Annotated in this window: 57 protein-coding genes, 1 pseudogene and 1 riboswitch (2 of these 59 only partly in view); of the genes and pseudogenes, 22 read left to right on the top strand and 36 right to left on the bottom strand. The window is 63.1% G+C overall.

What is annotated here, in order from left to right; genetic code table 11:
• The 4 genes from ASE60_RS17745 to ASE60_RS17730 form a co-directional block, all read left to right on the top strand.
• Window positions 1–109, top strand: partial view of an ABC transporter substrate-binding protein gene (locus ASE60_RS17745; RefSeq protein ID WP_057251857.1) — the end only. The gene continues 1,025 nt to the left of window position 1, outside the view; only the last 109 of its 1,134 coding nucleotides appear in the window; its start codon lies beyond the left edge, outside the window; it ends in the stop codon at window positions 107–109.
• A gap of 154 nt (window positions 110–263) precedes the next feature.
• Window positions 264–1,409: an ABC transporter substrate-binding protein gene (locus ASE60_RS17740; protein WP_057251856.1), complete on the top strand. Its 1,146-nt coding sequence runs from the start codon at window positions 264–266 to the stop codon at window positions 1,407–1,409.
• Window positions 1,406–2,476, top strand: a complete 1,071-nt coding sequence (locus ASE60_RS17735) for an iron ABC transporter permease (protein ID WP_057251855.1) — start codon at window positions 1,406–1,408, stop codon at window positions 2,474–2,476. The genes ASE60_RS17740 and ASE60_RS17735 overlap by 4 nt, the downstream gene beginning before the upstream one ends.
• Window positions 2,470–3,222: an ABC transporter ATP-binding protein gene (locus tag ASE60_RS17730; protein WP_057251854.1), complete on the top strand. Its 753-nt coding sequence runs from the start codon at window positions 2,470–2,472 to the stop codon at window positions 3,220–3,222. Before ASE60_RS17735 ends, ASE60_RS17730 begins: the two co-directional genes overlap by 7 nt.
• A 110-nt stretch (window positions 3,223–3,332) precedes the next feature.
• Here the strand turns inward: ASE60_RS17730 and ASE60_RS17725 are convergent, their stop codons facing one another.
• The 5 genes from ASE60_RS17725 to ASE60_RS17705 form a co-directional block, all read right to left on the bottom strand.
• Entirely contained in the window at window positions 3,333–4,607 is a 1,275-nt protein-coding gene (locus ASE60_RS17725; protein ID WP_244495659.1) for a sugar MFS transporter, read from the bottom strand.
• Window positions 4,608–4,812: 205 nt separating this feature from the next.
• Window positions 4,813–5,859 carry a glutathione synthetase gene (locus tag ASE60_RS17720; protein ID WP_057251852.1) on the bottom strand — a complete coding sequence of 349 codons (1,047 nt, stop codon included), beginning with the start codon at window positions 5,857–5,859 and terminating at the stop codon, window positions 4,813–4,815.
• Window positions 5,860–5,867: 8 nt separating this feature from the next.
• Window positions 5,868–7,751 carry a tyrosine/phenylalanine carboxypeptidase domain-containing protein gene (locus tag ASE60_RS17715; protein ID WP_057251851.1) on the bottom strand — a complete coding sequence of 628 codons (1,884 nt, stop codon included), beginning with the start codon at window positions 7,749–7,751 and terminating at the stop codon, window positions 5,868–5,870.
• Window positions 7,748–8,572 carry an N-formylglutamate amidohydrolase gene (locus ASE60_RS17710; protein WP_057251850.1) on the bottom strand — a complete coding sequence of 275 codons (825 nt, stop codon included), beginning with the start codon at window positions 8,570–8,572 and terminating at the stop codon, window positions 7,748–7,750. Before ASE60_RS17710 ends, ASE60_RS17715 begins: the two co-directional genes overlap by 4 nt.
• A gap of 130 nt (window positions 8,573–8,702) precedes the next feature.
• Window positions 8,703–9,602, bottom strand: a complete 900-nt coding sequence (locus tag ASE60_RS17705) for a LysR substrate-binding domain-containing protein (RefSeq protein WP_057251849.1) — start codon at window positions 9,600–9,602, stop codon at window positions 8,703–8,705.
• A 43-nt stretch (window positions 9,603–9,645) separates the two neighbouring features.
• Between ASE60_RS17705 and ASE60_RS17700 the strand changes: the two genes are divergently transcribed.
• The 3 genes from ASE60_RS17700 to ASE60_RS17690 all read left to right on the top strand — a co-directional run bounded on the left by ASE60_RS17700 (window position 9,646) and on the right by ASE60_RS17690 (window position 11,049).
• The gene (locus ASE60_RS17700) at window positions 9,646–9,903 is read left to right on the top strand and encodes a hypothetical protein (RefSeq protein WP_309140366.1); all 258 of its coding nucleotides are present in this window, start codon (window positions 9,646–9,648) and stop codon (window positions 9,901–9,903) included.
• 284 nt (window positions 9,904–10,187) lie between these two features.
• A complete protein-coding gene (locus tag ASE60_RS17695; RefSeq protein WP_057251848.1) occupies window positions 10,188–10,400 on the top strand; it encodes a hypothetical protein in 213 nt (70 codons plus the stop codon).
• Between the two features lie 46 nt (window positions 10,401–10,446).
• Entirely contained in the window at window positions 10,447–11,049 is a 603-nt protein-coding gene (locus ASE60_RS17690) for a nitroreductase family protein (protein ID WP_057251847.1), read from the top strand.
• Between the two features lie 51 nt (window positions 11,050–11,100).
• On the opposite strand, the gene ASE60_RS17685 is transcribed toward ASE60_RS17690, so the two are convergent.
• Window positions 11,101–11,418: a potassium channel family protein gene (locus ASE60_RS17685; protein WP_057251846.1), complete on the bottom strand. Its 318-nt coding sequence runs from the start codon at window positions 11,416–11,418 to the stop codon at window positions 11,101–11,103.
• Between the two features lie 314 nt (window positions 11,419–11,732).
• On the opposite strand from ASE60_RS17685, the gene ASE60_RS17680 reads away from it, so the two are divergent.
• Window positions 11,733–13,409, top strand: a complete 1,677-nt coding sequence (locus tag ASE60_RS17680) for a SulP family inorganic anion transporter (RefSeq protein WP_057251845.1) — start codon at window positions 11,733–11,735, stop codon at window positions 13,407–13,409.
• 1 nt (window position 13,410) lies between these two features.
• On the opposite strand, the gene ASE60_RS17675 is transcribed toward ASE60_RS17680, so the two are convergent.
• The 3 genes from ASE60_RS17675 to ASE60_RS17665 form a co-directional block, all read right to left on the bottom strand.
• Entirely contained in the window at window positions 13,411–13,845 is a 435-nt protein-coding gene (locus ASE60_RS17675; protein ID WP_057251844.1) for a GFA family protein, read from the bottom strand.
• 130 nt (window positions 13,846–13,975) lie between these two features.
• Window positions 13,976–15,349, bottom strand: coding sequence for an ATP-binding protein (locus tag ASE60_RS17670; protein ID WP_057251843.1), 1,374 nt, complete (start codon window positions 15,347–15,349; stop codon window positions 13,976–13,978).
• The gene (locus ASE60_RS17665) at window positions 15,349–16,011 is read right to left on the bottom strand and encodes a response regulator transcription factor (RefSeq protein WP_057251842.1); all 663 of its coding nucleotides are present in this window, start codon (window positions 16,009–16,011) and stop codon (window positions 15,349–15,351) included. Before ASE60_RS17665 ends, ASE60_RS17670 begins: the two co-directional genes overlap by 1 nt.
• 115 nt (window positions 16,012–16,126) lie before the next feature.
• Between ASE60_RS17665 and ASE60_RS17660 the strand changes: the two genes are divergently transcribed.
• On the top strand, window positions 16,127–16,882 hold the full coding sequence (locus ASE60_RS17660; protein WP_057252106.1) for a L,D-transpeptidase: 756 nt from the start codon (window positions 16,127–16,129) through the stop codon (window positions 16,880–16,882).
• A 186-nt stretch (window positions 16,883–17,068) separates the two neighbouring features.
• Window positions 17,069–17,785: a L,D-transpeptidase gene (locus ASE60_RS17655; RefSeq protein WP_057251841.1), complete on the top strand. Its 717-nt coding sequence runs from the start codon at window positions 17,069–17,071 to the stop codon at window positions 17,783–17,785.
• Between the two features lie 48 nt (window positions 17,786–17,833).
• Here the strand turns inward: ASE60_RS17655 and ASE60_RS17650 are convergent, their stop codons facing one another.
• From ASE60_RS17650 to ASE60_RS17635, 4 genes are all read right to left on the bottom strand, one after another.
• Entirely contained in the window at window positions 17,834–18,673 is an 840-nt protein-coding gene (locus ASE60_RS17650) for a L,D-transpeptidase (protein ID WP_082615919.1), read from the bottom strand.
• Between the two features lie 78 nt (window positions 18,674–18,751).
• Window positions 18,752–19,741 carry a murein L,D-transpeptidase family protein gene (locus ASE60_RS17645; RefSeq protein WP_057251840.1) on the bottom strand — a complete coding sequence of 330 codons (990 nt, stop codon included), beginning with the start codon at window positions 19,739–19,741 and terminating at the stop codon, window positions 18,752–18,754.
• 332 nt (window positions 19,742–20,073) lie between these two features.
• The gene (locus tag ASE60_RS17640; protein ID WP_057251839.1) at window positions 20,074–20,328 is read right to left on the bottom strand and encodes a hypothetical protein; all 255 of its coding nucleotides are present in this window, start codon (window positions 20,326–20,328) and stop codon (window positions 20,074–20,076) included.
• A 159-nt stretch (window positions 20,329–20,487) separates the two neighbouring features.
• A complete protein-coding gene (locus ASE60_RS17635; RefSeq protein ID WP_057251838.1) occupies window positions 20,488–21,396 on the bottom strand; it encodes an SDR family oxidoreductase in 909 nt (302 codons plus the stop codon).
• A gap of 87 nt (window positions 21,397–21,483) precedes the next feature.
• Between ASE60_RS17635 and ASE60_RS17630 the strand changes: the two genes are divergently transcribed.
• The 3 genes from ASE60_RS17630 to ASE60_RS17620 all read left to right on the top strand — a co-directional run bounded on the left by ASE60_RS17630 (window position 21,484) and on the right by ASE60_RS17620 (window position 23,775).
• Window positions 21,484–22,056: a TetR family transcriptional regulator gene (locus ASE60_RS17630; protein WP_057251837.1), complete on the top strand. Its 573-nt coding sequence runs from the start codon at window positions 21,484–21,486 to the stop codon at window positions 22,054–22,056.
• 99 nt (window positions 22,057–22,155) lie between these two features.
• A complete protein-coding gene (locus tag ASE60_RS17625) occupies window positions 22,156–23,205 on the top strand; it encodes a serine hydrolase (protein ID WP_057251836.1) in 1,050 nt (349 codons plus the stop codon).
• Window positions 23,206–23,280: 75 nt separating this feature from the next.
• The gene (locus tag ASE60_RS17620) at window positions 23,281–23,775 is read left to right on the top strand and encodes a GAF domain-containing protein (RefSeq protein ID WP_057251835.1); all 495 of its coding nucleotides are present in this window, start codon (window positions 23,281–23,283) and stop codon (window positions 23,773–23,775) included.
• A 15-nt stretch (window positions 23,776–23,790) separates the two neighbouring features.
• Here ASE60_RS17620 and ASE60_RS17615 read toward each other — a convergent pair whose 3' ends face one another.
• The 5 genes and pseudogenes from ASE60_RS17615 to ASE60_RS17595 all read right to left on the bottom strand — a co-directional run bounded on the left by ASE60_RS17615 (window position 23,791) and on the right by ASE60_RS17595 (window position 26,597).
• Entirely contained in the window at window positions 23,791–24,807 is a 1,017-nt protein-coding gene (locus ASE60_RS17615; protein WP_057251834.1) for a zinc-binding alcohol dehydrogenase family protein, read from the bottom strand.
• Complete coding sequence (locus tag ASE60_RS17610) at window positions 24,804–25,181, bottom strand: hypothetical protein (RefSeq protein ID WP_057251833.1); 378 nt, start codon at window positions 25,179–25,181, stop codon at window positions 24,804–24,806. Before ASE60_RS17610 ends, ASE60_RS17615 begins: the two co-directional genes overlap by 4 nt.
• 149 nt (window positions 25,182–25,330) lie before the next feature.
• Window positions 25,331–25,483 (bottom strand): annotated as a pseudogene (locus ASE60_RS35225) (alkene reductase); the annotation flags it as partial.
• Window positions 25,484–25,524: 41 nt separating this feature from the next.
• Window positions 25,525–26,202 carry an SDR family oxidoreductase gene (locus ASE60_RS17600; protein WP_200964187.1) on the bottom strand — a complete coding sequence of 226 codons (678 nt, stop codon included), beginning with the start codon at window positions 26,200–26,202 and terminating at the stop codon, window positions 25,525–25,527.
• Window positions 26,203–26,204: 2 nt separating this feature from the next.
• Window positions 26,205–26,597, bottom strand: coding sequence for a hypothetical protein (locus tag ASE60_RS17595; RefSeq protein WP_057251831.1), 393 nt, complete (start codon window positions 26,595–26,597; stop codon window positions 26,205–26,207).
• 91 nt (window positions 26,598–26,688) lie between these two features.
• On the opposite strand from ASE60_RS17595, the gene ASE60_RS17590 reads away from it, so the two are divergent.
• From ASE60_RS17590 to ASE60_RS17570, 5 genes are all read left to right on the top strand, one after another.
• Entirely contained in the window at window positions 26,689–27,600 is a 912-nt protein-coding gene (locus ASE60_RS17590; RefSeq protein ID WP_057251830.1) for a LysR family transcriptional regulator, read from the top strand.
• A gap of 241 nt (window positions 27,601–27,841) precedes the next feature.
• Window positions 27,842–28,348 carry a sigma-70 family RNA polymerase sigma factor gene (locus ASE60_RS17585; RefSeq protein WP_057251829.1) on the top strand — a complete coding sequence of 169 codons (507 nt, stop codon included), beginning with the start codon at window positions 27,842–27,844 and terminating at the stop codon, window positions 28,346–28,348.
• A 101-nt stretch (window positions 28,349–28,449) separates the two neighbouring features.
• Entirely contained in the window at window positions 28,450–29,400 is a 951-nt protein-coding gene (locus tag ASE60_RS17580; RefSeq protein ID WP_057251828.1) for a FecR family protein, read from the top strand.
• 165 nt (window positions 29,401–29,565) lie between these two features.
• Window positions 29,566–31,971 (top strand): TonB-dependent siderophore receptor, encoded by a 2,406-nt coding sequence (locus ASE60_RS17575; RefSeq protein ID WP_082615909.1) that lies wholly within the window; start codon window positions 29,566–29,568, stop codon window positions 31,969–31,971.
• Window positions 31,971–33,194, top strand: coding sequence for an MFS transporter (locus ASE60_RS17570; protein ID WP_057251827.1), 1,224 nt, complete (start codon window positions 31,971–31,973; stop codon window positions 33,192–33,194). The genes ASE60_RS17575 and ASE60_RS17570 overlap by 1 nt, the downstream gene beginning before the upstream one ends.
• A 61-nt stretch (window positions 33,195–33,255) precedes the next feature.
• Here the strand turns inward: ASE60_RS17570 and ASE60_RS17565 are convergent, their stop codons facing one another.
• Together ASE60_RS17565 and ASE60_RS17560 are read right to left on the bottom strand one after the other, a co-directional pair.
• A complete protein-coding gene (locus tag ASE60_RS17565) occupies window positions 33,256–33,561 on the bottom strand; it encodes a hypothetical protein (RefSeq protein WP_156414672.1) in 306 nt (101 codons plus the stop codon).
• Window positions 33,562–33,589: 28 nt separating this feature from the next.
• On the bottom strand, window positions 33,590–34,561 hold the full coding sequence (locus ASE60_RS17560) for a helix-turn-helix domain-containing protein (RefSeq protein WP_057252103.1): 972 nt from the start codon (window positions 34,559–34,561) through the stop codon (window positions 33,590–33,592).
• 122 nt (window positions 34,562–34,683) lie between these two features.
• On the opposite strand from ASE60_RS17560, the gene ASE60_RS17555 reads away from it, so the two are divergent.
• The gene (locus tag ASE60_RS17555; protein WP_057251825.1) at window positions 34,684–35,301 is read left to right on the top strand and encodes an isochorismatase family protein; all 618 of its coding nucleotides are present in this window, start codon (window positions 34,684–34,686) and stop codon (window positions 35,299–35,301) included.
• An 85-nt stretch (window positions 35,302–35,386) separates the two neighbouring features.
• Here the strand turns inward: ASE60_RS17555 and ASE60_RS17550 are convergent, their stop codons facing one another.
• The 6 genes from ASE60_RS17550 to ASE60_RS17525 all read right to left on the bottom strand — a co-directional run bounded on the left by ASE60_RS17550 (window position 35,387) and on the right by ASE60_RS17525 (window position 42,266).
• Complete coding sequence (locus ASE60_RS17550) at window positions 35,387–36,403, bottom strand: LacI family DNA-binding transcriptional regulator (protein WP_057252102.1); 1,017 nt, start codon at window positions 36,401–36,403, stop codon at window positions 35,387–35,389.
• A 121-nt stretch (window positions 36,404–36,524) separates the two neighbouring features.
• A complete protein-coding gene (locus tag ASE60_RS17545) occupies window positions 36,525–37,805 on the bottom strand; it encodes a D-tagatose-bisphosphate aldolase, class II, non-catalytic subunit (protein ID WP_057251824.1) in 1,281 nt (426 codons plus the stop codon).
• A 3-nt stretch (window positions 37,806–37,808) separates the two neighbouring features.
• Entirely contained in the window at window positions 37,809–38,750 is a 942-nt protein-coding gene (locus ASE60_RS17540; RefSeq protein WP_057251823.1) for a sugar kinase, read from the bottom strand.
• Window positions 38,751–38,772: 22 nt separating this feature from the next.
• Complete coding sequence (locus ASE60_RS17535; protein ID WP_057251822.1) at window positions 38,773–39,735, bottom strand: ABC transporter permease; 963 nt, start codon at window positions 39,733–39,735, stop codon at window positions 38,773–38,775.
• A complete protein-coding gene (locus ASE60_RS17530) occupies window positions 39,732–41,243 on the bottom strand; it encodes a sugar ABC transporter ATP-binding protein (RefSeq protein WP_057251821.1) in 1,512 nt (503 codons plus the stop codon). The genes ASE60_RS17535 and ASE60_RS17530 overlap by 4 nt, the downstream gene beginning before the upstream one ends.
• A 132-nt stretch (window positions 41,244–41,375) precedes the next feature.
• On the bottom strand, window positions 41,376–42,266 hold the full coding sequence (locus ASE60_RS17525) for a substrate-binding domain-containing protein (RefSeq protein ID WP_057251820.1): 891 nt from the start codon (window positions 42,264–42,266) through the stop codon (window positions 41,376–41,378).
• 295 nt (window positions 42,267–42,561) lie between these two features.
• Between ASE60_RS17525 and ASE60_RS17520 the strand changes: the two genes are divergently transcribed.
• Complete coding sequence (locus ASE60_RS17520) at window positions 42,562–42,846, top strand: acylphosphatase (RefSeq protein ID WP_057251819.1); 285 nt, start codon at window positions 42,562–42,564, stop codon at window positions 42,844–42,846.
• Window positions 42,847–42,961: 115 nt separating this feature from the next.
• Here the strand turns inward: ASE60_RS17520 and ASE60_RS17515 are convergent, their stop codons facing one another.
• Window positions 42,962–43,642 (bottom strand): TetR/AcrR family transcriptional regulator, encoded by a 681-nt coding sequence (locus ASE60_RS17515; protein ID WP_057251818.1) that lies wholly within the window; start codon window positions 43,640–43,642, stop codon window positions 42,962–42,964.
• Between the two features lie 207 nt (window positions 43,643–43,849).
• Between ASE60_RS17515 and ASE60_RS17510 the strand changes: the two genes are divergently transcribed.
• Window positions 43,850–45,046: a multidrug effflux MFS transporter gene (locus tag ASE60_RS17510; RefSeq protein ID WP_057251817.1), complete on the top strand. Its 1,197-nt coding sequence runs from the start codon at window positions 43,850–43,852 to the stop codon at window positions 45,044–45,046.
• An 84-nt stretch (window positions 45,047–45,130) separates the two neighbouring features.
• Here ASE60_RS17510 and nrdF read toward each other — a convergent pair whose 3' ends face one another.
• From nrdF to ASE60_RS17485, 5 genes are all read right to left on the bottom strand, one after another.
• A complete protein-coding gene (gene nrdF / locus ASE60_RS17505; RefSeq protein WP_057252101.1) occupies window positions 45,131–46,105 on the bottom strand; it encodes a class 1b ribonucleoside-diphosphate reductase subunit beta in 975 nt (324 codons plus the stop codon).
• A gap of 179 nt (window positions 46,106–46,284) precedes the next feature.
• On the bottom strand, window positions 46,285–48,438 hold the full coding sequence (gene nrdE / locus ASE60_RS17500) for a class 1b ribonucleoside-diphosphate reductase subunit alpha (RefSeq protein ID WP_057251816.1): 2,154 nt from the start codon (window positions 48,436–48,438) through the stop codon (window positions 46,285–46,287).
• Window positions 48,408–48,824: a class Ib ribonucleoside-diphosphate reductase assembly flavoprotein NrdI gene (gene nrdI / locus ASE60_RS17495; RefSeq protein ID WP_057251815.1), complete on the bottom strand. Its 417-nt coding sequence runs from the start codon at window positions 48,822–48,824 to the stop codon at window positions 48,408–48,410. Before nrdI ends, nrdE begins: the two co-directional genes overlap by 31 nt.
• Window positions 48,825–48,836: 12 nt before the next feature.
• A complete protein-coding gene (gene nrdH / locus ASE60_RS17490; RefSeq protein WP_057251814.1) occupies window positions 48,837–49,058 on the bottom strand; it encodes a glutaredoxin-like protein NrdH in 222 nt (73 codons plus the stop codon).
• Between the two features lie 397 nt (window positions 49,059–49,455).
• Window positions 49,456–49,681, bottom strand: a riboswitch (cobalamin riboswitch).
• 289 nt (window positions 49,682–49,970) lie between these two features.
• Window positions 49,971–50,450: a hypothetical protein gene (locus ASE60_RS17485; RefSeq protein WP_162261305.1), complete on the bottom strand. Its 480-nt coding sequence runs from the start codon at window positions 50,448–50,450 to the stop codon at window positions 49,971–49,973.
• Between ASE60_RS17485 and ASE60_RS17480 the strand changes: the two genes are divergently transcribed.
• Window positions 50,412–51,356 carry a LysR substrate-binding domain-containing protein gene (locus ASE60_RS17480; RefSeq protein ID WP_057251812.1) on the top strand — a complete coding sequence of 315 codons (945 nt, stop codon included), beginning with the start codon at window positions 50,412–50,414 and terminating at the stop codon, window positions 51,354–51,356. The genes ASE60_RS17485 and ASE60_RS17480 overlap by 39 nt on opposite strands.
• Here the strand turns inward: ASE60_RS17480 and ASE60_RS17475 are convergent.
• The 4 genes from ASE60_RS17475 to ASE60_RS17460 form a co-directional block, all read right to left on the bottom strand.
• A complete protein-coding gene (locus tag ASE60_RS17475; RefSeq protein ID WP_057251811.1) occupies window positions 51,314–52,051 on the bottom strand; it encodes an aspartate/glutamate racemase family protein in 738 nt (245 codons plus the stop codon). The genes ASE60_RS17480 and ASE60_RS17475 overlap by 43 nt on opposite strands.
• A gap of 5 nt (window positions 52,052–52,056) precedes the next feature.
• On the bottom strand, window positions 52,057–52,878 hold the full coding sequence (locus tag ASE60_RS17470) for an ABC transporter permease (RefSeq protein WP_057251810.1): 822 nt from the start codon (window positions 52,876–52,878) through the stop codon (window positions 52,057–52,059).
• A 1-nt stretch (window position 52,879) separates the two neighbouring features.
• Window positions 52,880–53,794, bottom strand: coding sequence for an ABC transporter permease (locus ASE60_RS17465; protein ID WP_057251809.1), 915 nt, complete (start codon window positions 53,792–53,794; stop codon window positions 52,880–52,882).
• A 208-nt stretch (window positions 53,795–54,002) separates the two neighbouring features.
• Window positions 54,003–54,451, bottom strand: partial view of a PotD/PotF family extracellular solute-binding protein gene (locus tag ASE60_RS17460; RefSeq protein WP_057251808.1) — the 3' end only. The gene runs 850 nt beyond the window's last position; only the last 449 of its 1,299 coding nucleotides appear in the window; the start codon falls outside the window, past its right edge; it ends in the stop codon at window positions 54,003–54,005.

Below are 54,451 nucleotides of genomic sequence, written 5' to 3'. Positions count from 1 at the left end.
TCTCTTCGCCGACCTCGACCCGGAAGCGACGTTCAAGGAGCTGCATGAGCGCTTCCTGCCGCTTCCCTATGAGAGCGGCTACTTCGTTTCGCTGACGGCCAGCAAGTAAGCAGATCGACAGCCGGAGGAGGGGAGGTCTCTACGGCGCCGCGCGTCTTATTAGACGCGCAAAGGTCGCCGTAGCACTTTGAATTGCTGCATGTTTTCGTCCTTAAATCGCATGCGATTTAAAAAAAACAGCAGCAGCGTCGCGATCGAAAGGAATGAGAATGCCGATCTTCAGGAAAATCGCGTCGGCGATGATCGCCGCCATAGTGCTGGCGGCTCTGCCGGCTAGTGCTGCGGAAATCATCGACGTTACCGGCCGCCGGGTCGAAATCGCGCTGCCCGCCAAGCGCGTGCTGCTGGGCGAGGCGCGGCAGATCCATGTCGCGGCGGCGCTGAAAGGCGAGCATGTCTTCGACACGATCGTCGGCTGGCGCGACGACCTCGTGAAAAAGGACCCGGATTCCTACGCCGCCTATGTCGAGCGCTTCCCCGAGATCGAGAAGCTGCCGCGTTTCGGCTATATCCCTTCAGGCGATTTCAGCCTCGAAGCGGCGATCGCGCTGAAGCCCGATGTGCTGACCCTGAACCTCGAGGCTGAGAAGGCTGTCGAGGAATCGGGCTTCATCGAAAAGGCGGCGGCTGCCGGCATCGCCGTCGTCTATCTCGATTTCCGCGTCGATCCGGCTGCCAACAGCGAGAAATCGGTCGAAATCCTCGGCCAACTCTTCGGCGCCGAGGCAAAGGCGCGTGAATTCATCGAATACCGCAATGCCCAGATCGCGTTGGTGACGGACCGCCTGAAGAAGGCGGGGGCAATCGCACGCCCGAAAGTCTTCATCGAGCGCTCTCCCGGTATCACCGGCGACGTCGTCTGCTGCCGAACCTTCGGTCCGGCGAATTTCGGCAAGATGGTGGAAGAGGCCGGCGGCCACAATATCGGTTCGGACGTGATCAAGGGCACCTTCGGCGACCTCAATCCTGAGCAGCTCATCGTCAGTGATCCCGATCATGTCATCATCACCGGCAGCAACTGGTCGGCGGAATCCGATCTCAACCAGTTCGTCAGCGTCGGCCGTGGCGCCGATGCGGCGGCGGCTGAGGAGCGTCTGCGCGGCCTGATGCAGCGCCCGGGCTTTCCCGGCCTGAAGGCGGTGAAGGAAGGTAACGTGCACGCCGTCTGGCATCAGTTCTACGGCGCGCCTTACGAGTTCATTCCGATCCAGCAGTTTGCCAAATGGTTCCAGCCGGAGCTTTTTGCCGACATCGACCCGGACCGGACTTTCCGCGAGTTTCACGAGAAGTTCCTGCCGGTGACCTATCGCCCGGGCTACTTCGTCTCGCTTCCGAAGGATGGTGAATGATGGTTGCCATGACTGACCAGATTTCCGGCGTTGAGGGACGGGGGCGCTATCGCGCGCTCGTCCTGCGCCGTTTGGTGCTGATCTTCTGTCTCGTCGGCGCGCTGTTTGCGTCCGTCGCGGTCGACATGGCGCTTGGCCCTGCAAATTATCCGCTTGCCGATGTGCTGACGGCGCTGTTCCGGTCGGAAACCGTGAGCGACCAGCTCCGGGTGGTGATCTGGGACATCCGCATGCCGATCGCGCTGATGGCCGTGACGGTCGGCGCCTCGCTGTCGGTCGCCGGCGCGCAGATGCAGACGATCCTCGCCAACCCGCTGGCAAGTCCGTTCACGCTCGGCATCTCCGCCGCTGCCGGTTTCGGCGCGGCCCTCGGCCTCGTTGCCGGCGTCGCGGTCTTTCCGGTTGCGGTCCAGTACATGGTGCCGATCAACGCCTTCCTGATGGCGATGCTGGCGGCGCTCTTCATCCACTTCGCCTCCACCATGCGCGGCGTCACAGTGGAAACGATCGTGCTGCTCGGCATCGCGCTCGTCTTCACCTTCAATGCTGCGCTGTCGCTGCTCGAATACCTCGCCTCCGAGCAAGCGCTGGCCGCGGTCGTGTTCTGGACGATGGGCAGCCTCACCAAGGCAACCTGGCCGAAGGTCTGGATCACCGGCGCCGTGCTGCTGTTCGCCTTGCCGCTTTTTGCACGGCACGCCTGGGCGCTGACGGCGCTTCGGCTCGGCGACGACAAGGCGGCGAGCTTCGGCATCAATGTTCGCCGGCTAAGGCTCGAGGCGATGATGACCGTCAGCCTGCTTGCGGCGATCCCGGTCTCCTTCGTCGGCACGATCGGTTTCGTCGGTCTCGTCGGGCCGCATATCGCCCGCATGCTGGTCGGCGAGGATCAGCGCTTCTTCCTGCCGGCCTCGGTGCTCTGCGGCGCGCTGCTGCTTTCGGTCACCTCGGTCGTCAGCAAGATGCTGATTCCCGGCGCGGTGCTGCCGATCGGCGTCATCACCGCGCTCGTCGGCGTGCCCTTCTTCTTCGTGCTGATTTTCACCAACAGGAGGCGTGCATGGTAAGCCTGACGCTGGAAAAGGTTGGTGCGAACTATGGCCGGCGCGTGGTGCTGTCGGACGTCAATACAGGTGTCCTTAGGGGCGGTGGCCTGACGGCGGTGATCGGTCCCAATGCCGCCGGCAAGTCGACGCTGTTCAAGCGCATCGCAAGCCTGACGTCCGGGCCCGGCACCGTCCACCTTTCGGACACGTCCAAGGGGCCCGAGGGCATCTGCTACATGCCGCAGGATACCGGCGCCAATGCCGTGCTCACCGTCTACGAGTCGGTGCTTCTGTCGGCCAAGCAGGGTTCCGGCTGGAAGGTGAAGGACGCCGAACTCGCCGAGATCGACCGGGTGCTCGGCGAGCTCCGGATCGCCGACCTCGCCTTTCGCGGCCTCGGCGAGCTTTCCGGTGGCCAGCGCCAGCTTGTCTCCATAGCCCAGGCCCTGGTGCGCAAGCCCGAAGTGCTGTTGATGGACGAGCCGACCTCGGCGCTTGATCTCTTCCGCCAGATCGAGGTACTCGGCTTCATGAAGCGCCTGTCGGCGCAGTCGGGCATGGCGGTGCTGATCGCGCTGCACGACCTGAACCATGCGCTGCGCTACTGCGACGACACGATCGTCATCAGCGGCGGCTCGGTGCTGGCGAGCGGCCCGACCCATGAGGTCATCACCGCGGACATGCTGCGCTCGGTCTACCGCGTCGAGGCGCGTGTGGAGGCTTGCTCCATGGGGCGTCCGGTCGTCATCGTCGACGAGTCGCTTTAGGCGCCAGAACAATTCCATGAGAATTTGAAGCGGTTTCCGTCTGGAACGGCACCAATTCAAGAGGCTGGAAAGCACTTCGCCGCCGAGGCGGCGAAGTGCGGCTTCTGAGATCAGGTCGGCTTGTGCCCCTTCAGGCCGTAGAAGGCGATATAGGCATAGCAGGCGACGGGCATCAGGAAGGCAAGGTGGATGCCGATGTTGTCGGCAAGGCCGCCCTGAACGAGCGGCAACAGCGCGCCGCCGACGATTGCCAGGCACAGGATGCCGGAGCCCTGGCTCGTATATTTCCCGAGGCCGTAGAGCGCCAGGCTGAAGATCGTCGGGAACATGATCGAGTTGAAAAGCCCGATCGCCAGAACCGACCACATGGCAACGCTGCCGCCGGCAAAGACGGTTAGCAGCAACAGCACGATCGCTGCGACTGCGTTGAAGGCCAACGCCTTGCCGTCGTCGACGAAGCGCATCGCAACCGCGCCGATGAACCGGCCGACCATCGCTCCGCCCCAGAAATACATCACATAATGGGCGGCTTCGGCCTCGGAGAGGCCGGCAATGTCGGGCTGGTTCAGGAAGTTGACGAGGAAGCTGCCGATACTGACCTCCGCGCCGACATAGACGAAGATGCCGATGGCGCCGAGGACCAGGTGGCGGTAGTGCCAGGCCGACTTGCCGTCGGTGATCGGCTCGATCTCGTCATGCACTTCGACGGTCGGCAGCTTCAGGGCGGCGAAGAGCGCCGCAAGCAGCAGGAAGGCGGCGGCAAGAAGCAGGTAGGGCATCTTGACCGCGCTTGCTTCGGCGAGCCTCAGCGCGTCGAGCTGCTCCGGCGTCGCGCCGGCAGTGGCGACGACAGCAGCCGACAGGATCAACGTTGCACCGAACATCGGGGCCAGCGTCGTGCCGAGCGAGTTGAAGGCCTGGGTCAGGGTCAGACGGCTCGCGGCCGTATCCGGCGGACCAAGCACGGTCACGTAAGGGTTGGCCGAAACCTGCAGCAGCGTGATGCCGCTCGCCAGCACGAAGAGAGCACCGAGGAACAGCGCATAGATGCGAAAGCTTGCCGCCGGGACGAACAGCGCGCAGCCGATGGCGGCGATGACGAGGCCGAGCACGATCCCCCATTTGTAGCTGATGCGCTTGACGAGCGCGCCGGCGGGCAGCGAGACGATGAAATAGGCGCCGAAGAAGCAGAATTGGATCAGCATCGACTGCGTGTAGTTGAGCGAGAAGACGTTCTTCAGATGCGGGATCAGAATGTCGTTCAGGCACGTGATGAAGCCCCACATGAAGAACAGTGAGGTGAGCGCGAAGAGGGCAAATCGATAGCCCGTCGCGTCCGGTGACGCGGATGAGGCCGCGCGCGTGGGCTCAGCGCCCTTGGTGATGATACCTGCCAATGGTTTAACCTCATGATGTCGTTGACGCCGGAGCTTGGGGCCTTGGGAGGGCGTCGCATTGGACGCGCCGGCGGCAGCCGTTGATCTTCACTTGGGAGCACGAAGATATCCGGTTGCGCGGCGCTTATACCGCGCGCACAGGGCTTTGACAGTGTGAAAGGTAGGATTTCCCCGGTCGCAGGCCGGCTATCGGTCAGAGCGTGGCCAGTTCGCGATTGGTAAGTGTGCCGACATGGGCCCGTTTGATGTCGAGCTTCCGTTCGAGCGCCGCCATGATGTCCTCGCTGAACTCGATCGATGTCAGTTCGGCGATTTCAGGCAGTGCTCCCGGGGTAAAGACGTTGACCTCAACGAGCTTGTCGCCGACCACGTCGAGACCGACGAGGAACATGCCGTCGCGCACCAGCTTCGGCCGCATCTGCTCGGCCACCGCGAGCATTTCCGGCGTGACGACGGCGGCGACGGGCCTGCCGTTGACATGCATGTTGGAACGTAGCTCACCTTCCGCCGGGACGCGCCGAACCGCAGCGTAGGTATCGCCGCGTTTGAGCGGCCGGCCGTTCATCAGGAACAGCCTGACGTCGCCTTCCGTTGCTGCCGGCAGATATTCCTGCGCGATCACATAGCCCATCTCGCTGACCGCCTCGAAGATCTGGTTGAGGTTCGTCTCGTGGCTGGAGCTAACCTTGAAGACGTTCTTGCCGCCGGAGCCCTGCAGCGGCTTCAGAATGACACCTTCCGGGTGCTCGTCGACAAAGGCCCTGATCTCCTCAATATGCTTCGAGATCAGCGTGGTCGGCCGAACCATCTCGGGAAAGTCCTGGAGATAGAGCTTGTTCTGCGCCCGCGTGAGCCCGTCGGGATCGTTGACGACGATTGCCCCGCGCTCGGCCGCAAGCCGCCCGAAAATCACGCCCGCCTGGGTGGCCCAGGGGCGCGGACCGGCGTCTTCCGACGGGTCGCTTCTCAAAAACAGAACGTCGACGTCGGCGATGTCCAGCGTCTCACGCCGCGTGGCGCCGCTCCGCAACGCGGCGATGAAGGTTTCGGCCTTGCGCGGCTTCGCCGCGCCGAGGTTGAGGGCGTGGATCATCAGGCGGCCATCGGGCCTCAGGATGAAATCACCAGGGGTGACGTAGACGATCTCGTGGCCACGGGCGAGTGCCGCAAGCGCAAGCGATGTCGTCGCATAGACCGTCTCTTCGCCCTCGATGGAGTTGACGAAAAAGGCGATGCGCATTCAGTTTCCTACTCTGCGACCATGTCGAGCGGGGTAATTCCCCTCTGGGCTCGCTGAAGTCGGTCGCGCGCTTTGACGTCATCGAGGAAAATAGGGCGAATGGCCGCGGCACCAAGGAGGCCGCGCAAATTGAGTTCCTGGATCGCACCGAAATGCGACGCGGCGATCTTGCCCATCCAGAAGGGCTCGAGACTGCCGCCGTCGGCGAGATGCTCGAGAAGCTGCAACAGGCCGCGCAGGTAGATCGCGTCCTTGACCAGCCCGCCGCCGCGATAGATGCGCAGCGTAATGTTGAAGGCCTCTGTGGTGCCGAAGCCGTGGCCGTCGACGAGCAGCCGGTAGGTCTCCGGAAACAGTGCGCCGTCAAGCAGGGCCGCGCAGCCGACGACTCTCGCCGCAAGCACCCGCAGCCGGTCCGCGGTCATGCCGGCACTCAAGTATTCGGCGAAAACGGCAAGCCCTTCCTGCATGCCTTCGTAACCGGCAAGCCCTGAGCGGAGGATCCGGAGGCCCTGGGCCGAGCCGTTGAAATAGGTCAGCAGGTGCACGCCGACCTCGTGGCTGAGCAGCGCCTCGACGCGATCGGGGTCGAGTGCCGAGCTTCTGGCGATCAGCAGTTGACCGCGCGAGACGAGCAGGCCGGCTGGCAGGTCGTCGCGAATTTCGACGGACGCGGTGAAATCGGCGGACTGGCGCCGATAGGCTGATATCATCGCCTGGGCTCGCTCCCTTATGTAGTCGCAGTCGCGCTTGTTGCCGGATGTCGGAGACGAGGCGCCATCGGCTGCGGTGCGCGCGAGGATGTCGGACGCGGCGTTGAGAAGGTCGCTTTCCACCGGGCCGTAGAGTGCGCGGCCGAGTTCGACGAATTTGCGGGTCTCGCGCGCGGATATCATCGAGAGCTGCAGATCGACCTCCTGCTGCTTTTCCCGATAGAGGGCATAAAGCAGCGGATCTTCGAGGTGTTCGAAGTTGAGGGTGAAGAGTTTGCGCTTGGCCGTTTCGATCTGCAGCGCCAGCGGCCGATAGTAGAGGCGGGGACTTCGGGAAAAGCCGCTCGACGCGAATTCCGCCCAGGCGGTTTCGGCGTTGATCGGCGTCACCGCGAGCAGGAAATCGAAGCTCGAGGCGATCTCGTCGATGCCGCGGTCGGCACGCACGACCGCGTCGACGAAGGCTTTCCGGCCAAGGGCGCGATGCGTCGGTAGCCGGAAGTCATCGGACCGCGCGCGGGCGAAGGCCGCAACGGCGCGGAGCCCAGCATCGAAGACGCTCGCAACCAGCCGCTCGCGCAATTGCGGATAGATGCGGCGGGTGCCCGGCTCGCAGTAGATGGGGGCAAAACGCACGGTGAGATGGGGATAGTCGAGCGCCAGGGTCTTTCGGCCTGCCCGTGCCTCCGGTTGCCGCTCGACAAGCGTCACATGCGGGGTCCGGAACTTTCCCTCGATCGTCGCAGCGGTCTCGATCAGTGCTTTCGCGGCAACCTGCTCGGCGCCGCTTAGCCCGGCGACGACCTCGATCAGGAAGGGCGGCAGGAACGGCGCGTCCTTGGCCGGCGGGTCATCGCTTTCGAGCTCGGCAAACTCGAGAACGATGAACATGCCCTGCCGCTCTTCGATCACGCGGCCGACCCGCTCGATGACGACGGCGGCGATATCGACGCTCGGAGCCAGCAGATAGGCGGCATTCGCCTGGGCGATATCGCGCGCGACCGGCTGCTGGTGCTCGGCTGCGATATGGACGCAGAGGAAGGGAAGCAGGCGGTCGATGTGCAGCCGTCCACCCTCGCCGAAGTCCCGTCGCACGGCGCGACCATCCTTCAGTCGGGCAATGGCTTCATCGAGCCACTCCGGGTCAGGGCTCGCGCGCATGGGTCTCCCGTCCGTCATCGCTGCCTCGCGAGCGCCTCGGTCAGGATCGGAACGAGTGATCCGACCAGTGTGCGCAGCGACCTCAGCGCTTCGAGGTCTGGCTTGCCGGTCCACTCGTCCATGAAGGTCTTCTTGAACTCGATCGCGATCGCGCAGCCCGTATCGGGAAAGTGCTCGTGGATGAAGCGCGTCTGTTCTCCGCGTCCCTGGAAGGCAATGTTTTCACGCACATCCACAGGCCGACCCGCGAGCGTGGTGGCGCTGATGGCAGCGACCAGCGTATCGATCACGTCGGCCCATTTGGCCCGATCCATGGAGGAGGTTCCGATGTTGATCTCGGGTGCCTCGGCGATATCGGCCGGTTCGGCCTCCGGCCCCTGCCGCCGATGGTTGTAGCTGTGTATGTCGAGCACGATGAAGCGCTGATGGCGGCGCTCGATCGCCGTCAGCATCGACCGGAGCATGGCATAGTATTCGTCATGGACGGCAAGGGATGTTTCGATCAACTCCGCAGGCGGCTGCTCCCGCCAGACGGAAAGACCCCAGGCCTGTGCGGGCTGGAGGTAGACGGCGCCTACGCGGGCACGATTGATATCGACCTCGAAGCGCGAGCGATGGACGACGATGCGGTTGGCAAGGTCCCGGATGATGAATTCGGTGAACGGGTCCTCCTCGCGCAGCCTTTCTTCCTCCGTCAACGCCACCAGCGCCCGGGCATCGCTGCGCATGGCATGCCCATTGTGGATCGCGGTGCCGACGATCGGTCCATCGCCGCGATTTACGGTCCACCAGGCGTTCTCCGTGGCTGAACGGAACTGTTCCGTCGGCTCGCGTTGCATGTTCGCTCCCGCATGCCCTCACTATGGGCGCTTCGGGAATGCAACTCCCGGGCACGCCCGAGAGTTCCGCAAAGATTCAAAATTCCATGGCAGATCAGTCCGGTTCGGGGTGCCGTTCTCGGTTCCCGCTTCAGCGCGATGACACCCCGATTTCGCCGAGGATCCATTGGCGGAAGGCGCTGATCTTCGGTGAATTGCGCCGCGTCTCCGGGTAGACCAGCCAGTAGGCATGGTCGTCGTTGCAGAGAAGATCGAAGGGCTGGACGAGGCGCCCATCGGCCAGCTCGGCGGCGAAGAACGCCGGCGTCAGGATCGCCACGCCCTGGCCGGCCGTGGCGGCGTTGCCCTCATAGGCCTGCGCGCCCATGCTGGCGCCGGGACGACTGGAAAGCCCCTCGGCAGGCACATTCGCGGCCGCAAACCATTTCGCCCACCAGGGATCGCCGGGATCGAGCAGCGGCAGACGCAACAGATCGGCCGGCTCCTTCACCCCGCCGATACTGGCCGCAAGGTTCGGGCTGAGCATAGGGGTGAAGTCGGCGTTGATCAGCCGGTGCGCCACAAGCCCCGGCCAATCGCCGCGGCCGGAGCGAATGCCGATATCGACCTCCTCGCGGCTGAAGTCCACCAGGTGAGGCTCCGTTTGAAGGCGGACGGCAAGGGAAGGGTGGGCGATCTGAAAGGAGCCAAGACGCCGCGCCAGCCAATTGGAGGCGAACGTGGCGATCGTGCTGATGACAAGCGTTCCCTGGGCGCCGCCGCGCGCCGTGACATAGGCTTCGCTGAGCTGCTCGAAGGCCTGCGTGACCGCCGGAGCGAGCCGCTGTCCGACTTCTGTCAAGGCAATCTGCCGCGGTCGGCGCAAAAACAAGGGCGCGCCGACCCGATCCTCGAGAACCTTGATCTGATAACTCACCGCGGCCTGCGTCGTGCCGAGCTCGGTTGCGGCCTTCGTGAAGCTTCCATGCCGGGCGACCGCCTCGAAGACGCGGATCGCCGTCAATGGTGGAAGCGGAAGTGTCTTATGCATTAAATGGCCTTATGCATGGTAAGCGATATTCGATTGGAAGGTGATGCCGCTCGTAACCATTTTCAAGATCCGTCCATTAGACGGATTGATGAAGAGGATGACGGCTATGACAACCATTCAAGTACGTAGTTTTTCGTCGACAAACGATTTTTCCGCGCGCTCCTGGCTGGCGTTTCTGTTCGCTCGAAAGCGTCGTGCGCTCGAGGTCGTCGATGTCAGAGACCTGTCGGATCACCTGAAACGGGACATGGGCTTCCTCGATGGCAACCGCCCCGACGCGAAAGACCTCCCGACCGCTTGAATACTTTCGACCTGGGCGAGCCTCCCATCGCCCAGGTCCACCAATGCCAAGGGCATGACACCGCCGCCGCCTCCTTCCTCCGTTACACTACCCCTGCACTCGCAGCTCCGACGTCCGCCAAAAGCGGAGCAGTTTTTCATCTCTCGCTCGCTCTTTGGGTCAGAATTCCTTTAATCTACTATTTGAGTGGATAATCTCGGAAGGCTCGGTCAGGAATCGAGCTGGGCAGAAACGCCCTCCGGTCGGCGCAGGTTTGCGTTGATCGGCTGAAAATGAGGTCCGAGATGAGTATGCTGCGGCAATTTGAGCGTTTGAGCGCAATTCGCGAGGTCCTGCAGGGCCGTTTGGAACTGCACGAGGCGCGGGACTGTTTCGGCTTCGACGATGTCGAGGACGGCACGGCCAATGAGCTCAGGGACCGCATCGCCGAACTCTCCGATGAAATCTCGACCTTAAGAAGTCGTTGCGACCGATACGAAAGCTTCGGCCGTCAATGACCAACCCGAAAGGCGGCAGCACGTCGCCGATGAATGGACCATCCCCATGACCTTGCATGTGAATTCACGCGTCGCGGATCACGCGATCAATCCGCTTTTTCTCGAACGCTGGTCGCCGCGGGCCTACTCGGGCGAAGAGATTTCCGAGGCCGAACTGTTCGAAATCCTGGAGGCCGCCCGCTGGGCGCCATCAGCCTACAATGCCCAGCCCTGGCATTTCGTCTATGCCCGCCGCGGCGGACAGGACTGGGAGAAGCTGCTCGGTCTTCTGAACGAGTTCAACCGCAGTTGGGCAAAGGAGGCTTCGGCCCTCATCTTCGTGCTGTCGAAAACCTCCCTGCTGCCGCCAGGCGCCAGCAAGGAGGTGCCTTCCTACACCCATTCCTTCGATACGGGCGCCGCCTGGGGCGCACTCGCCCTGCAGGCGGCCCATTCCGGCTGGCAGGCGCACGGCATGGCCGGCATCGACTACGACCGCGCGCGGGCCGAACTCGAAGTTCCTGAAAACTACCGGATCGAGGCTGCCGTCGCGATCGGACGCCTCGGCGATAAGGCTCTGCTTCCGGAGGCTCTGCAACAGCGCGAGCAACCAAGCCCGCGCAAAGCCCTCTCCGAAATCGTGTCTGAAGGGCGCTTCGTGGCCGGCTAAGCTTCGGCAGACTTGGACGGGGAGCGGGGGTACATTGCCGGCCCGCTCTCCTCAGCGATCGTCCGTTTCATCCTTGCTCGTCGCGTTCAGCGCCTGAACGCTGATGGCCGCGACGAGGCCGGTCAGGACGATGCCGGAAAAGCCTATCACCAGAGCCAGCAGCCGTGCGCCCAGGTGTTTGGGCGTGATGTCGCCGTAGCCGATCGTCAGCCCGGTGACGAAGGTGAAATAGAGGGATTCATCGAGCCGCCATTCCTCGATGCGGCCAATGATGACACCGCATCCGGTCATCACGATCAGGATTGCGGAGAAGATCGGCCAGAGCACCTGAAGTTGCTGGTAGAGATTGGAGAAGAACAGGCGCCGCATTCTTTTTGAATGGCTCCTGCGATGAGATTTCGCCACGCAACCCTCCCTCTCGCCAGGTAGGAAGCCCGCCGTGCTAACGATTCCGTACGCCTGCGACGGTCCGCCTTGGCTTCGCTCCCTGCCGCCGAAATCCCCTCTCGGCCCGGCACCCGCAGTCCTCAAGATATCCGCAAGTCGAGCAGCCTGCCAGCGTCTGCTTTGGTAGGCGACAAGTGATGCCCGAAGTGTGGCTGAGGCGTTCCTTGCAACGGATTTTACCCAGTGCTATCGCTTTAGAATAACTTCATGAAAGCTCCTGCCAGAGGATAGTCCGGATGGCATCGAACGAGCATTCGCCTGTCGGCGACGGTCGCGGTGCCACTGCGGGTTTCCGGCTCGACGTGACTGCAGGTCTCACGGCCGCTGCCGTGGTTCTGCCAAAGGCGATGGCCTATGCCACGGTCGCCGGTCTGCCTGTCAGTGTCGGTCTCTACACCGCCTTCGTGCCGATGATCATCTACGCGCTTCTCGGCACGTCCCGGGTGCTGAGCGTCTCGTCGACCACGACCCTTGCCATTCTCGCCGGAACACAGCTCGGCCTTGCCGTCCCGGATGGCGATCCCGGCAAGTTGATAACGGCAACCGCGACGCTGACGGCGATGACCGGTGGGCTTCTCATCCTGGCTTCGCTTCTCCGCTTCGGCTTCGTCGCCAACTTCATCTCCTCGCCGGTCCTGATCGGCTTCAAGGCCGGCATCGGCCTCGTCATCGTGCTCGACCAGGTGCCGAAGCTGCTTGGCCTTCACTTCACCAAGGAAGGCTTCTTCCGGGATATCCTGAGCATCGCCGGCCATCTGTCCGAGACCTCGCTACTGACGCTTGCAATTGCGGCTGCGGCGCTGGTGGCGCTTCTTGCGATGGAGCGGCTCTGGCCGCATTCGCCGGCGCCGCTTCTGGCGGTGGCTGCAGGCATTGCGCTTTCCTGGTTCGCCGGCCTCGAGGCGCTCGGTGTCTCCACCGTCGGCTTCATCCCGCAGTCTCTGCCTTCGATCACGCTTCCGAGCCTCGGTCTTGCTCAGGAGCTTCTGCCCGGCGCGCTCGGCATCGCCTTGATGAGCTTCACCGAGACCATCGCCGCCGGACGTGCATTTGCCGCCCCCTCCGACCCGCCGATCAGGGCGAACCGTGAATTACTGGCAACCGGCGCTGCAAATCTCGGCGGCGCGCTTTTCGGCGCCATGAGCGCCGGCGGCGGAACATCACAGACGGCCGTCGTGCGTGCCGTCGGTGGACATTCGCAGGTGGCGTCGCTGGTCACCGCGGCGGCAGCGGCTGCCACGATGCTGGTGCTGGCGCCCATGCTGGGTCTGCTGCCGCAGGCGGTCCTGGCGGCAATCGTCATCGTCTATTCGATCGGGCTTATCAAACCGGCGGATTTCTGGTCGGTCCGCAAGGTCCGGCGAATGGAGTTTCAGTGGGCGCTGGCGGCTTTCCTCGGCGTGCTGCTCTTCGGGACGCTGCAGGGCATCATCGTCGCGATCGTGCTTTCCTTCATCGGACTGGCCCGCCAGGCGGCATCGGCGAAGGTCTATGTCGTCGGCCGCAAGCGCGGCACCGATCGGCTCCGGCCGCTGTCGCCGGATCATCCTGACGACGAGACCTTCGAAGGGCTGCTGATCCTTCGGCCGGAGAGGCGCCTGTTCTTTGCCAATGCACAGCAAGTGGCAGACCAGGCGCAGATGCTGGTCGCCAAGCACAAGCCCAAGGTTCTCGTGCTCGACATGAGCCGGGTCTTCGATATCGAATATTCCGCGCTGCAAATGATGACGGAGGGCGAGCGTCGCATCAGCGAGCACGGGGTCACCGTCTGGCTGGCCGAGCTGAACCCGGATGTGCTCGCCTATGTGCGGGCCTCCGGTTTTGCCGATCAGCTCGGCCCCGATCGCCTGTTCGTCAACACGCGCACAGCCCTTCAGCACTATCTGGCGAGCATCGCTCCGGCAGCGGCCTGATTCACTCCGCGATCAATTCTCCGGTGCCGCCAAATGCCGGCGGGAAGTCGCGATACTTGGGCAAGCCGTCCTTCATCGGCAGCACCGTCTCCTGATAGTTGACGTGGAGCGCGGGTTTGAACGGCAGTGCCGGGATGACCGCAGCAAAGACGTCCGTCACGCCCCAGAGCGGATGCTCGGTCATGAGGTGACCGCCGCAGGCCTTGCACCATTTGCGCACGCTCGTCGCGGTCTTCTGGTAGCCGACAAGATTGTCCGCGCCCTTGACGATGCGGACCTTCTCCGGCGGCCAAAGCGTGAAGGCATTCACGGGTCCCGCCGACCACGTCCGGCACGAATTGCAATGGCAGAAGCCCATGGCGGCCGGATCGCCGCTCACTTCGATCTCGACTGCGCCGCAGAAGCACTTTCCGTTGTAGCTGCCGTTCGCTGCCATGACTGTCTCCTTTCGGTTCGCGTCATCCGGAGAATGGGCTCTCGCGGATGGCCGATATGAACCCAAGCCTGAGCGTGTCACGCCTGATCCTGAGGTCAACGCCTCCTTTCGAGCTAGGTCCTATAGCCGGTTACCGGATGAGGCTTTGCTGCAGCACGATGCGAGCCGACAAACCGCCGCCCTGCCGGTTGCGGAGCTCGAGCTCCGCGCCGGTACGATCCAGCGCCCGTTCGACGATGCTGAGGCCCAGGCCGCTGCCGACCGATGTCTTGAAGCGGCCGCGGAAGAAGCGCTCGGTCACGTGCGGCATCTCCTCGTCGGGAATGCCAGGGCCTGTGTCGTTGATCACAATGACGAGGCGGCCGGCCGCCATCTCGCAGGTGCAGGAGACTGTTGCGCCAGGCGGCGAATGGTTGATCGCATTTTCCAGGAGGTTGCGCGCCGCCAGGCGAAACAGGTCCGGATCCATCTCGATCTTCACACCGAAGAGGTGCGGGTCGATGGCGACGTCGACCCGGTGAGCCTGGCCGGCGAGTTCGGTCCGAAGACCTGTCAATATTTCACCGGCATTGAAGGCTCCTGCTGGCTTGGCACTCTCGGAGGCCTCGACGGAGGCGATGTCGAGCAGTTGCCGCACCAGCTTGCCGGTCCGGTCGACCCCGGCGACAATCTGGCCGAGCGCCTTTTCACGGATCTCGCCGTCGTCGCTGGCAAGCGCGACCTGGGCTTGCGTCTTGAGGCCGGCCAGAGGCGTGCGCAGTTCGTGGGCGGCAAAGGCGATGAAGTTCTGTTCGCGCTCGCGGGCACCGGCGACGCGGGCGAAGAGGCCGTTCAGCGATTTCAACACCGGGCTGATTTCGCGCGTCGTGCCCACGTCTTCGATCGCGTGCAGATTCGAAGCCTCGCGCGCGGCGAGATCGCCCGCAAGTTTCCGGAGCGGTGCCAGCCCGCGCCCGACGCTGAGCCAGATCAAGACGGCCAGAAGGGGGATGATCAGCAGCGCCGGTAGCAGCAACCCCTTGACCAGATCGTTGACCAGCCGGTCGCGGATGCGAAGGTTGTCGCCGACGAGGACGCGTACGCCGAGGCTGGCATTCTCGACCGCGAAAACCCGCCAGGTCTCACCGTTGATGACGGTTTCCGAGAAGCCCATCGCATGCGGCGCGAGCGTCGTGTCGGGAGCGCTGTCCGACTTGCCGATCAGCGTGCCGTCCAGCGACCAGATCTGGCAGGAGAGCTGCCGGTCGTAGTGCGGGTGCTCCAGAATCGGAATCTTGATCGCGCTCTGCGCCGGACGGTTGGCGTCACCGTCGCCTTCCTCCTTCATCATGTCTGGGCTGACGATCAGCGAATTCACCATGCGCGCGGCCTCCATCAGCCGCGCGTCGAGCACACGCTCCACCTCGGCGCGCGTGCTGAGGAAGATCCACACCGTCGCTGACAGCCACAGCAGTCCTGTCGTGATCAACAGTATGGCGAAGAGGCGGGTGCGCAGCGACCGCATCAGCCGGCCCCACCCAGCCGATAGCCGATGCCCCTGACGGTTTCGATCAGGCCGGGGCCGAGTTTGTTGCGCAAATGATGGATGTGGACCTCGACGGCGTTGCTTTCGATTTCCTCCTGCCAGCCGTAGAGCCTGTCTTCGAGTTTGGTTTTCGAAAAGATGACGCCGGGATGTGCCATCAGCGTGTGCAGGATCGAATACTCACGCCGCGAGAGCTGCACCGGTTTGCCGGCCTGTTCCACCGATTGCCGGGCGGGATCGAGCCGCAGGCCTGCCCATTCGAGCGCCGCCGTCGCACGGCCGGTAGACCGCCGAGACAGCGCCCGCAACCGTGCGGCCACTTCGTCGAGGTCGAAGGGTTTCCCGAGGTAGTCGTCGGCGCCGGTGTCGAGGCCGGCCACGCGATCGCGAACCGTGTCGCGGGCCGTCAGCAGGAGCACGGGAGTGTCATTCTGGCTGGAGCGCAAGTCCTTGAGGATATCCATGCCGGAACCATCCGGCAGCATCAGATCGAGTACGATCGCGTCGAAGCTGTTGGCGGCGAGTGCCGTCGCCGCCGCGTCGCAGGTGCCGACCGCATCGGTGGTAAATCCGGCCAGCGCCAGGCCGACCTTCAGGCCGTCTCTGAGGATATCGTCGTCTTCGACGATCAGGACTCGCATTGCTATTCCTCACATTTTTGAGAGCGGAACTCTTAAATCGCTCCCTTAAGGCAGCCTTAAGGTAGGACTTCCCTCTGAAGCGGCATTGCAACAATCGAATCGTTGAATGCCCGATATGACCGAACCAAACGAGCCCTCTTCATCCACGGCCGATCACAAGACCGGCATCACGCTCACCCGCCGCAGCCTTGTCGTCGGAGCAGCCTCGCTGTTCGCCACCGGTTGCGCGACCGCGCGTCCGACGCCGGCGGTCGTGCCGGCGGCAACACCCGTCCGCGCCGCGGCCGGGCCGACCGTGCCGCCGATGTACCACGCGATGCCGGATGAAGAGTTTCCGATCCCCGAGGTGAGGGTCGCCGAGATCGATCCGAAGTTCTGGCGACAGGAGGTGGATTATCCGAGCGGCGAGCGGCCCGGCACGCTCATCGTCGATACGCCGGCGAAGTATCTCTATCATGTGCTGCCCGGCGGGCGGGCGATGCGCTACGGCATCGGCGTCGGCCGCGAGGGTTTCGCGTGGTCCGGGCGGGCGATTGTCGCCTACAAGCGCAAATGGCCGCGGTGGACTCCGCCCGATGAGATGGTCGCGCGCCAGCCGAAGCTCGCGCCCTACAGCATCGCCAATGGCGGCATGCCGCCGGGCATCAAGAACCCGCTCGGCGCCCGTGCGCTCTACATCCACAAGGACGGCAAGGACACGCTCTATCGGATTCACGGTAGTCCCGAGGCGCATTCGATCGGCAAGGCGGTCTCGTCGGGCTGCATTCGCCTGCTCAATCAGGATGTCGTCTATCTCTACGATCAGGCGCGGGACGGTAGCACCATCGTCGTCATTCCGGATCCCACGAAGGGCGATCTGGCCATTGGCTAAAGGCAGCCAACAGAGGTGGCGCGGGAATTCTGCAACACTCCGGAAACGAGTGCTCGCAGCGGGCGGCGATCCACGCCAAAGAATGATTATCACCACATTTCGGTCACGGTTCGGCCCAACAGCCTTGGGCCTCTCCTCGGAACATTTCCTACCGAAATCCCCAACCTGGAATAGAATAAAGTGTCGATGAATTTGTCCCGCCGCTCGCTGCTCGCGGTGATCGCCAGCTCTGTCTTGAGCGCTTGCACGCAGATCCCGAAACCAGAACCGAAGCCGAAGCTGATCGAGCCGATCGCCGGGGACGGTGGCTCGCCGGAGAAGGCAGCCGATGCCGCGGGCGTGCCGACGAAGACCTTCGATTATGCGAAGATCTATGGGCCGGTGAAGGACGAGGGCTACGACGTTCCAGGCATCCAGTACGGTGAGATCAAGCCGCAGTTCCTGCGCCAGGAAGTGGCCTATGCCACCAACGAGCCGCCCTATTCGATCGTCGTCGATACCCAGACGATGTTCCTCTACTACGTACTGCCGGGCGGTCGCGCCATCCGCTACGGCGTCGGCCTCGGGGCCGCGGGGCGCGCCTGGAAGGGGCGCGCGGTCGTGCACTGGAAGCGCAAGTGGCCGCGCTGGACGGTGCCGGACGACATGGTAGCGCGCCAGCCGCACCTCAAGAAATACGGCATTGACGCCGGCGGCATGGATCCGGGTCTCGACAATCCGCTCGGCGCGCGGGCCATGTACATTTTCCAGAACGGTCAGGACACACTCTACCGCATCCACGGCTCGCCGCAGTGGCGCTCGATCGGCAAGAACGCATCCGCCGGCTGCGTGCGCATGCTGCAGCAGGACGCGATCGATCTCTACGATCGCGTCCGCGGCAAGACCCCGCTCATCGTCCTGTGACGCGCTACGCTTTGGCGTGATTTTCCAGCTTTCACCGGACGGATTGCCTCAGAGCGGTTGAGGCGGCGGAAGTCCGTCCGGTCCCATTTGCATATAGTCCTGCGGCTGCGGCAGTGGCTGCGAATCCGGAAGTGGCTGCGAGTCCGGAAGTGGCTGTATTTCCGGCATCGGCTGCGATTGCACCATGCCCCCGCCCGTGAGGTCAGTGACGACGATCGGCGTGCCGTTTGGCACGCGATTGTAGAGGTCGACCACGTCCTGGTTGATCATGCGCACGCAACCCGAGGATACCGATTTGCCAATGGTCCACCATTCCGGTGAGCCATGGATGCGGTAGAGCGTGTCCTCGCCGTTCTGGAAGATATACATGGCGCGCGCGCCGAGCGGGTTCTTGAGGCCGGGGTCCATGCCGCCGGCCTCGATGCTGAATTGTTGCAGCTCGGGTTGGCGCGCCACCATTTCGTTCGGCGGTTTCCAGCGCGGCCATTCGCGTTTGTACTGGATGACGCCGCGCCCGGCCCAGGCGAAGCCGGCGCGCCCGAGGCCGACGCCGTAGCGCATCGCCTGGCCGTTCTCGTAGACCCGATAGAGAAAGTGGTTGCCGACGTCGACGACCAGCGTTCCCGGCTTCTCGCCGGTCGGATCGGCGACCATCTGGCGATAGAAACGGGGCTCGATCTTCTCGTAGGGGATGGCCGGCAGGGGATAGGGTTCGTTCGGCTTCTCGCCGTACATATCCGCAAGGAAGGCGTTCGCCTCGGGCACAGGTTCCGGTGCATAGGAGCGCGTCATCGTCGGCCGCGTCGAGGCACAGCCTGCCAATCCGGCGGCCGCGAGCCCCGCGGAGAGTTGCAGGAAGGTGCGGCGGCGGATCTCTCTTTCAGGCATGGAACCCTCGATCGTCCGGTGTTCGCTTCTGGCGATACAACCGATCTTGTAGGTCAATTGTCGCCAGCCGACGAACGATCACAGGCCGGCGTAGGGATCCGCCAGCGCCGCTTCGGGTCGGCTAATAGGATACTTAGTTCCCGAGATCTTCGCTGCCAGCTTTTCGGCGCCGTTTTTCTCAAGGAGCGCCCGGAAGCTCGGATGCATGCCGCCGTCGACATAGGCGTTGAGCGGCGCCGACGTCTGGTTTGCCATCAGGCCCGCGAGCTTCGCGTCCTCCGATTGCAGCTTTGCCACGAGCCCGGCGTCTGGCGCCGTCGCAGCGGCGGGGCAGGCCGCGAGCGGATCGGACGGCTCGCCATCGGCGAATTCGGTGTTGAAGACATAACGGCGACCGCAGGCCGAAACCTTCGGCTGGCGCCTCGTCGTCTGGAAGATGTCGTAGCCCTGCTTGATGTTCTTCCAGAACTCGAAGTTCGGATCGCCGCGATGCTTGGCCATGTTTTCGGCGGTCATGCGGAAGGGATAGGCCTGCACCTGGAAGGTGCCCTGGCCGCCGGCAAGCGCGCGCTGGACGACGGAGTAGATCTCGCCGACGCCCTGGTCCGTAAGTGCGTAGCAGCCCGACGACGAGCAGGCGCCGTGCACCATCAGCGCTTCGCCGGTATAGCCGAGCGCCGACTCCAGCCGGTTCGGATAGCCGAGATTGAAGGACAGGAAATATTGCGACTTCGGGTTCAGCATACCGGCCGAGACATTGTAGAAACCCTCCGGCGCCTGGCGGTCGCCCACCTTCGTCTTCGGGCCGAGCTTCCCCGACCAGCGGCACATGGGGTAGGTCTTCAGCAGGGCGTATTGGCCCTGCTTGTTCTGTTTCCAGACTTCCAGCTCGCTTTCCTGCTTGAAGATGCGCACCAGAACCGGGCTTTCCGGCTTGCTGCCGTTCTTCGCCATGGCGGCGATCAGCTTGGCCGGGATCGGCGGCGGTTCGCGCACGTCGTCGGCATCGAGCGCCATGCAGCTGGAAAGCGCAAGTGCCATCGCGCCGATCGCCAGAGCATGCCGCATCCGACGCACCTGCGTGAAAAACTTGCCAGTGGAGGGCGTTTGGGAAGAGGGGCTCTGTATCGTCTCGCGCCGCATGCGGGCTCCTGGCTATGCTGCCGCCGCCCAGCGTCTTGCGTTCGGCGCGGTTACCGACGGCATGCGTTCGACGCACAGCGGGTCGGCTTTAGTTCAGCGATTAAGCGGTGGCAGCCCTGGCTGCAAGCCTTTGTCCTGGGCGCTGGCGATCAACAATACTTGAACGCGCGCCGCCATAGCTGCCCGCCGATTGGGTCGATGTTGAGACAAGATGGTGAATTTTTTCTCAACGCGGGCGCCGGATTGCTCCAGGCGCGTCAGTCCCGTGGCTCGCTGCCGGGCGCGTAGACGGTCTTCTGCCTGAACGCAAAAACGTTGCCGCAGCGGCAGCGGACCATGTGCTTGGCGGGGTCGGGAGAGGTGCGCTCGGTCGAAAAGCCCTTGGGCATGACGTCGATGAGAAAGCCGCGATTGCCGCCCTTCGCCTTGTCATTTTCAGAGGCTTCGGCGAAACCGGACGCCCCGCATTTCGCGCATTCCAGCTTTCTCGAATAACGATCCCGCGACGCCATCTTCCATCACACCTGATTGCGCTGCCGCGCCGTTCCGTCGAACCCGGACCTACAGGAGCCGGCCTTTCGGTTCAAGCTCGGCCGCTGTCATGACCGTCATTTCTCGCGCTCTATTGGGCGGGATGCATCGAGAAGCCGCAGCGGCATGCGACATCAGGCTTACCGATACCCAGTGACATCGGCCGGCTTGTTTGCCTCCATCACCTCGCGCATGTAACGCCAGCAATCGGGCCGCGAGCCGTCGAGATCGGTGAAACCGTAAATCTGAGCCAGTCCACCGCTCGACAGCGACTGGCCGTTCCAGCGCGCCCTGTCCGGATCGGCCGCCAGCGCCGCCACGGCGCGGCCGACGAAGCGCGGGCTTTCGGAAATGACGAAGTGCGGCTGGACCTTGGCCCCCTCCAGCCAGGTTTCCTCGGTCGCCTGAAAATGCTCCAGCATCATTTCGGAGCGCATCCAGCCGGGCGTGATCGAAACCGAGGTCGCACCGTGCGGCGCCAGATCCTTGGCATGGGCCCAGGCCATGCGGTTGGCCCCCACCTTGGCGAGGTCGTAGAAGGGGGAAATGCGGTAGTGAGTGGCATTGTACTCGGCGGTGCCATCGGTGACCTCGACGAGCAGCCCGCCCGGCTTCTCTATCATCAGGGGCAGGGCGTAGTGCGCGGTGATCAGGTGGGTGTCGATGCCGAGGCGCAGAAGCCTCAGGCCGTTCTCCAGATTGTGCTCCCAGACGGACTTCTCCCACTCGAACAGGTTTTCTCCGCCCCAGACGTCGTTGACGAGGATATCGAGCCGCCCCTGTTCACGGCGGATGCGCGTGACCAGCGCTGCGACTTCGGCCGGGTGGAGATGATCGACCTGAACGGCAATACCCTTACCGCCGAGGCTGGTGACGATGTCGGCCGTTTCCTCGATCGTTTCGGGCCGCTTGTATTCGGATTGCTGTTGCCTTGTGGTGCGGCCGGTCACGTAGACGGTGGCGCCGGCGGCGCCGAGTTCCGCGGCGATGCCGCGCCCGCCGCCCCGTGTCGCGCCGGCGACGAGCGCGATTTTTCCTTCGAGCGTCATTGTTTTCCTCCTTGGGGCCGATAGCCGCTGGTGCTTTCTCTTGAATTGGATATATAAATGATTGTTCGGTTATAAATGAGAGTCAAGATGCCACGACCAAAAACGATGCCAGACGAAGAGGTGCTGGTGGCTGCATTTGCGCTGATGCGGGCCGAAGGGCCGGATGGCCTGACTTTCGCGTCGCTCGCCGCAAGGACCGGCCTTTCCGGCGCCACGCTCGTGCAGCGCTTTGAAAACAAAACGAAGCTGATCCAGCGCGCGCTCAACCAGGCCTGGGACGGCCTTGACCGCCAGACAGCGGAGCTGGTGGCGACGGTGCCGAGAACGCCGGAGGGAGCCATCGCGCTGCTCGTCGGCCTGTCCGGCGATTATGGCGCCATCGAATCCTATGCCGACGATCTCCGAATTCTCCGGGAAGACCTACGGGACCCGCTGCTCCGTGCGCGGGGGGTGACGTGGCGCGACGTGCTTTCCGGCGTGCTCGACGAATGTCTTTCGGGATTGCCCGCCGCTGCCCCTGGACTCGGACTCCTGATGGCATCGCAATGGCAGGGATCGCTGCTCTGGTGGAGTTTCGACCCAGAAGTGCCTGTCGCGGAGTTCGTCGAACAGAGCCTGCGGCGTTTCGTTGAGGCCTTTGCAAGGCAACCGACGGCCTGAGGTCAGCGCCACGGCCTTTCAGTCACCCGGCTGTCAAATCGCCGTGAGATGGCCGTGCAGTGGATGACGGCGGCGGAAGATCGTCTTAGATGCTGTTCCATGTTCAGATGTGCTGCCGTTCTCTTCGCCCGGATCGTCGCCTTGGCACTCGTCGTCCTGACGTTGCTCACCTTGCCGGCGGCTGCCCAGGTGGTGGCGCCGGTTTCGACCTTGCTGGAAGAACTGGCTTCGCGGCAGGAGCTTGAGCCCCTGAAGACCGTGATCGTCGCGCGTGACGGCAAGGTCCTCGCCGAGCGCGGCTATCGCGGCAACCGCGTGACCGACTCGACCAACATCAAGTCGGCGTCAAAATCGATCATCTCGGCGCTGGTCGGCATTGCGATCGACAAGGGATTGCTCGAAGGGCCGGACCAGAAGATCGCGCCGATCCTGAAGACGGACCTGCCGGCTTCGCCTGATCCGCGCATCAACGACATCACCATCGGCAACCTGCTGTCGATGCAGGCCGGGCTTGGCCGGCTGTCGGGGCCGAACTATGGCCGATGGGTCGCGAGCAGCAACTGGGTGCGTACGGCGCTCGCTCAGCCCTTCGACGACGACCCGGGCGGTGAGATGCTCTATTCCACCGCATCGACCCACCTGCTTTCGGCGATCCTGACGAAGGTCAGCGGCAAGTCGACCCTGGCGCTGGCAAGCGACTGGCTGGGGCTACTCGAGGGTTTTCGCATCGGATCCTGGGATCGCGATCCCCAAGGCATCTATCTCGGGGGCAACCAGATGGCGATGAGCGCCCGTTCCCTGCTTGCCTTCGGCGAACTCTACCGCAATGGCGGCCGCGCGACCTCAGGCCAGCAGCTTGTGTCATCAGAATGGATCGCAGCATCCTGGCAGCACCGCACCAATTCGCGTTTCTCCGGGGACGAGTACGGTTACGGCTGGTTCGACCGCCAGATCGCTGGCGAGGAGGTGCACTTCGCCTGGGGCTACGGCGGGCAGATGCTCTACATCGTTCCGAGCCTCGATCTGACCGTGGTGATGACCTCGGCCGAGAGCGGACCGTCAGCCCGCAACGGCTACCGCGATGCTCTACACTTTGTGCTCGGCGAGATCATCACAAGGGTGGAGGCCGCTCCGGAAACGGACGGGTGACAGGCCGCGTGCCGCTCATGCCGGCTGGCGCGTGCCCAACAGCGGCTCAGGATGCCGAGATTTGAAAGGTGAGAGATGTTTGCCACGAAGACAATCGAGACCGGCGACAAGCCCGAATTCTACCGCGAACTGGCGAGCCAGCTCGGCGGGCTTCTGCATGACGAGCGCGACTTCATCGCCAATGCCGCCAATTTTTCCGCCCTCGTTTTCGATCTGGTGCCGGATCTGAACTGGGCCGGCTTCTATTTCCTGCGGCCGAATGACGAGCTGGTGCTCGGGCCGTTTCAGGGCAAGGTCGCCTGCGTGCGCATTCCGGTCGGTAAAGGGGTCTGCGGGGCTGCCGCCACGCAACGGCAGACGATGCTGGTGCCCGATGTGCATGCCTTTCCCGGGCATATCGCCTGCGATGCCGCGTCCCGCTCCGAGCTCGTCGTGCCTTTGCTCAAGGATGGCAGAGTGCTCGGCGTGCTCGATCTCGACAGCCCGAGCCCCAACCGTTTCGATGCCGAGGATCAGGCTGGGCTCGAGGTGCTCGCCGCGATTTACGTCGCGGCGAGCGATTTCAGTTAGATCGGTAGCTGGGCGCTAGCCTTCAAAACCTTCGATGACGATCTTGCCCATGGCAGCACCGGTCTCGATGCGGCGGTGGGCTTCGCGCAGGTTTGCGGCATTGAACGGCGACAGCACCTCGGCAAGCGTCGTTTTCAGCCGTCCGGCATCGATCTCGTCGGCGACGAAGGACAGCAGCCGGTGCTGCTCGATCATGTCAGGCGTCTGATGCATCGGGCGGGCAAACATGAATTCCCAATGCAGGCTCGCCGCCTTGGTCTTCATGCCCGCCATCGGCATTGGCACGTCGGTGTTGTCGATCGAAACGATGCCCCCTTGAGGCCGGATCAGCTCGACCGCATCGTCCCAATGGCGCATATCGTTGAAGATGGCGATGTGGTCGACATGGGAGAAGCCGAGCGCCCTGACCTGGGCAACCAGCGGCTCGCGGTGGCTGACGACGTGGTCGGCGCCGAGTTCCTTCACCCAGGCGATAGTCTCCGGCCGCGAGGCCGTGGCGATCACGGTCAGCCCGGCGCGCTTGGCAAGCTGGATGCCGATCGAGCCGACGCCGCCGGCGCCGCCGACAATCAGGATCGACTGGCCGCGATCCGCACCGTCCCGGTCGATCCCGAGCCGGTCGAAGAAGGCTTCATAGGCGGTGATCGTCGTCAGCGGCAGGGCGGCTGCCTCGGCGAAGCTTAGCGACTTCGGTTTGCGCCCGACGATGCGCTCGTCGACAAGCTGATACTGCTGGTTCGTGCCGGGCCGCGTCAGGTCGCCGGCGTAGTAGACATGGTCGCCGGGCTTAAACAGGGTCACATCCGGGCCGACCGCTTCGACCACGCCGCTGGCATCCCAGCCGAGTACGCGCGGCGTTTCCTCGATCTTGTCCTTCGGCGCGCGCATCTTCACATCCACCGGATTGACGGCGACCGCATGGACGGCCACCAGAATGTCATACCCCTTGGGTTCCGGCTTCGGCAGGTCGACATCGAGGAAGCACTGCGGGTCGGAAACCGGGAGATAACGGGTGAGGGCGACGGCTTTCATGGCTTGCTCCTTGTCATGGACGAATGGTCTTGGGCTGTGAATTCGGCGGTGACGAAGACGAGTTCGGCGTCGCCGGTATTGGTCAGATCGTGCACGAAGGCGGTCTCCGGCGTCAGGTCGCTGAAGTGGCGCGTGTCGCCGGCGCGGTAGACCACGTCCGTGACCTTTCCGCCGCCCGAGCGCGAGCGTGCCGTACCGTCGGTCAGCGCCGTCCAGAAATAGGGCCGGTCGTGGCGATGGGGGCGAAGCGGTTCACCGGGCTTCAGCCGCAGATGCCAGACGCGCAGGCTCTCTTCCTCTAGCACCAGCTCGGTGCCAATGTGATCGTTGACCAGGGCTTCCGCGCGCTCGTGTTCCGTCAATGGCGCGCTCATGCGGCGTCCTCCAGGGCCGGATAGGTACAATATCCGTCGGCACTGCCGCCGAAAAGCTTGGTTCCGTCGAAGGTCGCAAGCGGCAAGCCTTCCTTCAGCCGGCGCGGCAGGTCCGGATTGGCGATGAAGGAGCCCTGACCCTGCGTCGAGGCCGAGGCGCGCTGCGCATAGTATTCGGCCATCAGTGTATTCGGGACGTTGCCCGGCTGGCTGCTGCGCGCCCGCGTCATCGGCGCAAGCGCGATCCGGTTCGGCAGGGTCAACGAGCCGAGGGAGACAGGAGAAAAGAGCGTTGTCGGCATGGGACGGTCCTCTTGCGGGCGAAATGTCGGAACGGTTTGCGTCAGTTGATGAGCGCGCCGCCTTCGATGTCGATGACGGATCCGGTGACGAATGGATTGTCGATAGCAAAGAGGTAGCCGTGGGCGATGTCCTGCGGCTGCCCGAAGCGGCCGGCGGGCAAGGTCGCTGCGGCGCGATCGAACATGGCGTCGCGGGCGTCGCCGGTCATGCCGGCATAGGCCTCGGTCTGCGTCAGTCCGGGGCTGACGACATTGACGCGCAGCGGCGCCAGTTCCCTGGCCAGGATCTTCGCCACGGCTTCGAGAGCAGCATTCATCGCGGTCTTGACGAAGGTGCCGGGAACAGTCCGGCGGGCGAGAAAACCTGAGGTGAAGGTGATCGTGCCGCCTGGACGTATATACCTGGCCGCTTCGCGGGCGAGCACGATCGAGCCCCAGAACTTGACGTCGAAGGCGGCCTTGGCGGCATCCAGGTCGATATCGGCAACCTTGCCGCCGGGGGCCGAAGAACCGGCCGTGACGACCAGATGGTCGATCGGCCCGAGCTTGCGGAAGTAGGCGGCAACGGAAGCGGCGTCGGCGATATCGAGGCCGGTGGCGCGGCTGGCGATCTCGACCCGGCCGGGACGCTGGGTCAGCGCCTTGGCAACGGCGGCGCCGATGCCGCTCGTGCCGCCGATGACGACGGAAACGGTATTGTCATTGAATGTCATCGTCATTCTCATGCTCCAGGGGAATGTGGGGGAACGGGTTCGGAAAAGAGTGCTTCAAGCAACGGACCGCCGGGCGTGCGCAGAAACAGCCGGCGCTCGCCGATGTCGGCAAGGTCCATGGTCGAGTAGGGAATGGCGAGCCGGTCGAGCCTGGCCCGGAAGGCTGCGTAGTTGTCGAGCCGGAAGCCGACGTGATCGATAGCCTCGGCGGCCCGGTCGAAACCGCTGCCTTGGCTGCCGATGATGTGCACGATCGGTTTGCCGTCGGCGTAGAGCCAGTAGCCCGGGATGCGCCGGATCGCCGCCGGGCGCTCGCCGACGGTCAGGTCGAAGACCGTCTCGGAGAACGCGCGCGTGCCCGCGATGTCGCCTGTGCGGATGGTTACGTGGTCGAGATGCATGCCGCGTCTCCTTTCGGGAAGGAATTTAGCTCTTGCGGCGCATCCGGATAATTGGCTTATTTCCAAAAGTATATTTCGGAAGAGGCGAAAGATGTTGCTCGACAATCTGGCTCTGTTCCTTTTGATCGTCGAAAAGGGCGGGCTTTCCGCCGCAGGTCGCGAAAAGGGCCTGTCGCCGGCCTCTGTTTCCGAGCGGTTGGCGGCGCTTGAAGCCCACTACGGTGCTGCCCTTCTGAAACGCACGACGCGCGCAATCAGCCTGACGGAGGAGGGCCGTCTGCTGGTCGATGGCGCCCGCCGGCTGCTGGCGGAGGCCGACGAACTTGAGACAGGCATCCGATCGGGTACCCGAACGATCTCGGGGCCGATCCGCCTCAGCGCCCCCGAAGATATGGGACGGCGCTACATCGTGCCGATCCTCGACCGCTTTCTTGCCGAGCACCCTGACGTGACGGTGGATTTCAATCTCACCGACGGCTACGTCGACCTCGTCGGTCAGGGCATGGACTTTGCCATCCGCCACGGCCTTCTCGCCGACAGTACGCTCCGGTCGCGCTCCCTCGGCGAAAACCGCCGGGTCGTCTGCGCCGCACCCGCCTATCTGGAGGCCAGGGGCCGGCCGGAGCATCCGGACGATCTTTCCCGTCACGACTGCATCATCATGCGCTTCGGCGCCAATCTCGACAGGGAGTGGGCTTTTCAGGTCGATGGCAAGCCGCACAAGGTCATGGTGCGCGGCAGGCGCGTCGCCAATGACGGCGGGGTGGTTGGGGAATGGTGTCGCGCGGGGCACGGCATCGCGCTCAAATCCGTTTGGGACATTGCCGAGGACCTGGCGTCCGGTGCCCTTGTCGAACTCCTGAAGGATTTCTCTATAGGTGGGACGGGATTGCAGATCGTCTATCCGCCGCTCACCGTCCAGCCGCGCCGGGTGCGACTGCTGATAGACCGCATCGCCTCGGAGCTGAGTTCCATCGAGAGGCCGAGCAAGGGACGAACCTGAAGCCGCCAATCAGGGTCGCGCCCGTACCAGACGCCGTGGCCTTCGCGCAACAGTCCTTTTCCAATAGACGGCGCGGCCGGTCCTGACGCAGTTTCGGCTCGTCATGCCGCACGTCAGTGCATTGCAGCACACCTCCGCTTCACTTATGAAACATGAGAAACGTATTCAAGATAAGCGGCAGCGACCCGGGCCGTACGTTCAGGATGATGGTGCGACAGCCGCACGCTGGAGAGGCAGATTGATGACCGATGCGATGGTGCGGGGGCTTCACGAGCGGGAAGAGGGCAGGATCCGCCGCTTCTTCAGCCGCCGCCTCAGAAACCGCGAGGACGCCGTCGACGCCACGCAGGAGACCTTCATGCGCATGCTGGAGGCATCGCGCTCGACGCTGATCGAGAACCCGCAGGCCTACCTGTTCCAGGTTGCCCGCTCGGTGGCGCGGGTCGCGTCCGAACGCGCTGCGCGCGAGCAAGCGATGTTCGTTGCCGACGAAGAGGGCATGGAGCATGCGGAAGACAGGCCGATCCAGGACCGCATCGTCAACGCCCGCCAGTGCCTGCTGATCATGGCGCGCACCATCCAGGGCCTTCCGAACCGCTGCCAGCAGGTCTTCATCCTCAGCCGCCTGCACGGCCTCAGCAACAGCGCGATCGCCGATGAGCTCGGCATCTCGAGAAATATGGTCGAAAAGCATATCATCCGAGCGCTGCTCGAATGCCGGAAGATGCGCGCCGAGATTATTTTCTGAACCGACGTCAGGTCAAACCGTTCTTTCAACTCTAAGATGATTGAAGCGATTCCCTTGGAGGGTTCGCCTGACGGCATTTTCAGTTCGACCGGAAGACGTGCATGAACGGCAATCGCCAGACCATCGATGACAGCACTCTGGAAGCGGCGGCGACGTGGGTTGCGAAGTTGCAGTCCGACGACGCGACGGCCGCCGACCGTGCGGCGTTCGAGCTCTGGGTTTCCGCACATCCCGATCACCGGATGGCCTATGAAGAATTGCGGGCGCTCTGGAGCGATCTCGGAGACGTGCCGATCCCAAGCGAGCGCCTCGGTGAATTGCGCGCCCAACGCCGCCGTCGGGTCGGCGGTTTCGTCGGGCTCTGTCTTGCAGCGGGTCTTGCCATGCTCTCGCTCGCGACGCCCTACGGCGACCGCTGGCGTGCCGACTTTTACACCGGCGTCGGTGAAATCAGGCGGATCACCCTGGAGGACGGGACCGAAGTCGACATGAACACCGACACGGCCCTCGTGGTTCGCTACGAGCAGGGCCGCAGAAAGGTGCGGCTCCTGCGCGGCGAAGCATTCTTTGCCGTTGCGAGGAACCCGCTTCGGCCGTTTGTGGTCGAAGATGGGGCGCTGAGCGCGATGGCATTGGGGACCCGGTACTCCGTAGGCACGGCCGGTGCAGAACGAGCCGCCGGCGTCCAGGTGGAGGAGGGCCGCGTTGAGGTCGCGGCGGCCGGCCAGAAAGCGATCCTGGGTGCGGGCGAGGTGGCAACGATCGACAAACAGGGACGCCTGTCCCTGTCGAAGACGGATGTCGCGGCCGGGACGGCGTGGCGCGACGGCAAGCTCGTCTTTTCGCGCCGCCCGCTGCGCGACGTCCTGGCGACCCTCGAGCGCTACCGTCACGGCCGAATCCTGCTGCTCGACGAGGCGGCGGGCGGTCTCGAAGTCTCCGGTATCTTCGATCTGCACGACACCGACGCTGCCCTGCAGGTTCTGGAAGCCAGTTTGCCGCTGCGTGTCATGCGGATTTCGGGCCTGATGGTCGTCGTTCAGTCGCGCTAGGAAAAACCCAAGCAGGCAAGGCCGCTCCAGGCCTGGCCATATTCATCGCTCAAAAAAATCGTCCGGTGACGTCAGGAGATCGCGTTCCCCGAACTCTTATTCAGAAGTGGCGGCGCTGCACATGGATCGAGGCAGCCTGCCCAGGAGTTGAGTAGGGGATCTCGGATGAGAATTATGCAGGGTCGCGGATCACGACGCCATTCTTTCACACGCCTGGCGCTTGCCGGCGTTTCTTTCATCGCCTGCGCGACGGCAGTTCAGGCACAGGCGACAACGGCACTGGCCGCGGTCATTGCGCCGAAGGCGTTCGCCGTTCCCGCGGGATCCCTCGAAGCGGGCATCCTGAAACTTGGCCAGCAGGCCGACCTGCGCCTTCTTTATCCGAGCACGCTGACGAGCGGAAAGACCACCAGCGGCGTCAGCGGCACGCTGGCGACGGAAGCGGCCGTTGCATCGCTTCTGGAAGGAACCGGCCTTCGCTATCGCTTCGTCGGTGAGAAGACCGTGCAGATCTTCGATCCGTCGGATGCAACGATCACCACCGGCGCCGTCGTCAAGGATGGCGCGACACAACTCGAAAAAATCACCGCGACCGGTGAGCGGACCGGTGCTGAGGGTATTGTCGAGACCGACGGTTATGTCGCGAAATCGGCGCGCGTCGCCACCAAGACCGATACGCCGGTCATGCAGACGCCGCAGTCGATGTCGGTGATCAGCCAGAAGCAGTTGCAGGACCTGAAGCCTCAGAACCTGCAGGAGGCGTTGAACTATACGCCCGGCGCCCGCGTTGGCCAGTACGGCGCCGAACCGCGCTTCGACGCCTTCAAGGTCCGCGGCATCGACCTGACGCTGACCGGCATCTTCCGCGACGGCCTGCGCCAGATTGCGAGCCCGAACGGCCTCTTCCGGCTGGAGCCCTATGGCGTCGAGGCGATCGCCATCCTGCGCGGCCCGGCGGCCTCCATCTACGGCGCCAGCAGCTCCGGCGGCATCGTCGACATCGTTTCGAAGCGGCCGACCAGCGATCCGCTGCGCGAAGTCGAAGTCCAGTACGGCTCCTACGGTCGGGTGCAGGGCGCCTTCGATGTTTCCGGGCCGCTCGATGACGAAGGCACGATGCTCTATCGCATGACCGGCCTTGCGCGTGACGGGCGCACCGAAATCGAGGCGGTCAAGGACGATCGTCTGTTCATCGCGCCCGCCTTCACCTGGCAGCCGGACGAGGGCACCAAGTTCACGCTGCTCGGCGAATACATGGATTCGACGACCGGTGGCACCTGGGGCTATCTCAACCGCTACGGGCCGGACGGCAAGTCGATCGGCGCGATCCCGACCTATGGTGGCGACGCCCGCTTCAACGATTTCACCCAGAAGCAGGCGCGTATCGGTTATGAGCTCGAACATGAGCTCTCAGACAACGTCACGCTCTTTCACAAGCTGCGCTACTCCGACATCTCGACGCAGCAGGAATGGGTGTTCGCCAAGTATCCGGGCCTCACCGTCGAGGACAATACCGGCGTTGCCAGCGACACCTACCTGAAGTTCGACTTCGACACCGGCGCCGCAGCACACCAGCTCATTGCCGGTATCGACTACAGCTACATGAAATATACCTCGCAGCAGGGCAGCGGGCCGGACCTCTTCACCGACGATTTCACCTATGTGCCGAAGCTGACCTCCACCCAGAAGCAATCGCAAAGCGGCATCGGCATCTATCTCCAGGACCAGATCGAATATGACGCCTGGCGCCTGACGGCGGGCGTTCGTCACGATTGGGTAGACAACAAGTATTCGGTCGACGGCTCACCCTTTGACCGGAACGACAGCGAAACGACGGCGCGCGCCGCGCTTGGCTATGTCCTGCCAAACGGCATGATGCCCTATGTCAGCTACGGCACCGCCTTCGTTTCCAATCCCGGCGTGATCATCAATCTCGGCGGCACCGATACGCCGGCCATGCCGACGCTCGGCAAGCAATGGGAAGCGGGCGTCAAATACGAGATCCCCGGCCAGAACGCGACGATCACCGCCGCAGTCTTCAACATCGACCAGGAAAACGCCACCGTCTACGAAACGTCCTCGGGCCTGAACCTCCTGCGCCAGCTCGACCTCAAGTCGCGTGGCTTCGAACTGGAAGGCACCGCTTCGCTCGACAATGGCTGGAACTTCATCGCCTCCTATTCCTACAACGATGTCGAGATCACAAAGCTGACATCGGAAACGCTCGGCAACCAGCTCAACTCCTCGCCCTACCACATGTTCTCGCTCTGGGCGGATTACGAGGTGCAATCCGGCGTGCTCGAGGGGCTCGGCGTCGGTGCCGGCGTGCGCTATGTCGGATCGAGCTTCGGCGACAACGTCCACACGCCGATCCTGAAGAACCAGGCGCGCACCTTCGTCGACGCTTCGGTCCGCTACGATCTCGGCGCCGCCAATCCGAACTTTGAGGGCGTGCGGCTGCAGCTCAACGCGACCAACCTCTTCAACGAGGTCGAGCAGCTCTGCACCACGGGCTTCTGCTACTTCGACGAAGGCCGCAAGGTCGTCGCCAGCGTCCGCTATCGCTTCTGATGGCGATCGATGCCAAGCCGTCAACAAGGCCGTCGCCCGCCGCGATCTTCTTCGCGGTCGGCGGGCTTTATGTGGCGCAGAGCGTGATCGGTGGGCTGACGATGCTCGGTCTGCCGGCGGTGCTCAGAACCCAAGGTTTGCCGCTCGACCAGATCGGCCTCGTCTATCTGACCGTGCTGCCCTGGGCACTGAAGTTCCTCTGGTCGCCGCAGGTGGAACGCTACCGCCTGCCGGCGATTGGCCGCAACCGCTCGGCTGTCATCGTGATTGCCGGCGGCGCACTCTCTGCCACGATGCTCGCGGTGCTGGGCTTGCTCGGGCCGGAGCGGCTCGCTCCGGTGCTCGCCTGCCTGGTGTTCATTGCGCTCTTCACCTCGACCGTCGACATCGCCTGCGACGGCTTTGCCGTCGAGACGTTGGCCGAAGAACACCATGGCTGGGGCAATGCCGCCCAGGTCGGCGGCTCCTATGTCGGCTCAGCGATCGGCGCCGGGCTGTTTCTGGTTCTGGTCGATTGGTTCGGCTGGGCGCCTGCCGTTTGGGTGATGGCGCTCGTCGTGCTTTTGCTCGGCCTTCCCTTCCTGTTTGGCCCGGGTTCGCGTCCGACAAGCGCAACGCGCAGCCATGTGCCGTCGCTCAAGGCCGCACTGCGGCGACCGGAGGTGCGCAAGGGGCTGCTACTCGCAGCGATCTATGTCTCGGCGCAGAAATGGGGCCTCGCCATGCTCGGGCCTTTCCTCATCGATTACGGCTTCGATCTTGCTTCGGTCGGAGTGCTGAACGGTGTTGGCAGCATGATCGTCGGTTTCGGCGGGGCGTTGTTCGGCGGCTTGCTCGTGCGGCTGTGCGGCGCTGCCACGATACTGATCGGCGCCCTGCTCTTGCAGGTCACGATGCTTGTCGCCTTCGCCTATGTCGGGGCGCCGCTCGTGATGACCCTTGCGGTCGCCAGTTCTTCCGGCGTCATGGCGATCGGCTTCGTGGCGCTCTATGCCCAGTTCATGGGCTGGGCCGATCCGCGCCAGGCGGGGGTCGATTTCACGCTTTTCCAATGCGTGGACAGCCTCGTTGGCATGGCCGGCGGTCTCGGAGCCGGCTGGATTGCCGAGCGCTTCGGCTATGCGGCCTTTTTCCTTTGCGCCGCCGGCGTTTCAACCGCCGCAGTGCCTCTGCTGGCTTTTCTTCTACGAGCGCACTCGGTGACGCGAAGAATGCCTGTTTAATCAGTCTTGCGTATGGGAGCCATTGCCGCTCCCAGCGATATCCGCGCCTTCAACCGACTGCTTAATAGTCATACGCTCGCAAGTAGATAATTGGTCGGCCGTCGCGAACCAGGGCGATGCCCTCGTTGCCGTAGAGGGGCGCCACTTTCTTGGTGCGGCACAGCCATAAGGAATCCCCCGCGATCATCGCATCCAGCAAGGGCGCGAGCTCCACACGCGGGTCGGGGAGGCGGTAAACAAGATCTCGTGGAAGACTCTTGAGCCCACCAACCTTCTGAATAACCCACTCCCGAAAACCTTCAGGGGTGGTTTCCTGAACCAATTCAAGATCTTTGCGGTCGTAGTGTAGTCGTGGATCGTGGGCCATGTCGTTGGTCACCTGGATGAGCGCGGATCTAAGCGACGATATCAAGTGCCGGCCGGTTTCGGAACTGCCGGCGATAGCTCGCCGGCGAGATCGAGAAGGCGCGGGTAAAGTGCTGTCGGAGCGAGACGGTCGAGCCGAAGCCGGCCATCTCCGCCACGTGATCGACGGAACAGGAGCCGGTCTCAAGCAGGCGTTGGGCGACGGCGAGCCGCTGCTGAAGAAGCCATTGCGTGAAGGTCGTTCCCGTCTTCTTGCGGAAGTGCCGGGTGAAGCTGCGCAGGCTCATGCCGGCATGATCCGCCAGCCGTTCCAGCGAAAGCGGCTCATCGAGATGCTCGATCGCCCAGGCGATCGTTGCGCTGAGCGGATCGCCGCTGCCCGGAGCGGGCAGGGGCGCCTCGATATACTGCGCCTGGTCTCCGTGGCGATGCGGTGCAATGACCAGCCTGCGGGCGATGCGGTTGGCGATCTCGGCGCCGTGGTCGTTGCGCACGATGTGCAGGCAGCAGTCGATCGCGGCGGCGGTGCCGGCCGAGGTCAGGATATCGCCCTCGTCGATGTAGAGCGCGTTGCGGTTCAGGGCGACCCGAGGATAGGTCCGCTCGAATTCATCGGCCCAGGCCCAGTGCGTCGAGGCTGCTCGCCCGTTGAGCAGGCCTGCCTCTGCCAGCACGAAGGTGCCGAGACAGAGGCCGACAAGCCGGGCGCCCCTGATGTGGGCAGTGCGTAGCGCGTTCAGCAGGTTTTCCGATGGACGGGTGTTCGGGTCATCCCAGGCCGGGACGATGATCGTGTCCGCCTCCGCAAGACTGGAGAGGTCATCTTCCACCTCGATGCTGAAGCCGGACATGGTGCGGACAGATCCGGTCTTTTCACCGGCGATCAGCAGTCGGTAGCGCGGCACGCCGAGCTTCAGCAGGTCGTCGCCGAAGACGATGCAGGGAACGGACAGATGAAACGGGCTGATGCCCTCGAAGGCGACGATGGCGACGGTGTGCATTGCGGTATAAACCCGGTGGGCCTGAAGTTGGCCGGAACCTATCACATATTGTCGTTCAGGCCACTTTCGCAACATGGGCGTTTTCGCGACTTTCGCGGCGTCAGATTGCGAAAGGAACCTCCATGACACAACACCCGACCATCCGAACCATCGCCGGTGCGGCTGCTCCTGCTAGCCTCGATCCCCGCAAGACAGCCCTGTTGGTGATCGATTTCCAGAACGAATACTTTACGGGCCGCATGCCGATCCCGGATGGGGAAAAGGCGCTCGCCAATGCCAAGAGGCTGATCGAACGCGCCGACACCGAGGGCATGAAGGTCTACCACGTCAAGCACGTGACGCCGGCCGGCAGCCCGGTGTTTGCCGAAGACAGTGCGACCTCTGACTTTCACCGCGACATCCGGCCGGCAGCCAACCATTCCGTGGTCCGAAAGTCGTCGGTGAGTGTGTTTGCCAGCACCGACCTCGGCGAGCAGCTGAAGAAAACCGGGATCGATACGCTCATCATCACCGGGCTGATGACCCATGCCTGCGTTGCCGGCGCCGCGCGGGACGCCGTGCCGCTCGGCTTCAACGTGATCGTTGCAGCGGATGCCTGTGCCACGCGCGACCTCGACACTAACGACGGCGACGTCGTTCCACATGCCGTGCTGCATCGCGCGTCGCTGGCGACGATCGACGATACCTTCGGCGACATCCTGACGACCGATCAGATCCTGTCACTCGCGCGTCGGTCCTGATCTGCGCATAGGCTACCGGTTCGGCCCGGATTGTCGAAGGCGGAGCAATTCCAGGCGGACGCCCCCTCGTATCCTCTGGATCTGCCTAGGCCGAACCGCGCAGCATGATCTCGGCGCTGAGCAGAATGCGCTCATCCTCGGGGAAGGCACCGCCGTCGTCGGAGCTTTCCCCGAGCTTGAACAACAAGAGTTCGATCGCCAGTCGGCCGATCTCGTTGTAGTTCTGCGCCACCGTCGTCAGCGGCGGGCAGGTGTAGCGCGACAGCGGATGATCGTCGTGGCCGGCGACACGGATATCGGCGTCCGCCTCGCGTCCGACCTTGAGGCCCGACTGAAAGGCGGCGGCGATGACGCCGAAGGCGACGCGGTCGTTGGCGCAGAGCACCGTCTGCGTCGGGAAGCCGCCGGCGCCGAGGATGCGCAGCGTTTCGTCGAAGCCGAATTTTTCAAAATCCCAGGAGGCGTTCGGCGTGGTCTCGACCAGCGCCGGCTCCATCTTCAACTGCTGCATCGCTTCCAGATAGGCGTCGCGCCGGGCGATCGCGTTGTTGTTGACCGGCGGCATGCCGAAATAGCAGGGGGGGCTTCCCGAGCGGCAGAGATAATCGACCATCAGGCGGAAGCTCTGGCGGTTGTCGGTGCCGACGAAGGAGGAGCTGTCGTCGAGCGGCGAGTCCACGTAGATCAGGGGAATGCTTTCGCCGAGCGCCGTCAGGGTCTTGTGATGCGACTGCACACCGAGCGGTGCGATGATCGCACCGGCGACGTTCATCGACTTGAAGGTCTCGATCGCCCGCTCTTCCATCTCCGGCCGCCCATCGGAGGAGAGCACGAAGGCGAGGAAACCCGCCTGGTTGGCGATGTGCTCGATCCGGCGCGTCAGCGCCATGTAGAAGGGGTCGGTCGAGTTCGGGACGATGACGCCGAGGATGTTGGTGCGGCGGCGGTTGAGGTTGACGGCGAAGATGTTCGGGCGAAAGCCCGACTGCTTGATCGCCGCCTCGATAGCATCGCGGGTCTTCTTCCGAACAGAGCCCGGATCATTGAAGTATTTGGAGACCGTGGGGCGCGACAAACCGACGAACTCCGAAAAATCCTCCATCGTCTTGATCTGTCTGTCCACCGTTGCTGTACCCCATATTGTTTTGATTTCGTTTATAGGTTCATTTTGAGGGGATAGGCAGTACCGGCTCGGAAATATTTACCGAATGCATGACCTGCCGCTAAGCTCGGCAGGCCAAAAAATAATCCTCGAGAACCCGGTCGACCGCGGCAAGTGCCAGTGATTTTGCCTTGGCGGCAACTTCGCCGTCACGCACGCGCTCGTAACTGCCCGGAAGATACTGGCTGATCAGAGTTTCCGGGATGTTGACGCCTTCAAGCAGCGACAGAAGTTCTTCCACCGCTGCAGCAACCTTCGGGTGCGGCCAGTAATAGCGGATGCGGTCGCTGTAGGAGAAATGCCGCTGCAGCCGTTGGGCTTCCGGCGAGCCGTGGTAATACTTGCCCCAGTTCGCCGGTTCCTCGCGCATGACCATCTCGGTGACCGATGCCAGTGTCTGCTTGCGTGCCTCGGGGAAGAGGAAGGTAGCGATCTGGTCGAGGCCGTAGAGCGCCTCGCGCAGCGCGAAGGTAAGGCCGGGGCCGACCTTGAGGATGGCAAAGCCATCGGAGACGAGATCGCGCAATGCCTCCGGCGTCTGATAGTCGGTGGAATGCGCCTCGAAGACGATGCCATCCAGCTGCCTCAGGCTGGCGCTAAGCTTTGCCGCCTTCTGCCTGTCATAGGCGATGACGTTCTCGTTGCCGAACTCGACGCCCGGCTGGACGACGGCGCCGACCACACGCTTGAAAGCGTTAGCGGCGCCCGCCGCTTCGAAGGCCTGGCGATGGACGCCAACCGTCTCGATTGCCGCCTCGGGCGCCGTGACCTCCAGCGTATCCAGCTCTTCGAGTGCGCCGCCCGGAACCGGGACTTCTGTGCCGATGATATAGACGGGAGCGACCCCCTCTTGGCCGGAAATGGCGGCCTCGGCGGCGGCGGCAAGCCGCGCAGCGCGTTCCGCCGTCACGGCATCTGGAAGCGCCACCGGTTCGCCGGCGCAGCCCATGCTTGTATCGAGATGCAGCTTGGTGAAGCCGGCCCGCGCATAGGCCTCGATCATCGTCACGGCCTTGGCCATGGCGCCTTCCGCTGGCAGATGTTTCCACGGGTTTGGGCCAAGGTGGTCGCCGCCGAGGATGATCCTCTCCTTCGGGAAGGAGACGCGGTCGGCGATGCCGGCGACGAAACGGGTGAAATCGGCGGGCGTCATGCCGGTATAGCCGCCGTCCTGATTGACCTGGTTGCAGGTCGCCTCAATCAGCAGGGCGGCGTCTTCCTGTAGCGCACGCAGCATCGCGGCCTCGATCACCAGCGGGTGGGCGGAGCAGACGGAGGGAATGCCGCGCGGGCCGGGGCGTTCGTTCCAGCGGGCGATGTCGATCAGCAGGTTCGGTTGCATGGGTCAGCCCTTTCGCGCGTAGATGAAGGTTTCGAGATCGGCGCGCGTCGAGGCGCCTTCCATCGGGCCGGAGATCATGACGGCGCGTGCGCCCGAGGCGTTGGCGAATTCCAGCGCTTCTGCGGGTGCCGCTCCGTTCAGCCAGAAGGTGACGAAGGTCGCGCCGAAGCAGTCTCCGGCGCCGGTCGGATCGACCTCTTCGGCCGGAAAGCCGGGATGCGAGAGCGTGATTTCCCGATCGAAATAGCTCGCGCCTTCAGCGCCGCGCTTGACGACGATCACCTTGATGCCGGCGGCAAGCAGTTCCGAAACCGCCTCGGCCTCGGTCTTCGCCTTGGTGAACAGGAAGAGCTCCTGCCCGCTCGGCAGGAAGACGTCTGTCCTGGCAAGCACCGCGCGCAGCGCCTCGCGCATGCCGGGGCTATCGAGGATTTCCGGCCTGAGGTTCGGATCGAAGGACACCGTGCCGCCGGCCGCCTTGATCATCTCGATCGCTGCGATAATGCTCTCCACCACGCTTGGTGCGTAGAGCGACGAGCCCATCACATGCAGATGGCTGCAACCGCGCACCAATGCCCGCGCGGCGTCATCGAGACGGATCGCGCCGCAGGCGCTGTGGCGGATATTGAAGACGAAGGCGCGGCTGCCGTCGGGGCGATAGCGCACGAAGGCGCTGCCGGTGGTGCCGAGCGGATCAACCGCGATGCCGGAGATGTCGACGCCATCAGCCTTCAGGCGGTCGAGATTGACGTGGCCGAAATCGTCGTCGCCGACGCGCGAGATGATCGCGGCTGCCTGCCCGAGTTTGCCGACCTGGTCGATGAAGATCGCCGGGGCGCCGGAGGGGTAGGGGCCGATGAGCGGCGTGGCCTGCCGGAAGCCGTCGCCCTTTTCGGTGGCGATGATCTCCACGAGGATTTCGCCGATCGTCAGTATCTTGTGCATGGGTATGTTTCTCTTCTGAGGATCAGCGCTTGGCCTGCTTGGCGCGGACGTCGAGCCAAACCGCGATCAGGATCACCAGGCCCTTGACGATGAGCTGGTAGAAGTAGGGGACCGACAGCATGTTCATGCCGTTGTTCATGACGCCGATGATGAGCGCGCCGATCAGCGTGCCGACCATGGTGCCGACGCCGCCGGCAAGCGAGGTGCCGCCGAGCACGGCCGCAGCGATGGCGTCGAGCTCATAGCTCATGCCGGCATTGGTCTGGGCGGAGAACAGCCGGGAGGACAAGAGCACGCCGCTGATTGCCGCCATGACGCCGGAGATCATGAAGATCGTGATCTTCAGCCGGTCGACCTTGATGCCGGAATAGACCGCCGCCTCGCGGTTACCGCCCGTCAGATAAGCGCGGCGGCCGAAGCTCGTCTTGCTCAGAAGGATGTGGTTGACCACGAACAGAACGGCGACCACCCAGATGATGATGGGCAGGCCGAGGAAGCTCTCCGTGCCGATGGCGGTCCAGGTCGCATTCTCGATCATCGCCGGCGCGCCGTTGGTCGGCAGGCTGACCATGCCGCGGTAGATGCCCATCGTCGCGACCGTGACGATGAAGGAAGGCAACAGCAATTTCGCCGTCAGCACGCCGTTCAGCATGCCCATCAGGGCGCCGGCCAGAAGCGTGATGACGATCGCCGGCGCGAAGCCGAGACCGAAGGCGAAACATTGCGCCCCAACCATGCCGGCAACTGCGATGATCGAGCCGACCGAAAGGTCGATCTCGCCGAGCAGGATCACCCAGGTCATGCCGAAGGCAGCGATCGCCACCACCGCCACCTGCTGCAGGATGTTCATGAAGTTGACGACTGACATGAAGCGCGGGTTGAGGAAGGAGAAGATGACGCAGAGCATCACCAGCGACAGCAGGATGCCGCCATATTGTTTCAACGCCCGCATGAAGGCGGCCTGGGTCTCGGATTGCTGTGTCATGATTGGAATCCCGTTGCGTGCGCCATGATTGTTTCCGGGCTGAGGTCGGCGCCGGAAAGGGTCGCGCCGATGCCGCCCTCGTGCATGACGACGACGCGGTCGCTCATTCCCAGAACTTCCGGCAGCTCGGAGGAGATCAGCAGGATCGCCGTGCCCTCGGCCGCCAGCTGGCGGATGATCTTGTAGATTTCAAACTTGGCGCCGACGTCGACGCCACGGGTGGGCTCGTCGAGGATCAGCACCTTGGGCCGCGTCAGCAGCCACTTGGCGAGCACGATCTTCTGCTGGTTGCCGCCGCTGAGCGAACCTGAGGGCGTGTCGAGCGAGTGCGTCTTGATCGCCAGCCGGCCGACTTCCACGGCCGCGGCTTCGCGCTCGGCGCGGCTCCGGGTGAAGCCGAGCGGTCCGGTGAAATCGGCAAGGGCTGCCATCGAGATGTTCCAGCCGACGCTGTGGCTGAGAACGAGGCCTTCTTCCTTACGGTTTTCGGTGACGAAGCCGATGCCGCGCGAAATCGCCTCTGCCGGCGAGCGGAAACGAACCGGCTGCCCCTCGAAGCGAACCGTGCCGGTCGCCGCCTTCATGCCGAACAGTGCGTTCATCACTTCGGAGCGGCCGGAACCGACGAGGCCGAAAAAGCCGAGGATTTCGCCGGGGCGGACGTCGAAGGAGATGTCGTCGAACTCGCCATCACGGGTAAGGCTGTCGATCGAAAGAACCGGAGCTGTCTTCGCCGACTGCTCGTGGGTCCGTGGCGGATAGATCTCATCCATGCGACGGCCGACCATCAGCGCGATCAGCGCCTCGATGGTGACGTCGTCGCGATCATGGGTCGAGACATATTCGCCGTCGCGGATGACGGTGATGTCGTCGCTGAGCCGCATGATCTCTTCCATGCGGTGGGAAATGTAGATGACGGCGACGCCACGTTGCTTCAGCCGGGTAATGATCTCGAACAGGATCTCGGCTTCGCTGTCGCTCAGCGACGAGGTCGGCTCGTCGAGAATGACGACCTTGGCCTCGTGGCTCAGCCCCTTGGCGATTTCCACGAGTTGGCGCTGGGCGATCGAGAGATTGCCGATCTTCTCGCTGACGTCGATCGGCAGACCGAGATCGGCGACGATCGCGCGGGCCTTGGCGACGAGCGCCTTGTCGTTGATGAAGCCGAAGCGGCGCGGCTCGCGGGTGGCAAGAATATTTTCGGCCACCGTCAGGTTGCTGCAGAGGCTGAGTTCCTGGAAGACGATGGCAAGCCCGAGGGCTGCGGCGTCCTGCGGATCAGCCGGCCGGTAGGGGCGCCCATCAAGCGTGATGACACCCGAAGTTGCCTCGTGCACGCCGGCCAGAATCTTCATCAGTGTCGATTTGCCGGCGCCGTTTTCGCCGAGCAGCGTGTGCACCCGGCCGCGCCTGACCTTGAGACGCATGCTTTTCAGCGCCGCGACCTGACCGAAGGATTTGGTGACGTCACTGATCTCGAGGATGGTGTCCGTGGTCGAACCATGCATGGTGGCCTCCATACGACGCCGCGCGTCCCATCCGCGCGCGCAAAGGGCGAGCCGAGGCGCCTCCGGCCATATGCCGGAGCGCTCACTCCTGAGGTTGCCGCCGCCCGGAGGCGACGGCTGTCCTGGGAGGACTTATTTCGCGGTATAGACGCCGGGCACGATCGGCTGTTCGGCCGGAACGGTCTCGCCGGCGGCGACCTTGACGGCGGTGTCGACTGCCTGCTTGCCCATCTGGTCCGGGAACTGCTGGATGACGCCGACCATGACCGGGTTGGTGTCGACGGCGTCGCGCGCTTCCTTCATGCCGTCAAAGCCGATGACCTTGACCTGGGATTCAAGACCCGCGGCCTTGACCGCGACGGCGGCTGCGAGGGCTGCATCGTCGCCAAAGCCGAAGATGCCGGTGATATCGGGATTGGCCTGCAGCATGTTCTGGGCCGCAGCCAGCGCTTCGGCGCGGGTAATGCCGGTCTGGATGGCGACGATCTCCATGTCCGGATGCTTGGCGATCGCTTCCTTGAAGCCGTTGACGCGGTTCACCACCGACTGGACGGTCGGATAGTCGATGACGGCGACCTTGCCCTTGTTGTCGAGGACCTTGGCCATCAGCTCGCCAGCCTTCACACCACCGGTGAAGTTGTCGGTGCCGATATGCGAAGTGACCGTCGCGCCATTGGCCGGAACGTCGACGGTGATCACCTTGATGCCGGCCTTCTCGGCCTTCTCGATCGCAGCGCGCACGCCCTGGCTATCGACCGGCGAGATCACGATGACGTCGACGCCCTTGACGATGAAATCCTCGACATCGGCGAGCTGCTTGTTGAGATCCTGGTTGGCGATCGAGACCTCGAGCTTGACGTTCTTGGCTTGCGCCTCGGCTTTCATCGCGTCGGCGAGCTCGATGTAGAACGGATGCTGCTGGGTGAGCAGCGATGCGCCGATGCCGTCGGCAAAGGCCGTGGAGGCAAGGAGCGAGAGCGCCGTGCCGGCGACGAGCGATTTCAGAATGCGGGACATGTTCATGGTTTCCTCCCTGGAAACGGCGCGGGCCTTCGGTGTTGTGCAGCCAAGCTGGCGAGGCCCTCCCACCGCCGTCTTGGTGAGGGCGTAAAAACCACAAAACTTTGCGCGCGTCAATTTTTAATAATACGCAAATAAAAAATAAAAAGTATACCGAGGAAATTTACTATACCTCCCCACGGTTCATCGCAGCCTGCTGAGCAGCCGCAAGGGCTCCCTCCAACTTCGTTGCGCGGATGACTTGCCTTTGCCCCTCCTCGCGCCAGATAGCGTGGCAAACGGTGACGGAGACGAGATCATGTCTGAGACCAGCAAGACGGTGTTGGTCCGAATCCTCGGGCGGGTACAAGGCGTTAGCTTCAGGGTTTGGGCCCGTGACGAGGCGCAGAAGCTCGGTCTCGTCGGATGGGTTCGAAACGAAGCCGATGGCTCGGTTGCCGCTCTGATCAGCGGTCCGGAGGAGGCAATCACCCTCATGCTCGAGCGTCTGCATGAAGGGCCGCCGGCCGCATGGGTTTCGAAGGTCGTTGCCGAGTTCGTCGAAGCGCCGGAAGGCGTCAGCGGCTTTCGGATCACCAGATAGGCATTCGTGCCTCTCGTGATGCTGCCCAATACAGGTTGAGCTTCAGTTCTCCCGCCGCATCAGAGCGTGCGCGGCTGTCGCAATGGGCACAGCCCTGCGGCGATCGTGCGCGAAATCAATGTTGCGCTTCGAGACCGCTCGTTCTCCGCTCGCGGCCATAGGCACGGAGAAACGTCCTGACCGCCTGATGGGCGCTGACTTCCAGTTCCGCTTCGCTCGGGGCCTCGCCGAAAAGCCCGCCCATCTGCAAGTCTGCCTTGATCAGCGCGATGAACTGCCGGGCGGCGAGGTCGAAGTCATCGATGTCGAGCGGTGCTGAATGGGCGAGCCGGGCAAAAAGCGCCGCCAGCGCCCTGTCGGTCTTGCCCGGGCCCTGTTCCCGCCAGAACTGGAACAGATGCGGATAGCGATTGCCCTCCGTCGCGATCAGCTTCTGGATGAACTTGGCGTCCTGGTTGCAGATGCAGCTCTTGTTGAGGCGCACCGCAAAGGCGGCAAGCTCTTCCTCGAGGTTGTCGGCCTTTTCGGGAAACGTCGCGAGGATGGAGAACAGCATGCCGTTGGTGCGATCCATGATGTCCTGGATCACTGCCATGAACAGCGTCTCTTTTTCGCGGTAGTGGTTGTAGATCGTCTGGCGCGACACGCCGGCTTCGGCGGCGATCTCGTCGATGCTGGCACCGGAAAAGCCCTCGCGGCAGAAGACGTCCGCCGCGGCCTCCAGGATCGAAACGCGTTTCGCGAGTTGTCCTTTTTGCGCGCGGACGTCCGGTGAGGCGAGGCCAGATTTTTTCATGGACTGAAGATAGAGCCCATTGACGATTTAGACAATGCTGTCTAATTTTACATCTGTGTCCAAATTAATGGACTAAGTAGTCAGCGCAGGATGCGTCTCCCAAACGTTCGATCCTGGCACGACCGTCATCTTTCGAGTTTCAATCCCGGCGACAGCGATGTCGGCCCTGGGCCGGAGCGTTGTCGTGATTTCTGAAAGATCATTGCCATGACAGCGTCCTTCCTTCGCACGGCCATCGTCCTCGGTCTGATTTCGGCGATCGGTCCCTTCGCAATCGACATGTATCTGCCTGCCTTGCCGTCGATCGGCAAAGACCTGGCTGCCGAAACCGGCGTCGTGCAGCTCAGCCTGCTCTCGTTCTTCATTTCCTTTGCCATTTCGCAGCTCATCTACGGGCCGCTTTCCGATATCTGGGGGCGCAAGGCGCCGCTCTATCTCGGCATCGGCCTCTTCACCGTTGCCAGCGTCGGCTGCGCGCTCGCAACCGACATCGAAACCCTGATCGCCTTTCGCTTTCTGCAGGGTATAGGCGGCGCCGCCGGCATGGTTATCCCGCGCGCCGTCGTCCGCGACATGCACACCGGCGTTCAGGCGGCGCGGCTGATGTCGCTGCTGATGCTCGTCTTCAGCATTTCGCCGATCCTGGCGCCACTGGCCGGCAGCGCGGTGATCCAGTTCTACGGCTGGCGCGGCGTCTTCTATGCCGTGATGATCGCCGCCTTCATCGGCCTGATCCTCTTGTCGACCCAATTGCAGGAAACCCGACCCAAAAAGGACCGTGCCGGCAGCAGCGTGGCGAGCGCGCTTGCCGCATACCGCCTGCTGCTTTCTGACCGCAACTTCCTGACGCTCACCTTCATCGGCGGGCTCGGGATCTCGGGCTTCCTGGTTTATCTCGCCAACTCGCCCTTCGTGCTGATCGACCATTACGGGCTGACGCCAACGCAATACAGCATCGCCTTTTCGATGAATGCCGTTTCGTTCTTCGCGGTGTCGCAGGCTACCGGCTGGCTTGGCGAGCGTTTCGGCCTGGTGCGGGTGATGCACCTCGCCGTCGCCGCCTTTGCGCTGACGATGGTCACGATGTTCATCGTCATGAGCCTCGGCTTCAACCAGTTGCCCGTCATGGCCGCCTTCCTGTTCGTCGGCTACGGCGTGCTCGGGCTGGTGATCCCGACCTCGGCGGTGCTGGCGCTTGAGGATCACGGCGAAATCGCCGGCACCGCATCGGCGCTGATGGGCACGCTGCATTTCGTCACCGCCGCCGTCGCGATGATCATCGCGAGCGTCTTCTTCGATGGAACCGCTCTGCCGATGACCGGTGCCATCGCGGCTTGCGCGCTTGCCGCCTTCCTGCTGACGCAGGCAACGATCGGCCGCAGCCGTGTGGTCGCGGCGGAATAACCACACCCCTTTGATGCGCGGAGCCGCCCAAAGACATCATGTCCTCGGGCGGTTCTTCATGTTCCCGCAGGTGCCTGGGGTTCCTCAGAAATCCCAGTCCTCGTCTTCGGTCGCGACCGCCTTGCCTATGACATAGGACGAGCCCGAGCCGGAGAAGAAGTCGTGGTTCTCGTCGGCGTTGGGTGAGAGCGCGGAGAGAATGGCGGGGTTGACCTTGCAGGCTTCTGCCGGGAACAGCGCCTCGTAACCGAGGTTCATCAGGGCCTTGTTGGCGTTGTAGTGCAGGAACTTCTTCACGTCCTCGGTAAGCCCGACGCCGTCATAAAGGGCTTCCGTATATTTCGCCTCGTTGTCGTAGAGTTCGAGCAGCAGGTCGAAGGCGAAGTCCTTGATTTCCTGCCGGCGTTCCTCGGTCAGCCTCTCCAGGCCGCGCTGGAACTTGTAGCCGATATAGTAGCCGTGCACCGCCTCGTCACGGATGATCAGCCGGATCATATCGGCGGTGTTCGTGAGCTTGGCGCGGCTCGACCAGTACATCGGCAGATAGAAACCGGAATAGAACAGGAAACTTTCGAGGAAGACGCTGGCGACCTTCTTCTTGAGCGGATCGGCGGAGGCATACTGCTCCATGATCAGCGCCGACTTCTTCTGCAGAAACTCGTTTTCCTCCGACCAGCGATAGGCGTCGTCGACATCGGGCGTCGGGCACAGCGTCGAGAAGATCGAGGAATAGGAGCGCGCGTGCACCGCTTCCATGAAGGAGATGTTGGAAAGCACCGCCTCCTCGTGCGGAGTGATGGCATCCTCCATCAGCTTGACGGCGCCGACGCCGTTCTGGATCGTGTCGAGCAGCGTGAGGCCGGTGAAGACGCGGATGGTGAGCTTCTGCTCCTCCGGCTTCAGGGTCGCCCAGGAGGGGATGTCGTTGGAGAGCGGCACCTTCTCCGGCAGCCAAAAATTGCCGGTAAGCCGGTTCCAGACCTCCAGATCCTTGTCGTCCTCGATGCGGTTCCAGTTGATGGCGCGGATGCGGTTTGCTGGCTTGGTGTGCATGTTCATTTCGTTGTCCTCTCGGGCGTGGACGCCCCTCATCCGCCTGCCGGCACCTTCTCCCCGCTTGCGGGGAGAAGGTGTATGCCGCGCCATCTCGCATAATCTGGGCCGTCAGTGTGGCAGGTACCCTCTCCCCGCAGGCGGGGAGAGGGTTAGGGTGAGGGGCACTTAATGGGAACGCGGCGCTACAACGCGCAGGAAACGCAGCCCTGGACCTGCGTGCCCTCAAGCGCCATCTGGCGAAGGCGGATGTAGTAAATCGTCTTGATGCCCTTCTTCCAGGCGTGGATCTGCGCGCGGTTTATGTCGCGCGTCGTCGCCGTGTCGCGGAAGAACAGGGTCAGCGACAGGCCCTGGTCGACATGCTGGGTCGCAGCCGCATAGGTGTCGATGATCTTCTCCGGCCCGATCTCGTAGGCGTCCTGGTAATATTCGAGGTTGTCGTTGGTCATGAAGGCGGCCGGATAGTAGACGCGGCCAATCTTGCCTTCCTTGCGGATCTCGATCTTCGAGACGATCGGGTGGATCGAGGAGGTCGAGTGGTTGATGTAGGAGATCGAGCCCGTCGGCGGCACCGCCTGGAGGTTCTGGTTGTAGAGGCCGCCTTGCGTGACCGCCTGTTTCAGTTCCAGCCAATCGTCCTGCGTCGGGATGCGGATGCCGGCCGCTTCGAACAGGCCCTTCACCTTCTCCGTCGCCGGCAGCCATTCGGCTTCGGTGTATTTGTCGAAATATTCGCCTGACGCGTATTTCGAGTTCTCGAAGCCCTTGAAGGTCACGCCCTTCTCGACCGCCAGCCGGTTGGATGCGCGGATGGCGTGATAGGTCACCGTGTAGAAATAGATGTTGGTGAAATCGATGCCTTCCTCGGAGCCGTAGAAGACGCGCTCGCGGGCGAGGTAGCCGTGCAGATTCATCTGGCCAAGGCCGATCGCGTGGCTGTCGTCATTGCCCTTCTCGATCGAAGGCACGGAAGAGATGTGGCTCATTTCGGAGACGGCGGTGAGCGCGCGGATCGAGGTCTCGATCGTCTGGCCGAAATCCGGACTGTCCATCGCCGCGGCAATGTTCAGCGAGCCGAGATTACAAGAGATATCCTTGCCCATCTTTGCGTAGGAGAGGTCGTCGTTGAATTCGCTCGCCTCGCTCACCTGCAGGATTTCCGAGCAGAGGTTGCTCATGGTGATGCGCCCGGCGATCGGGTTCGCCCGGTTCACCGTGTCCTCGAACATGATGTAGGGGTATCCGCTCTCGAACTGGATTTCGGCAATGATCTGGAAGAAATCGCGCGCCTTGATCTTCCGCTTGCGGATACGAGCATCCTCGACCATCTCGCGGTACTTCTCCGTCACCGAAATTTCGGTCAGCGGCACGCCGTAGACGCGCTCCACGTCATAGGGCGAGAACAGATACATGTCCTCGTTGTTGCGGGCGAGCTCGAAGGTGATGTCCGGGATGACGACGCCGAGCGACAGCGTCTTGATGCGGATCTTTTCGTCGGCATTTTCCCGCTTGGTATCGAGGAAGCGCATGATGTCCGGGTGGTGGGCATGCAGATAAACAGCACCTGCCCCTTGGCGGGCGCCAAGCTGGTTGGCATAGGAGAAGCTGTCTTCAAGCAGTTTCATGACAGGGATGATGCCGGAGGACTGGTTCTCGATCTGCTTGATCGGCGCGCCCATCTCTCTGATGTTGGTGAGCGACAGCGCCACGCCACCGCCGCGCTTGGAGAGCTGCAATGCGGAATTGATCGCGCGGCCGATGCTCTCCATGTTGTCCTCGACCCGCAGCAGGAAGCAGGAGACGAGCTCGCCGCGTTGCTTTTTACCGGCATTGAGGAAGGTCGGCGTCGCCGGCTGGAAACGCCCGGAAATGATCTCATCGACGAGATCGCGGGCAAGTCCCTCGTTGCCGCGCGCCAGTGTCATGGCCACCATGCAGACGCGATCCTCGTAGCGCTCCAGGTAGCGCTTTCCGTCAAAGGTCTTCAGCGTATAGGACGTGTAGTATTTGAACGCGCCGAGGAAGGTCGGGAAGCGGAACTTCTTCCCATAGGCGTGGTCGTAGAGATCGCGGACGAAGTTGAAGGAATACTGGTCGAGAACCTGCTGCTCGTAGTAGCCCTCGGTCACCAGATAATCGAGCTTCTCCCTGAGGTTATGGAAGAAGACCGTGTTCTGGTTGACGTGCTGGAGGAAGTATTGTTTCGCCGCCAGCCGGTCTTTGTCGAGCTGGATCCGTCCCTCTTCATCATAGAGGTTCAGCATTGCGTTCAGCGCATGATAGTCCAGCGCCGCTTCCGTCGCCTTCAGGGGGCGTTCGAGTGTTGAGACGTCCAAAATCGTTCCATCCCGTTTCTGACATTGGCGACGTCCTCCTCTGTTCCGAGAAGCTCGAACCGGTAGAGGTAGGGCACCTGGCACTTGGCCGCGATGACGTCGCCGGCGATCCCGTAGGTCGCGCCGAAATTGCTGTTGCCCGCAGCAATGACGCCGCGGATGTGAGAGCGGTTGCCCGCATCGTTGAGGAAGCGGATGACCTGTTTCGGCACCGCACCCCGGCCGTCATCGCCGCAATAGGTGGGCACGACCAACACGAAAGGCTCGGAAACCGTAAGTGAAGCCTTACTTTCTTTGAGCGGTATGCGCGCTGCGCGAAGGCCGAGCTTTTCGACGAAGCGATGGGTGTTTTCCGAGCGGCTGGAAAAATAGACGATCAGGCCCACCGCCCGTCTCCTCTAGGAAAGCGCGCTGATCTTGTCGGGGCGAAAACCCGCCCAGTGTTCGGGGCCGGCGACGACGACGGGAAGCTGCATGTAGCCGAGGCCCTTGACCGTTTCGAGCGCGTCTTGGTCGATGGAGATATCAATGACCTCGTAGTTGACGCCCTGGCGATCGAGCGCTCGGTAGGTCGCGGTGCATTGGACGCAGGCGGGCTTGCTGTAGACGGTAACGTTCATTTCTTCCTCGTTTGGTCGGCTGGATGAGAGCATGAGAAGGCGCACGGACACGCAGCCGCGATCCGGCGAAATGCAGGGCTGTCATGGCTGTGGCTCGCTCGGATCTGGAGGCCCGGGCATGCCTCTTCGTCAGCTGCGCGGGAAACCGCGCCTCTTGATTGGCGAGCGATAGAATTTCAATGACGCGGACATGACTTCACCCCGAAGCTTTCGACAGGCTGCCGGGGAGATGTCGAGACGATCAGGCAGGCTCATCCTGCCGCACGACAGCGCCGTGCGTCCTAACAGACGCGCAAAGATCGCTGTAGCACTTCGATTTGCTGCATGTTTTTATCCTTAAATCGGCGACGATTTAAGGAAACATGCAGTAGACTCAACCCCTCCGGACACCCGCCCGTGGACGTTTGTTGCTCGAGGCAGGTCTCCTGGCTCACGGGTCTCAGCTTCCATCCCGACCTTCCCGAGGCCTCATGCCTCAGTGGTCCAATTCCGGACAGTCGCTCGCCGTCTACAGTTGCGGGGGCAGCTACGGCATAGCCTAGCGAAAACTCGCCGACGCACCGTATTCCCGTCTTAGCTCTCAATCCCTGCGAATCGAGAGAACCTCGAACACTAGATATAGTAGTTCATCGCAAATCTGCGTCAATAGGTTCGAGGTGCCCGAAGCCGGGGTGAGAAGGTGATTTCTTTCGCCGTGTGGATAACAAGGAGTAAACGGCGGGAGGCGGCGAAACCTGTGGGTGAAGAACTTCTCGGCTTTGAGCCCCGCGCTCGCTCCGTTGCGATCACTTGCGAAGGGGCTTCGGCACGCCGCTTTTAGAAACGCCACGCCGGATCTCTCCCGAATTCGGTCCGCGGGCTGGGAAGGTGGCAGATCACGATAACTGCGCTGTGTCTTGCCTCTGCGCTCCGTCAATCGCAGAGCGACATGCTTATGTCTTTGTTTTCTCCGGGCTGGGCTCGAGGCGAAGCCCTTGCCATTTGCGGCGCGTCGCCGCAATCCCGCTCCGGCGAGGGCGGTGACCTGCGCGGATCGTCGTCCTTCGGCCAATGCCAAGGATCGGCACCATCGCCGACGCGCGCCCGGATGGTCTCCTGATCTCGCGTCAGCCCGATATCCTTCAGCTGGAATTCGCTGAACGTATCGATGGCGATGATTGGGTTGAGTGCGTTGCCGGCCCAGTTCAGGGCATGAAGGATCGTTGATCGCACTGCGCTAAGCATTGCTATCCTCTTTGTTTTTGCTGTTGTGTTCACGAAAAAAGTGAGGATTTTTGCTGCTTCGCGCAAAGCGATTTCTCGCATGCTGGCATAAAGAATGCTTATCTCAGGGCCATGAGCAAGATTCCTCCCATGAGTGCCGTGCGCGCCTTCGAAGCGGCCGCCAGACATCTGAGCTTCACCCGCGCCGCCGACGAGCTCGGCATGACGCAGGCGGCGGTCAGCTACCAGATCCGGCTGTTGGAGGAGCGCATCGGCACGCCGCTCTTCGTTCGTCTTCCGCGCGAGGTTCGGCTGACGGCGGCCGGGCGGCAGCTGGCGCCGAAGGTGACGGAAGCGATCGACCTTCTCGGGGCGGCCTTCTCGGAGATTGCCGACAAGACCGAACACCACCTGCACATTTCCGTGCTGCCGACCGTCGTGTCGAGCTGGCTCGGCCAGCGGCTCGCCTCGTTCCAGACGGCCCATCCGAACATCAGCATCCGGGTGCACATGTCGACCGAGCTGATCGACTTCAAGCGTGACGCCATCGATCTCGTGGTGCGCAGCGGCAACGGCGACTGGCCCGGCAACGACGTGTTCCCGCTTTTCCCTATCGATTACATGCCGGTCTGCACGCCGTCTTTCATGGAGAAGCACCAGCTCAGGCATCCCTCGGACGTCCTGCGTGTACGGCGCTTCGGCAACGCCAGCTGGTGGCGGCGATGGATGATCGAAACCGGGGTGGAGCCACCGGCGAGCAACGGTACCGAACTGATCTTCGACGTCCAGGCGATGGACGTCACGACGACTTTGAACGACCATGGCATCGCGATTGCCGTTTCAACCTTCCTGATGGACGAACTGAAGAGCGGCAGGCTCATCCGGCCCTTCGACCATGTGGTAAGAGATGGTCGCGCCTATTGGCTGGTCTATCCGCAGAGCAGCAGGCGGCAGAAAAAGATCCAGGCTTTTCGCGATTGGATTATTGCCGAGGCCGACGCATCGAATGCGCTGCTGGCGACAGTCGTGGGCGATTCCAGGTCGGCATCACCTCAAGCCGGGGTTGGAGCGAGCGCGCTCATGAAACCTGAATAGGGCTTGCTGAGCGGCGACGCATAGGCCCCGCGCTTGCTGGTCATAAGTCCCTGTGACACGAGTGCTTCCGCCTGCTTGACCGCGGCCGAAACGCCGTCGATGACAGGGACGTCATAGTCCGCTTGGAGCGCCCGGGCGAGATCGGCCATGCCGGCGCAGCCGAGCACGATCGCTTCTGCGCCATCCTGATTGAGCGCCAGCTCGATCTCGCGCCGGAGTTTGGCGAGCGCGTCTGATGCCTTGTCCTCCAGTTCGAGCACCGGGATGTTGGCGGCGCGGACCCTTGCCCGGTCGCCCATGCCGTAATGCCGGACGAGATTCTCGATCAGCACCCGTGACCGTTCGAGCGTGGTGACCACGGTGAAACGTTGCGCCAGCATGGCAGCGGTCGCGACGGCGGATTCGCAGAGCCCCACCACCGGTATGCGGGCGAGCGCACGGGCCGCCTCGAGGCCGGTGTCGTCGAAGCAGGCGATGACCGCGGCATCGGCGCCTGCGGCCTCGCCGTCGCGGATTTCGGCGAGCAGGCCCGGCAGGGCGACGGCGCCGTCATAATGCCCCTCGATCGAGGCCGGTCCCGATCTGGAGGTGCGCGCGAGAATTTCCGTGGCAGGGTTGGCGACAGTCCGAGCGGCCGCGGCTGCCTTGGCCGTCATCGACGCGGTGGTGTTGGGATTGATGATCAGGATGCGCATCTAGCCTAGCTCAGCTTTGCCTGGCGGCGTCGCAAGGTCAGAATGACTGCGAGCGCGACGAGGATGATGGTGAAGGAGAAGAGGGTGGTGACCGTGCCGAGCGCATAGAGCACCGGCGTCGTCACATTCGTAGTCATGCCGTAGATCTCGAGTGGCAGAGTGTTGTAGCTGCCCGAAGTCATCAGCGTGCGGGCGAATTCGTCGTAGGAGAGCGTGAAGCCGAAGAGGCCGACGCCGATCAGGCTTGGCGCGATCATCGGCAGGAGAACGTGCTGGAAAGTCTGCCAGGACGTCGCCCCGAGATCGCGCGCCGCTTCTTCGTAGGCCGGTGAGAACCGGTTGAAGACCGCAAACATGATGAGCACGCCGAAAGGCAGTGTCCAGGTGAGATGCGCGCCGAAGCCGGAGGAGTACCAGGCGGGCTTCAGGCCGAACTGCTGGAAGACGACGCCGATGCCGAGCGAGATGATGATCGACGGCACGACGAGACTTGCGACGGTGAGATAGAAGAGCGCGGTTGCGCCGCGGAAGCGTCGGCGGAAGGCAAGGCCTGCAAGCAGGGCGACCACGACGTTGACCGTCATTACCATCAGGCCGAGCGTAAAGGAGCGCCGGAATGAGGCGCCGAAGTCCCCGACCGCCTGCCGTTCGAAAAGGTTGTAGAACCAGTGCAGCGATAGGCCGTTCAGCGGAAAGGTCAGGCCGCCGTCCGGTCCCTGGAAGGACAGGATCAGCACGGCCGACAGCGGGCCGTAGAGAAACAGCACGAACAGCGTGAAGAAGATTGCGAGCAGGTAGAATTCCTTGCCGCGTCTCTCGTGGTTCATGTCAAAGCTCCTTGCGGATGTCGACGACGCGCAGGATCGCGGCGACCATAAAGAGCACGACGATCAGAAGCACCACGGCATTGGCGGCCGCTGCCGGATATTGCAGCAGAGACATCTGGTTTTTCATCATCAGCGCGACGGAGGCGCTCTGGCCGCCGGACATGACCTGCACCGTTGAGAAATCTGCCATGACGAGCGTGACGACGAAGATCGAGCCGATCGCGATGCCCGGCTTGGCGAGCGGCAGGATGACGTTCCAGAGGATCTGGCCGCCGGAAGCGCCGCAGTCGCGCGCCGCCTCGATCAGCGAGCGATCGATCCGCATCAGCGTATTGAAGATCGGCGTGACCATGAACAGCGTGTTGAGATGCACCATGGCAAGCACCACGGCAAAGTCGGAGTAGAGCAGCCACTCGATCGGCTGTGGGATCAGGCCAAGCTCGATCAGGGTCGAATTGACAAGGCCGTTGCGGCCGAGCACCGGGATCCAGGAAATCATGCGGATGATGTTCGAGGTCAGGAACGGCACGGTGCAGACGAGGAACAGCACCATCTGCATGGTTGTTGTGCGGACATGGAAGGCGAGGAAATAGGCGACCCAGAAGCCGATTAAGAGCGTCAGCGCCCAGACGAGGACGGTGAATTTCAGCGTGTTGAGATAGGTCTTCCAGGTGACCCACGAGCCGAGCGTATCGGCGTAGTTCATCGTCAGGAAGTCCGGATAGAGACCGGCGAAGTCATAGTCCCAGAAGCTGACGACGATGATGGTCAGGATCGGCAGCACGAAGAAGAATCCGAGGATCAAAAGGAGAGGGGTTGCCTGGAGATGGGAGGCCAGCGCGCGCGGAGCGCCCCGGCGACGTGATGCCTTCTCTGTCCTGATTTCCCCTGGCTGGGACGTCGCAAGTGTCGCCATCGTCGTTCCTCTCTGGATTTATGCGATCGGGGTCCGCCCCTCATCCGCCTGCCGGCACCTTCTCGTCGCTTGCGGGAGAAGGGAGATGCGTCGCCGTCCCGCTCATTCTTGATCGCCTATGTGCACGCTCGGCCGGCCGATGTGGCACGTCCCCTCTCCCCGCCTGCGGGGAGAAGGTTAGGGTGAGGGGGCGCTTCCGCGCCGGCGATTACGCCGCGATGAACTCGTTCCAGCGCTTGATCATGTAACGGTCCTCGTCCATCACAGAGTTCCAGCAGGCGACCTTGCCCATGCGTTCCTCGAACGAGCCGCCGTCGCGCACCGCACCCGCTTTCTCCATGATCTTGCCCTCCGGCGAAAGGATGTCGCCTTGGGCGGGCTTGCCTTCCACCCAGAAACCCCACTCGTCCTCGGACATGAAGCCCTTGGCGGTCTCCATCGCGGCGGAGTAGTAGCCCTGACGGTTGAGGTAGGCGCCGACCCAGCCGGAGAGGTACCAGTTGATGTACTCATAAGCCGCGTCGAGCTGTGCGCCCTGGAGATGGGCGGCAAGCCCGAGGCCGCCGCCCCAGGCGCGATAACCTTCTTTCAGCGGCTGGTACTTGCAGGCGATGCCCTTGGAACGGACGGCGGCGACGGCCGGCGACCACATGGACT

The organism is Ensifer sp. Root278, assembly GCF_001429285.1.
In the GTDB taxonomy this organism is placed as follows: domain Bacteria; phylum Pseudomonadota; class Alphaproteobacteria; order Rhizobiales; family Rhizobiaceae; genus Ensifer.
This window is presented reverse-complemented; position numbering and strand designations above follow the sequence as displayed.

Excerpts from the sequence above, each read along its gene's own strand:
- ASE60_RS17600 (WP_200964187.1), bottom strand. The coding sequence starts at position 26,202 with ATGACGATGACATTCAATGACAATACCGTTTCCGTCGTCATCGGCGGC.
- ASE60_RS17590 (WP_057251830.1), top strand. The coding sequence starts at position 26,689 with ATGTTGCTCGACAATCTGGCTCTGTTCCTTTTGATCGTCGAAAAGGGC.
- ASE60_RS17535 (WP_057251822.1), bottom strand. The coding sequence starts at position 39,735 with ATGACACAGCAATCCGAGACCCAGGCCGCCTTCATGCGGGCGTTGAAA.
- ASE60_RS17475 (WP_057251811.1), bottom strand. The coding sequence starts at position 52,051 with ATGCGCATCCTGATCATCAATCCCAACACCACCGCGTCGATGACGGCC.
- nrdH (WP_057251814.1), bottom strand. The coding sequence starts at position 49,058 with ATGAACGTTACCGTCTACAGCAAGCCCGCCTGCGTCCAATGCACCGCG.
- ASE60_RS17540 (WP_057251823.1), bottom strand. The coding sequence starts at position 38,750 with ATGCACAAGATACTGACGATCGGCGAAATCCTCGTGGAGATCATCGCC.
- ASE60_RS17635 (WP_057251838.1), bottom strand. The coding sequence starts at position 21,396 with ATGACGCTCGAAGGAAAAATCGCGCTCGTCGCCGGCGCGACACGGGGC.
- ASE60_RS17520 (WP_057251819.1), top strand. The coding sequence starts at position 42,562 with ATGTCTGAGACCAGCAAGACGGTGTTGGTCCGAATCCTCGGGCGGGTA.
- ASE60_RS17660 (WP_057252106.1), top strand. The coding sequence starts at position 16,127 with ATGACCGAACCAAACGAGCCCTCTTCATCCACGGCCGATCACAAGACC.
- ASE60_RS17550 (WP_057252102.1), bottom strand. The coding sequence starts at position 36,403 with ATGGAGGATTTTTCGGAGTTCGTCGGTTTGTCGCGCCCCACGGTCTCC.
- ASE60_RS17555 (WP_057251825.1), top strand. The coding sequence starts at position 34,684 with ATGACACAACACCCGACCATCCGAACCATCGCCGGTGCGGCTGCTCCT.
- ASE60_RS17620 (WP_057251835.1), top strand. The coding sequence starts at position 23,281 with ATGTTTGCCACGAAGACAATCGAGACCGGCGACAAGCCCGAATTCTAC.
- nrdF (WP_057252101.1), bottom strand. The coding sequence starts at position 46,105 with ATGAACATGCACACCAAGCCAGCAAACCGCATCCGCGCCATCAACTGG.
- ASE60_RS17640 (WP_057251839.1), bottom strand. The coding sequence starts at position 20,328 with ATGGCGTCGCGGGATCGTTATTCGAGAAAGCTGGAATGCGCGAAATGC.
- ASE60_RS17575 (WP_082615909.1), top strand. The coding sequence starts at position 29,566 with ATGAGAATTATGCAGGGTCGCGGATCACGACGCCATTCTTTCACACGC.
- ASE60_RS17510 (WP_057251817.1), top strand. The coding sequence starts at position 43,850 with ATGACAGCGTCCTTCCTTCGCACGGCCATCGTCCTCGGTCTGATTTCG.
- ASE60_RS17630 (WP_057251837.1), top strand. The coding sequence starts at position 21,484 with ATGCCACGACCAAAAACGATGCCAGACGAAGAGGTGCTGGTGGCTGCA.
- ASE60_RS17700 (WP_309140366.1), top strand. The coding sequence starts at position 9,646 with ATGCCGCTCGTAACCATTTTCAAGATCCGTCCATTAGACGGATTGATG.
- ASE60_RS17645 (WP_057251840.1), bottom strand. The coding sequence starts at position 19,741 with ATGCGGCATGCTCTGGCGATCGGCGCGATGGCACTTGCGCTTTCCAGC.
- ASE60_RS17710 (WP_057251850.1), bottom strand. The coding sequence starts at position 8,572 with ATGCAACGCGAGCCGACGGAACAGTTCCGTTCAGCCACGGAGAACGCC.
- ASE60_RS17625 (WP_057251836.1), top strand. The coding sequence starts at position 22,156 with ATGTTCAGATGTGCTGCCGTTCTCTTCGCCCGGATCGTCGCCTTGGCA.
- ASE60_RS17715 (WP_057251851.1), bottom strand. The coding sequence starts at position 7,751 with ATGACGGACGGGAGACCCATGCGCGCGAGCCCTGACCCGGAGTGGCTC.
- ASE60_RS17690 (WP_057251847.1), top strand. The coding sequence starts at position 10,447 with ATGACCTTGCATGTGAATTCACGCGTCGCGGATCACGCGATCAATCCG.
- ASE60_RS17675 (WP_057251844.1), bottom strand. The coding sequence starts at position 13,845 with ATGGCAGCGAACGGCAGCTACAACGGAAAGTGCTTCTGCGGCGCAGTC.
- ASE60_RS17740 (WP_057251856.1), top strand. The coding sequence starts at position 264 with ATGAGAATGCCGATCTTCAGGAAAATCGCGTCGGCGATGATCGCCGCC.
- ASE60_RS17570 (WP_057251827.1), top strand. The coding sequence starts at position 31,971 with ATGGCGATCGATGCCAAGCCGTCAACAAGGCCGTCGCCCGCCGCGATC.
- ASE60_RS17565 (WP_156414672.1), bottom strand. The coding sequence starts at position 33,561 with ATGGCCCACGATCCACGACTACACTACGACCGCAAAGATCTTGAATTG.
- ASE60_RS17485 (WP_162261305.1), bottom strand. The coding sequence starts at position 50,450 with ATGTCTGGCGGCCGCTTCGAAGGCGCGCACGGCACTCATGGGAGGAAT.
- ASE60_RS17680 (WP_057251845.1), top strand. The coding sequence starts at position 11,733 with ATGGCATCGAACGAGCATTCGCCTGTCGGCGACGGTCGCGGTGCCACT.
- ASE60_RS17720 (WP_057251852.1), bottom strand. The coding sequence starts at position 5,859 with ATGCGCATCGCCTTTTTCGTCAACTCCATCGAGGGCGAAGAGACGGTC.
- ASE60_RS17650 (WP_082615919.1), bottom strand. The coding sequence starts at position 18,673 with ATGCCTGAAAGAGAGATCCGCCGCCGCACCTTCCTGCAACTCTCCGCG.
- ASE60_RS17695 (WP_057251848.1), top strand. The coding sequence starts at position 10,188 with ATGAGTATGCTGCGGCAATTTGAGCGTTTGAGCGCAATTCGCGAGGTC.
- ASE60_RS17585 (WP_057251829.1), top strand. The coding sequence starts at position 27,842 with ATGACCGATGCGATGGTGCGGGGGCTTCACGAGCGGGAAGAGGGCAGG.
- ASE60_RS17545 (WP_057251824.1), bottom strand. The coding sequence starts at position 37,805 with ATGCAACCGAACCTGCTGATCGACATCGCCCGCTGGAACGAACGCCCC.
- ASE60_RS17480 (WP_057251812.1), top strand. The coding sequence starts at position 50,412 with ATGAGTGCCGTGCGCGCCTTCGAAGCGGCCGCCAGACATCTGAGCTTC.
- ASE60_RS17560 (WP_057252103.1), bottom strand. The coding sequence starts at position 34,561 with ATGCACACCGTCGCCATCGTCGCCTTCGAGGGCATCAGCCCGTTTCAT.
- ASE60_RS17595 (WP_057251831.1), bottom strand. The coding sequence starts at position 26,597 with ATGCATCTCGACCACGTAACCATCCGCACAGGCGACATCGCGGGCACG.
- ASE60_RS17705 (WP_057251849.1), bottom strand. The coding sequence starts at position 9,602 with ATGCATAAGACACTTCCGCTTCCACCATTGACGGCGATCCGCGTCTTC.
- ASE60_RS17655 (WP_057251841.1), top strand. The coding sequence starts at position 17,069 with ATGAATTTGTCCCGCCGCTCGCTGCTCGCGGTGATCGCCAGCTCTGTC.
- ASE60_RS17610 (WP_057251833.1), bottom strand. The coding sequence starts at position 25,181 with ATGAGCGCGCCATTGACGGAACACGAGCGCGCGGAAGCCCTGGTCAAC.
- ASE60_RS17665 (WP_057251842.1), bottom strand. The coding sequence starts at position 16,011 with ATGCGAGTCCTGATCGTCGAAGACGACGATATCCTCAGAGACGGCCTG.
- ASE60_RS17615 (WP_057251834.1), bottom strand. The coding sequence starts at position 24,807 with ATGAAAGCCGTCGCCCTCACCCGTTATCTCCCGGTTTCCGACCCGCAG.
- ASE60_RS17465 (WP_057251809.1), bottom strand. The coding sequence starts at position 53,794 with ATGGCGACACTTGCGACGTCCCAGCCAGGGGAAATCAGGACAGAGAAG.
- ASE60_RS17525 (WP_057251820.1), bottom strand. The coding sequence starts at position 42,266 with ATGAACATGTCCCGCATTCTGAAATCGCTCGTCGCCGGCACGGCGCTC.
- ASE60_RS17670 (WP_057251843.1), bottom strand. The coding sequence starts at position 15,349 with ATGCGGTCGCTGCGCACCCGCCTCTTCGCCATACTGTTGATCACGACA.
- ASE60_RS17530 (WP_057251821.1), bottom strand. The coding sequence starts at position 41,243 with ATGCATGGTTCGACCACGGACACCATCCTCGAGATCAGTGACGTCACC.
- ASE60_RS17730 (WP_057251854.1), top strand. The coding sequence starts at position 2,470 with ATGGTAAGCCTGACGCTGGAAAAGGTTGGTGCGAACTATGGCCGGCGC.
- ASE60_RS17685 (WP_057251846.1), bottom strand. The coding sequence starts at position 11,418 with ATGCGGCGCCTGTTCTTCTCCAATCTCTACCAGCAACTTCAGGTGCTC.
- ASE60_RS17580 (WP_057251828.1), top strand. The coding sequence starts at position 28,450 with ATGAACGGCAATCGCCAGACCATCGATGACAGCACTCTGGAAGCGGCG.
- ASE60_RS17515 (WP_057251818.1), bottom strand. The coding sequence starts at position 43,642 with ATGAAAAAATCTGGCCTCGCCTCACCGGACGTCCGCGCGCAAAAAGGA.
- ASE60_RS17735 (WP_057251855.1), top strand. The coding sequence starts at position 1,406 with ATGATGGTTGCCATGACTGACCAGATTTCCGGCGTTGAGGGACGGGGG.
- ASE60_RS17470 (WP_057251810.1), bottom strand. The coding sequence starts at position 52,878 with ATGAACCACGAGAGACGCGGCAAGGAATTCTACCTGCTCGCAATCTTC.